The sequence below is a fragment of the Nonomuraea sp. NPDC049655 genome (assembly GCF_044465465.1).
GTDB lineage: Bacteria > Actinomycetota > Actinomycetes > Streptosporangiales > Streptosporangiaceae > Nonomuraea.
On the sequence record NZ_JBITLS010000014.1, the window covers coordinates 283451 to 338893 of the forward strand.

A 55443-nucleotide genomic window follows, 5' to 3' on the forward strand; every position below is an offset into this window, starting at 1 on the left:
GTGGTGTCACCGTCGAAGCCGGTCGGAGTCTCCACAGGCTTGCTCATTGGGCACTCCTCACCACAGCGTCCTTGTAGGCCATCCACGACAGCAGCGCGCACTTGACGCGCGCCGGGAACTTGGCCACGCCCGCGAACGCCACCGCGTCCCCGAGCACCTCCTCGTCGGCCTCGACCTGCCCCCGGCCCTGCATGAGCCGGGTGAACTCGTCGACCACCGACAGCGACTCCTCGACCGTCGAGCCGGTGGCCAGCTCGTGCAGCACGGAGGCGGCCGCCTGGCTGATCGAGCAGCCCTGGCCGTCGTAGGAGACGTCTTCGATCTTACCGGCGTCGCCCACCCTGACCCGCAGCGTGATCTCGTCGCCGCACGTCGGGTTCACGTGGTGAACCTCGGCGTCGTACGGCTCGCGCAGCCCCCGCCCCTGCGGGTGCTTGTAGTGTTCCAGGATCAGCTCCTGGTACATCGACTCGCCGATCATGGCTATGCGAACACCTTCTGAACGTGATGGAGGCCGCGCACCAGGGCGTCGATCTCGCCCGTGGTGTTGTACAGGTAGAACGACGCCCGCGTGGTCGCCGGTATTCCGAACCGCAGGTGCAGCGGGCGCGCGCAGTGGTGCCCGACGCGGACGGCGACCCCGAACTGGTCGTCCAGGATCTGCCCCACATCGTGGGGGTGTATGCCTTCCAGCGTGAACGACAGCGTGCTGCCGCGCTGGTCGAGGGAGTCGGGCCCGATCAGCAGCAGCGACGGCACCTCGCGCAGGGCGTCGAGGGCGTAGGCCGTCAGCGAGCGCTCGTGCGCCTCGATGGCGTCCATGCCGACCGCGGTGAGGTAGTCGACCGCCGCGCCGAGGCCGATGGCCTCGACGATGGGCGGCGTGCCGGCCTCGAACTTGTGCGGGATCGGCGCGTACGTCGAGCGGTCCATCCAGACCGCCTCGATCATCTCGCCGCCGCCCAGGAACGGCGGCATGGCCTCCAGCAGCTCGGTACGGCCCCACAACACGCCGATGCCCGAAGGGCCGACCATCTTGTGACCGGTGAAGGCCACGAAGTCGGCGCCCAGCGCGGCCATGTCCACCGGGTGGTGCGGCACGGACTGCGAGGCGTCGAGCATGATCAGCGCACCGACCTCGTGCGCCCGCGCGGCCACCGCGGTGACCGGGTTGACCGTGCCGAGCACGTTCGACTGGTGGGCGATCGAGACGATCTTCGTGCGCTCGGTGACGACGGCCGGGTCGAAGTCGAGCCGCCCGTCGTCGGTGACGCCGAACCACTTCAGCGTGGCGCCGGTGCGCTGCGCGAGCATCTGCCACGGCACGATGTTGGAGTGGTGCTCCATCTCGGAGATGACGATCTCGTCGCCGGAGCCGAGGGCGAAGCGGGGGTCGGTGCCCGCGGGGTTGCCGAAGGAGTAGGCCACGAGGTTGAGGGCCTCGGAGGCGTTCTTGGTGAAGATCACCTCATCGCGCGAGCCCGCCCCGACGAACGCCGCCACCTTGTCGCGCGCGCTCTCGTACGCCTCGGTCGACTCCGCGCCGAGCACGTGCATGGCCCGTCCGACGTTGCTGTAGTGCAGCGCCAGGTGGTCGCGCATGGTGTCGATGACCTGGTTGGGCTTCTGCGAGGAGTTGCCCGAGTCGAGGTAGACGAGCGGGCGCCCGTCGGGCAGCTCGCGGGAGAAGACCGGGAAGTCCTTCCTGATCTTCTCCACGTCCAAGCTGGTGGAAGTCATGCAGATGCCTTCGTGTACTGCTCGTAGCCCTCGGCCTCGAGCTTGTCGGCCAGCTCCGGCCCGCCCTCCTCGACGATCCGGCCGCCGGCGAAGACGTGCACGAAGTCGGGCTTCACGTAGCGCAGGATGCGGGTGTAGTGGGTGATCAGCAGCACGCCGGTCTCACCCGTGGAGCGGAAGCGGTTGATGCCCTCGGAGACCACCCGCAGCGCGTCGACGTCGAGGCCGGAGTCGGTCTCGTCGAGCACGGCGATCTTCGGCTTGAGCAGCTCCAGCTGGAGGATCTCGTGGCGCTTCTTCTCACCGCCGGAGAAGCCCTCGTTGAGGTTGCGCTGGGCGAAGGCGGCGTCGATGGACAGCGCGTCCATGCCGGCCTTGAGGTCCTTGGCGAACTCGCGCAGCTTGGGCGCCTCGCCGCGGACCGAGGTGACGGCCGAGCGCAGGAAGTTCGACACCGACACGCCGGGGACCTCGACCGGGTACTGCATGGCGAGGAACAGGCCGGCGCGGGCCCGCTCGTCGACCGACAGCTCCAGCAGGTCGACGCCGTCGAGCAGCACCTGGCCGCCGGTGATCGTGTACTTGGGGTGACCGGCGATCGCGTAGGCGAGGGTGGACTTGCCCGAGCCGTTGGGGCCCATGATGGCGTGCGTCTCGCCGGACTTCACCGTCAGGTTGACGCCGCGCAGGATTTCCTTGTCCTCGACGGCGACCTTGAGGTCACGGATCTCTAGGGTGGACACGTTTATGACTCCTTCGAGAGCGAGACGAGGACGTCGTCGCCGTCGATCTTGACTGTGTAGACGTTCACGGGCTTGGTGGCGGGCGGGCCGGTGGGCTTGCCGGAGCGCACGTCGAAGCACGAGCCGTGCAGCCAGCACTCCAGCGTGCCGTCGTAGACCTCGCCCTCGCTGAGCTTCACCTCGGCGTGCGAGCAGACGTCGTGCAGGGCGAAGACGTCGGCGCCCTTGCGCACCAGCGCCACCGGGGTCTCCCCGACCTCGACGCCGATGACGCCGCCGTCGGGGATGTCGGCGACCTGGCAGACCTTCTCGAAACTCATCGCGCGAGCTCCGCCTCCACCGCGGCCAGCACGCGGTCGCGGATCTCCTCGATCTGGATCTTCTCGATGAGCTGGCCGAGGAAGCCCCTGATGACCAGGCGGCGGGCCTCGTCGTAGGGGATGCCGCGGGCCTGGAGGTAGAAGATGTGCTCGTCGTCGAGGCGGCCCGAGGCCGAGGCGTGCCCGGCTCCGGCGACCTCGCCGGTGAGGATCTCCAGGTTGGGTACCGAGTCGGCGCGGGCGCCGTCGGTGAGGATGAGGTTGCGGTTGAGCTCGTAGGTGTCGGTGCCCTCGGCCTCGACCCTGATGATCACGTCGCCGATCCAGACGGCGTGCGCGTCCTGCCCCTGCAGCGCGCCGCGGTAGTCGACGTTGCTCTTGCAGTTGGGCTGGGAGTGGTCGACCAGGAGGCGGTGCTCCAGGTGCTGGCCGGCGTCGACGAAGTAGACGCCGGACATGTCGGCGTCGCCGCCGGGCGCGGTGTAGGCCACGCTGGGCGAGAGCCGGACCAGGTCGCCGCCGAGGGTCACCACGAAGCTGCGGAAGGTCGCGTCCTTGGCGAGCTGGGCGTGGTGGTGGGAGACGTGCACGGCGTCGTCGTCCCAGTCCTGGAGGCTGACGACCTTGAGGTTGGCGCCGTCGCCGACGACGAACTCGATGTTGTCGGCGTAGACGGCGCTGCCCTTGTGGTCGAGCACGACCACGGCCTCGGCCATCGGCTCCACCTTGACCACGATGTGGCCGTAGGCGGCGCCGTCGCCCTCACCGGTCAGGGTGAGCACGGTCGGCTTCGACGTGACGGCCTCGCGCGGCACCGTGATCACGGTCGCCTTCTCGAAGCCGTTCCACGCCTGCGCGCTGACCCGGTCGGTGGGCGTGAACGCCTTGCCGACGCGGGCGTCGTCGCGCCCGACCGTCTCGACGACGACCTCGGGCGCGGCCTCGACGTCGAGGCGCACATGGCCCACGGGGTCGGCCTTGCCGTTGTGCAGGCCCTTCAGGCGGGACAGCGGCGTGAAGCGCCACGACTCCTCGCGCCCGGTCGGGACCTCGAAGTCGCCCAGGTCGTAGGACGCCTTCTCGTGCAGGGTCGACAGGGGCTTCTCGTTCAGGCCCATCAGCCGACGGCTCCTTCCATCTGCAGCTCGATCAGCCGGTTGAGCTCGAGCGCGTATTCCATGGGCAGCTCGCGGGCGATCGGCTCGACGAAGCCGCGCACGATCATCGCCATCGCCTCGTCCTCGCCGAGCCCGCGGCTCATGAGGTAGAAGAGCTGGTCCTCGCTGACCTTGGAGACCGTGGCCTCGTGGCCCATCGAGACGTCGTCCTCGCGCACGTCGACGTACGGGTAGGTGTCGGAGCGGCTGATCTGGTCGACCAGGAGCGCGTCGCACTTGACGGTGCTGGCGCTGCCGTGGGCGCCCTCCTCGATCTGCACGAGACCGCGGTAGGAGGTGCGGCCGCCGCCGCGCGCCACCGACTTGGAGATGACGCTGGAGCTGGTGTTGGGCGCCAGGTGCACCATCTTGGAGCCGGCGTCCTGGTGCTGGCCCTCGCCGGCGAAGGCGACGCTCAGCGTCTCGCCCTTGGCGTGCTCGCCCATCAGGTAGACGGCCGGGTACTTCATCGTGACCTTGGAGCCGATGTTGCCGTCGATCCACTCCATGGTCGCGCCCTCGTAGGCGACGGCGCGCTTGGTGACCAGGTTGTAGACGTTGTTCGACCAGTTCTGGATGGTCGTGTAACGGCAGCGGGCGTTCTTCTTCACGATGATCTCGACGACCGCGCTGTGCAGCGAGTCGGAGGAGTAGATCGGCGCGGTGCAGCCCTCGACGTAGTGGACGTAGGAGTTCTCGTCCACGACGATCAGGGTCCGCTCGAACTGGCCCATGTTCTCGGTGTTGATCCGGAAGTAGGCCTGCAGCGGGATCTCGACCTCGACGTTCGGCGGCACGTAGATGAACGAGCCACCGGACCACACGGCGGTGTTGAGCGCGGCGAACTTGTTGTCGCCGACCGGGATCACCGAGCCGAAGTACTCCTTGAAGAGCTCCTCGTGCTCCTTCAGGCCCGTGTCGGTGTCGACGAAGATGACGCCCTTCTCCTCAAGGTCCTCACGGATCTTGTGGTAGACGACCTCCGACTCGTACTGGGCCGCGACGCCGGCGATGAGGCGCTGCTTCTCCGCCTCGGGGATGCCGAGCTTGTCGTAGGTGTTCTTGATGTCGGCGGGCAGCTCGTCCCAGGAAGCGGCCTGCTTCTCGGTCGAGCGCACGAAGTACTTGATGTTGTCGAAGTCGATGCCGGTGAGGTCGGAGCCCCAGGTGGGCAGCGGCTTCTTGGCGAACAGGCGGAGGCCCTTCAGGCGAAGGTCGAGCATCCACTCCGGCTCGTTCTTGAGCGCGGAGATGTTGCGGACGACCTCCTCGGACAGGCCACGCTTGGCCGCCGCGCCCGCGGCATCCGGGTCGGCCCAGCCGAACTTGTAATTCCCGAGGCCTTCCAGCTCCGGGCGGTCGGTGACAGTCACCTTCCGGTCTCCTTGCTCTTGTCTCTGTGTGCGGATTCAGCCAGCGACTTGGGGCTCACGTGGGTCGTGCAGACCCCGTCGCCGTGCGCGATCGTGGCCAGGCGCTGCACCGGGGTGCCGAGCAGTTGCGCGAACGCCTCCGTCTCGGCCTCGCAGAGCTGCGGGAACTCCGCGGCCGCGTGAGCCACCGGGCAGTGGTGCTGGCAGAGCTGGTCGCCGCCCGACTTGGCCTTGCTGGCCGAGGCGGCGTACCCCTCTGCCGACAGCGCCTGCGCCAGCACCTGTACGCGCTGGTCCGCCGGCACCGTCCGCATGACCGGCTCCAGCCGCGTCAGCAGGCTCGACACCTGCGAGCGGGCGAAGTCGGTCACGGCTTCTCGTCCCATGCGCTCGGCCAGGAAGCGGAGTGCGCTCCCGGCGAGGTCGTCATAGGCGTGCTCGAAAGCACTGCGCCCCGCGTCGGTGATGGCGAACAGCTTGGCGGGCCGTCCGCGCCCGCGCTGACCGCGCGGCCTGACCGTGCGAGGCTCTATCATTCCCTCGGCCAGCAACGCGTCGAGGTGCCTGCGCACCGCGGCGGGCGTCAGCCCCAGCCGCTCGCCGAGCGAGGCGGCCGTCACGGGACCATGCTCAAGAATCAGCCTGGCGACACGCGCGCGGGTGCCGCGCTCGCTACCGGGCTCGATCGTGGGCATGTTTTTCACAACATCAGTGTGCCGTAATTCCTTCCCGCTGCACAAACGAATCGGAGCAGGCCACCAATGGAATTGCTCACGCAGGTAAGGCTTACCTAACCTTTCGGCGTCCCAGGATCGCGAACGCGAGCGTGGAGCAGATGATGAGGCCGAGCATCACGCAGGCCATCGGCACGGCCGTGCCCTCGCCCGCCAGGCCGACCAGCGGGGCCGCCAGCGCGCCCAGCGCGAACTGCAGCACGCCGAGCAGCGCCGAGGCGCTGCCGGCGATCTGGGCGGGCTGCCCGGCCAGCGCGAGCGCGCCGGTGCCGGGCAGGACGAGCCCCTGACCCAGCATGATGACGAACAGGCCCGCCACGATGCCGGCCAGGCCGAGCCCGGTGAGCGCGGCGGCCAGCAGCAACCCGGCGCCCACCAGGCCGGTGACCAGCCCGATGACGACCAGGCGGGCGGGCTCCACGCGGCCCGACAGGCGGCCGCCGAGCTGGGCCATCGCGGTCAGGCCGAGCGCGTTGAGCCCGAAGATGAGCGAGTACTGCTGCGGGGTGGCGCCGTAGACCTGCTGCAGCACGAACGGCGAGCCGGAGATGTAGCCGAACATCGCCGCGAAGGCCAGCCCGGCGGTGAGCGCGCAGCCCATGAACGCGCGGTCGCGCAGGAGCTGCCAGAAGGTGCGCACGGTGTGCCCCAGCCCGCCGCTCTCGCGCCGGTCGGCGGGCAGCGTCTCGCGCACCCCCGGCAGCACGGCCAGCAGCAGCACGAGCCCGGCGACGCTGAGCGCCACGAACACGCCGCGCCAGGAGGTGAAGGCGAGCAGCTGGGCCCCGGCGATGGGGGCGAGGATCGGCGCCAGGCCGCTGACCAGCATGAGCGTGGCGAAGATGCGGGCGATGGCGGCGCCGTCGTACAGGTCGCGGACGACCGCGCGCACGATGACCAGCGCCGCCCCGCCCAGAATGCCCTGCAGCAGCCGCAGGACGATCAGCACGGGCACCGACGGCGCGAACGCGCACAGCAGCGAGGCCACCATGAACCCCGACACGCCCACGATCAGCGGGACGCGCCGCCCGCGCACGTCGCTGACGGGACCGGCGACGACCTGGCCGACGGAGACGCCGATCAGACAGGCGGTGAGGGTGAGCTGGACCTGCGCGGGAGCGCTGAGCATCTCCTCGGTGATGGCGGGCAGGGCGGGCAGGTACATGTCGATGGACAGCGGGCCGATCGCCGACAGCGCGCCCAGGATGACCAGCAGCAGCCCCCGCCTCCCGCCCTTGGTCTCGCCCTTGCTCCCAATGGCGGCGGACGCGGCTTCTGCCACGGACATGCGTGAACCCCTTCCCCTCGCAGGCCGATGACCCACGAGGGCCGAGGGATCCAACCGGGATTCGGTCCTCCTAATTCCCGGTTATCAGATATTTCATGACGTTTCGTTGAGCTGGATGACTCCGAACGCCGCGCCCTGCGGGTCGATGGGCTGCGCGAACCGGCCGGGCGGCGCCTCGGTCACGCCGGTGAGCACGTCGGCGCCCGCGTCGGCGGCGGCGTGCAGGGCCGCGTCGAGGTCGGCGACCGCGAAGTAGGTCAGCCAGAACGACGGCAGCTCCGCCGGGGCCTCGTCGGGCATCGGGATCATCCCCGCGACGGCCGCCTCCCCCGCCACCCACTCGGTGTAGGCCATGCCGCCCAGGTCGGACGTGCGGGACGTCCAGCCGAAGACCGCCGAGTAGAAGCGCTCGGCGGCCGGCGCGTCCCGGGTGCACAGCTCGTTCCAGCAGAACGCGCCGGGCTCGTTGACCAGCTCCGCCCCCGCGTGGGCGGCCGCCTGCCAGGCGCCGGCGTAGGAGCCGTCGGGGGCCCGCAGGGCGACCATGGTGCCCTCGTCGAAGACCGCCATGGGCTCCGCCACGACCGTGCCGCCGGCGTCCCTGATCCGGCCGGCCAGCGCGGCGGCGTCGTCGGTGGCGACGTAGGTGTTCCAGAGCGAGGCGGAGCCGCCGTCGCGGACGGGGCCGATCCCGGCGACCTTGCTGCCCTCGTGGACGAACATCCCGTAGCCGCCGGCCGCCGGGTCGTCGACCATGTCGGCCCGCCAGCCGAACAGATCCCCGTAGAACCGGACCGAGCCTGGGACGTCGGTGCTGGCCAGGTCCACCCAGCACGGAACTCCTGGGTCGTATGCACTGCGTCGCGACATGTGGAGCTCATCGCCGTCCTTCCCCCGGTTCTCACGTCTTTCCGGGGAACGGTCCGGTCAAGAGCCGTCCATTTCCGGGCAGGGCCGCCCGGCGGGCGTTCGCCGGGCGCGTACCTGGGGGCCGGACCGCCCGGCGCAGTCCCTAAACTCGTGGCCATGGATTCCCCAGCCGTCGAGATCGTCGACCTGGTCAAACGCTACGGCGGCCGGACCGCCCTCGACGGCCTCACCCTGCGGGCCGGCCGCGGCGCGGTCACCGCCGTCCTCGGGCCCAACGGCGCGGGCAAGACGTCCACGGTCGAGATCTGCGAGGGGTTCCGCAAGGCCGACTCCGGCACGGTTCGGGTGCTCGGCCTGTCGCCCACGCTGCCCGAGCTGCGGCCGCGCGTCGGGGTGATGCTCCAGGCGGGCGGCGTGCCGCCGGCGATGCGCTGCGCCGAGTGGCTGCGCGTGGTCGCGCGCTTCTACGCCCGTCCGCACGATCCCGGCGCGCTGCTGACCCGGCTCGGGCTGGCCGAGCACGCGCGCACCCCCTACCGGCGGCTGTCGGGCGGGCAGCAGCAGCGGCTGTCGCTGGCCGCGGCCGTGATCGGCAGGCCGGAGCTGGTGTTCCTCGACGAGCCGACCGCCGGGCTCGACCCGCAGGCCCGGCACGCCTGCTGGGACCTGGTCGGCGAGCTGCGCGGCGCCGGGGTGTCGGTGGTGCTGACCACCCACCACATGGAGGAGGCCGAGCGGCTGGCCGACCACGTCGTGATCATCGACAGGGGGCGCGTGGTGGCCGAGGGCAGCCCGGCCTCGCTGACCGGGGCCGAGCGGCAGCTCAGGTTCAGGGCCAGGCCGGGGCTCACGCTGGAGGAGCTGCTCAACGCGCTCCCGGTGGGCAGCGCGGCCAAGGAGTCGCCGGCCGGCCACTACATCATCGAGGGCCAGGTGGGGCCCGAGCTGCTGGCCACCGTCACGGCCTGGTGCGCGACGGAGGGCGTCACGGCCGACGATCTGCGCATCGAGCGCCGTACCCTCGAAGACGTCTTCCTCGAACTGACCGGCAGGGAGCTGCGATGACCCCCGTGCTCGACCTCTCGCCCGCCCCGGGCGCCGCGCCGTTCCCGCGCATGGTGCTCGCGCAGGCCGGCTCGGAGGTCCGCACGATGCTGCGCAACGGCGAGCAGCTCCTGCTCACCCTGATCATCCCGGTGCTGCTGCTGGTCGGCTTCTCGCTGGCGCCGCTGGTCGACGTCGGGGGCGGCCGGCGGGTCGACTTCCTCGTGCCGGGCGTGCTGGCCCTGGCCGTCATGTCCACGGCCTTCACCGGGCAGGCCATCGGCACCGGCTTCGAGCGCCGCTACGGCGTGCTCAAGCGGCTGGGCGCGACCCCGCTGTCCAGGGCCGGGCTCATGCTGGCCAAGACGGCCGCGGTGGTGGCCGTGGAGGTCATCCAGGCGGCCGTGATCGTGGCCGTGGGGCTGGCGCTGGGCTGGCGGCCCCACGGGTCGTTCCTGGCCGCCGCGGTGCTGGTCGTGCTGGGCACGGCGGCCTTCAGCGGCCTCGGCCTGCTCATGGCGGGCACGCTGCGGGCCGAGGCGACGCTGGCCGCGGCCAACCTGGTCTACCTGGTGCTGCTGGGGGCGGGCGGGGTGATCTTCCCGCTGTCGAAGTTCCCCGAGGGCGCGCGGCCGGTCCTGGAGCTGCTGCCGATCTCGGCGCTGACCGGCGGCCTGCGCGCGGTGCTCGCCCAGGGAGCGGCACTGCCGCTGGGGCCGGCGCTCGTCCTGGCCGGCTGGGCCGTGCTGACCCTGGCGCTGGTCTCGCGGCTGTTCCGCTGGGAGTGAGGCGGCTGTTCCGCTGGGGATGAGGCTGTTCCGCTTGGGGTGAGGCTGTTCCGCTGGGGGTGAGGGGGCGCGCCACCCCGCGTGCGGAGATGTCGTCCGAGGTCAGTACGCTCTGGACGACCGCCCCACCTTCCGCGCGAGGAGTTCCGTGACCGACTTCGCCCTCGACGATCCCTTCGATCGCCGCCCGGCGCTGCCCCGGCCTGGCCGCCTGCTGCGCCAGGCCGCGGACTCGATCCCGCCCTCGTCGCTGGTCCTGCTGTCCATCGTCTCGGTGCAGCTCGGCGCCGCGTTCGCCAAGAACCTGTTCGCCGTCCTGCCGCCGAGCGCCGTGGTGTTCCTGCGCATCGCGGCGGGCGGCCTGATCATGGCCGCGGTGGCCAGGCCGAAGCTGCGGGGGCTGGGGTGGCGCGACTGGGCGGTCGGGGCCGGGTTCGGCCTTACGCTCGCGCTGATGAACCTGTCGTACTACGAGGCCCTGTCGCGGCTGCCGATGGGCGTCGCGGTGGCGATCGAGTTCCTCGGCCCGCTGGGCGTGGCCGTGGCCGCCTCCCGGCGCAGGCTCGACCTGGCCTGGATCGGCCTGGCCGGCCTCGGCGTGGCGCTGCTGGCGCCCTGGGGGCAGCAGGCGTCGGCGGCCTGGTGGCTCGGCATCGGGTTCGCCCTGGTGGCGGGCGCGTGCTGGGCGGCCTACATCCTGCTGTCCGCGGCGGCCGGACGGCGTTTCCCCGGCACCACCGGGCTGTCGTTCGCGATGATCGTCTCGACCCTGGTGATCGCGCCGGTGGGCGTCACGACCGGCGGCGCCGACCTGCTGCAGCCGTCGCTGCTGCTGATCGGGCTGGGCGTGGGGCTGCTGTCGTCGGTGATCCCGTACTCGCTGGAGCTCCACGCGCTGCGGCGCATGCCCAAGCACGTGTTCGGCATTCTGATGAGCCTGGAGCCGGCCGTGGCGGCGCTGGCGGGCGTGCTGGTGCTGGGCGAGGTCCTGCACGTGCAGCAGTGGGCGGCGATCGTGTGCGTCGTGGCCGCCAGCCTCGGCTCGACCAGGATGACCGGGCGCTGATGACCGGGCGCTGATGACCGGGCGGCAGGGAGTACCGAGGAGGTGCCGCCGCGCGCCCGCGGGGATGGGGATCTCTCGGGCGCGCGGCGGAGGGCTCGGCTTGAGGTGGGCGGGTCGCCGAGCCCGGTGAAGGTCAGCGGACGCGGGCGTCCGCGTGACCGGGCTTGTGAGGCTCTCAGGAAGATCAGTTCGTGAAAGCTTTCACCAACACATTACCTCAAAACGGACAAACCCTCTTAATTCGGACGGTAAAGAAACGCGGCAGGCGTCAGTGCTCGGCCCAGATCCCCCGGACGTGGCCGATGTGCTCGCCCATCAGGTGGCCGACCGCCTTGCCGTCACCGCTCTTGAGCGCGTCGAGCATGGCCAGGTGCTCCCTGGCGGAGTCGGTCAGCGAGCCGCGCTCGGCCAGCTGCGACAGACCGTAGAGCCGGGCCCGGTTGCGCAGGTCGCGCACCACCTCCACCAGGTGGACGTTGCCCGCCAGAGCCAGCAGCTCCAGGTGGAAGCGCAGGTCGGCGTCGATGTAGGCGAGCAGGTCGGCCCGGTCGGCGGCCGAGACGATCTCCTCGGCGATCGGGCGCAGCCGTTCGAACTCCTCGGCGCGGGCGCTGTCGGCCAGCCGCGAGACGGTGGGCACCTCGATCAGCTCACGGATCTGGGTCAGCTCGTCGAGGTCGCGGTCGGACAGCTCGGTCACCCGGAAGCCCTTGTTGCGCACGGCCTCGACCAGGCCCTCCTTGGCCAGGTCGAGCATGGCCTCGCGGACCGGCGTGGCCGAGACGCCGAACTGCGCGGCGAGCACGGGCGCGGAGTAGACCACCCCTGGCCGCATCTCCCCGGTGATCAGCGCGGCCCGCAGCGCGTGCGCGACCTGCTCGCGCAGACTCTGCCGCTCCCCCACCATCGGCAGGTCGAGCCGGTCCTCGGCAGCCATCCGCCTTCCCTCCTACTTCCACGCCTCGTACGCGGCCGCGGCGACCACCAGGTCCTGCCACGCCATGCCCGTGCTCTTGAACACCCGCGGGCCGGGACCGGCCACCACCCTCCCGGCGATCAGCTCGGCGAGGTTCCCGGCGAGATGACCAGAGGTGATCGTACCGTGGCGGATCGGGATGATCACGTCGCCGGCTTCCTCCAGGGCGGCCGATCTGGCCTCGACGACCACGGTGGCGCGGGCGACGAGGTCGCCGTCGAGCTCGCGGACGCCGGGCTCGTGCGACCCGACCGCGACCACGGTGACGCCGTCCCGGGCGAGCTTACCGGGGAACAGCGGCTGCGCGGCCGTGGTGCAGCAGGCGACGAGGTCGGCGGCCCGGATCGCGTCGGCCACCGCGCAGGGCACCGCCGCGGCTTCGGCGGTGGGGGCTTCGGCGGTGGGGGCTTCGGCGGTGGGGGCTTCGGCGGTGGGGGCTTCGGCGGTGGGGGCTTCGGCGGCCAGGGATTCGGCTGTCAGCGATTCGGCTGTCAGGGATTCGGCGGTCAGGCCCAGGGCGCGGCAGCGGGCGGCCAGGGCGGCGGCGCGGGCGGGGTCGCGGCCCACGACCGTGACGTGCTCGACGGGCCGCACCTCGCGCAGGGCCAGGACGTGCCCGTACGCCTGCGGCCCGCTGCCGAACACCACCAGGCGGCGCGCGTCCGGCTCGGCCAGGTGGGCGACGGCCAGGGCGGAGACGGCGGGCGTGCGCAGGGACGTGAGGGCGATGCCGTCCAGGGCGGCGAGCGGGGCCAGGGTCGGGCCGTCCAGCAGCAGGTACGTCCCCTGGATGCGGGGCAGCCCGCGCCCGGGGTTGTCGGGCGTGACGGTGACGGCCTTGACCCCGGCGTAGCGGCCGGCGGCGGCGGGCATGAGCAGGAGCTGCCCGGCCGGCAGGTCCACGGTGGGCCGCCGGGGCGTCAGCTCGGGGTCGAGCCCGTCGCGCAGGGCCTGTTCGAGGACGGCCACCGCGCGGCCGACCGGCACCAGCCGCTCCAGCACGGGCCCGTCGATGTAGGGAAGAGCGCTCATCGCAGCGTGAACCCCGTTCCGATCGGGTCGTCGGGATCGAGCTCGAAGACGTGCCGGCCGGTGCGGTAGGCCATGCCCTCGATCTCCGGCACGATCCCCTCGGCCGTCACCGCGGCCACCCGCGCCCGGAAGACGGACCCGACGACGCTCTCGTGCACCAGGGTGCCGCGCAGGCCGGCGTCGTGCAGCAGCGCCATCCTGGCGGCGGTGCCCGACCCGCACGGCGACCGGTCCACCTCGCCGTCGGCGAAGACGGTGACGTTGCGCTGCCGGACACTCCCATCAGCCCTCGGCGACCCGCCGCCGGGCGACCCGCCATCCGGCAGCTCGCCACCCGCCGGACCACCTGCCGACCCGCCGTCCGACACGGCGTCGCCCGGCAGGTCGTCGTAGAAGATGACGCCGTAGACGCCGGACAGGCGGTCGTCGCGCGGGTGGCGGGTGGCGGGGTGGCCGGCCAGGGCGGTCTTGATGCGGCGGGCGTGCCCGACGAGGGCGGTCAGGTGGCGGGGCTCGACGGACAGCCCCAACTCCCCCGCCGAAATAGACGCATAAATCGCCCCGCCGTACGAAATATCAACCTTCGTTCCAGCGACGGCCACGTCCCGCGCGATCACGTACGACGGGACGCTCACGAACGTCACCCCCGCCACCCGCCCGCCCGAGCACCGCACCCGCGCCCTGACCCGCCCCGACGGCACGTCCACCACCACGTCGGTCTCCCCGTCGGGGTCGGCCTCGACCAGCCCCTCCTGCACCGCGTAGGCCCCCAGGGCGATCGTGCCGTGCCCGCAGGCGGTGGAGAAGCCGTCCTTGTGCCAGAAGAGCGCGCCGAGATGCGCCCCGGCGTCGTCGGGCGGCACGAGGAAGCAGCCGTACATGTCGGCGTGCCCGCGCGGCTCGTGGCACAGCAGCCGCCTGACGTGGTCGGCGTGGGCGGGCGCGTTCTCCCGCCGGGTGAGCACGTCCGCCCCGGGGATGCCGGGGACGCCTCCGGTGACGATCCGGAACGGCTCACCGCCCGTGTGGTAGTCGACAGTTGTGATCACAGTTCGAAGCCCCTCCGGACCGGGTCGGGAAAGCCGCCAAGGAGTAACATGTCACATTGTCACGTTCCGGAGAAGCCTCTGACGGGACCGTCCCACTGGGCCCGTACCATCGTTGACGTGAAGGAATCCACCAGCCGCCCCAACGTTCTGGTCCGCGCCCTGCGCTCGTTCTGGGCGCCGACCGCGCGCTCGATGCGCGGCTGGGCACTGGCCTCCGTGGTGGCCAACGCGGGCATCGCGGTGACCGGCGCGGGCGTGCGGGTGACCGGTTCCGGGCTCGGCTGCCCGACCTGGCCGAGGTGCACGCCCGACAGCTTCGTGCCCGTCGCCCACCCCGAGATGTCGATGCTCACGATGCTCATCGAGTTCGGCAACCGGCTGCTGACGTTCCTGGTGCTGGCGGTGGGCGCGGCGTGCGTCGTCGCGGCGCTGCGCCTGGTCCCGCGCAGGCGGCCGCTGGTGCGTCTGGCGCTGCTGCAGCCGGCGGGCGTGCTGGCCCAGGCCCTGTGGGGCGGGCTGGTGGTCAGGACCGCGCTCAGCCCGTTCACGGTCGGCATGCACTTCCTGATCTCCATGGCGCTGATCGCCGCCTGCTGGATGCTCTACGCCCGTGCCGGCGAGGGCGACGGCCCGGCCGCCGGGATCGCCCACCGCGACGTCCGGCGGCTCGGCCACGCGCTGCTCGCCGCCACGGCGGTGCTGCTGGTGGCGGGCGTGGTGGTCAGCGGCACGGGCCCGCACTCGGGCGACGTCATCGCCTCCCGCTTCGGCTTCGACATCGAGACCGTGGCCCGGCTGCACGCCGACATCGTCTACGTCGTCGTCGGCCTGACGTTCGCGCTGCTGTTCGCGCTGCGCGTGACCGGCGCGCCCCGGGCCGCCAGGCGGGCCGCGCTCGGGCTGTTCGTCGTGGAGCTGGGCCAGGGCGTGATCGGCTACACCCAGTACTTCCTGGCCGTGCCGGCCGCGCTGGTGCTGCTGCACGTGCTCGGCGCCTCACTGGTGTGGATCGCCGCGCTGCGGGTGGTCACCTCGCTGCGCGCCAGAGGCCCGCTGGAGGCCCCGGCCGCCGCCGCTCACACGGAAGCGCCCGCTCCCGTCTGACCGTTGTGCGATGGTATGGGGTGTGCTGCGACTCCCTAGGCTCTCGCGCAGGCTGCTGCGCCGTACGTACCAGGGGCTGGTGCTGGTCAGCGTGCTCGCGCTGGCGCCCATGACCTGGGCCTGGCTCGACAGCTCGCCGCACCGCGTGGTGGCCGACAGCGGCGGCTGGCTGGGCCGGGTGCCGCCCGCGCAGGCCGCGCTGGTGCTCGGCGCCGGGCTGTGGCGCACCCAGCCCACGCCGATGCTGGCCCGCCGGCTCGACGTGGCCGCCGAGCTCTACCGGGCGGGCAAGGTGCGGGCGCTGCTGCTGTCGGGCGACAACAGCCGCAAGGAGTACGACGAGCCCACCGCCATGCGCGACTACCTGCTGCGCAGGGGCGTGCCGGCGGACGTGATCGTGCTCGACTACGCCGGGTTCGACACCTGGGACTCGTGCGTACGGGCTCGCCGGGTGTTCGGCGCCGAGCGGATCACCGTCGTCACCCAGGTCTTCCACCTGCCGAGGGCCGTCGCGCTGTGCCGGACGGCCGGGCTGGAGACGTTCGGCGTGGGCGACGACTCCACCCGCCAGTGGGCGGCCACCACGTACGTCTACGCCTCCCGGGAGCTGCTGGCCACCGGCAAGGCGGTCGTGGACGCGCTGCTGCTGCACTCCGACCCGGTCTTCCCCGGGCCGCGCGAGGTCTCCCTGACCCGGATCCTGGCTCAGCGGGGCGCGCCGGGCGCGTAGCCGGGCGGCGGGGTGCCCCTGGCCATCCGGCGGGCGTGCACCGGGGGCACCGGGAAGTCGGCGCGGGCGGTGCTCATGCACTCCAGCAGGGCCCGCTGCTCCTCGTGGAAGGCCTGCTCGTCGACGATGTGGCGGGCCGCCCGCTCGTGCAGCAGGCCCAGCTCGGTGGCGGCGAGCTGGTAGTCGCGCATGGCGCGCACCCCCCGCTTGCCGCCGTAGGCCCTGGCCCACTGCCTGGCCTGGCGGCGCCTGGCGAACGTGGACAACATGTAGATGTCGGCCGGCCCGACCAGCCTGGTCGGCTCGTACGGCGGCAGGTAGGTCTGGATGAGCGCGACGATGCGCCGCCGGTCCCTGAACACCACGCCGATCAGCACGACGAGCACCACCAGCAGCGCCAGGTAGGCCACCACGAGCCCGGGGAAGCCGCCGTAGGAGGCCAGGCCGTTCCACAGGCCGTGCAGGATCATCGCCCCCGACCAGCCGGCCAGCACCAGGAACACCCGCTCGGGCCCCTGGCGCTGGGCCGCGTAGGCGACGGCCACCCCGATCATCGAGCTGAACAGCGGATGGGCGAACGGCGACAGGATGCCGCGCAGCACCACGGTGACCGCCAGGCTGCTGACGCCGTTGCCGTTGAGCGCCGACAGGTAGTAGCTGACGTTCTCGCTCATGGCGAAGCCGAGGCCGACCATGCTGGCGTAGATGATGCCGTCGGTGGGGCCGTCGAGCTCGGCCCGGCGGAACTTCAGCAGGCCGAGCAGCACCAGGCCCTTCATCGTCTCCTCGACCACCGGCGCGCCGAAGGTGGCCGCCAGGTTGCGGGCGCTGGTCGGCGAGAGCTTGGCGGTGTCGATGAAGTAGTGGAGGTTGAGCGAGTTGATCGCGCCGGCGACCAGCACGGCGATGCCCGCGCCCCAGGCGAAGGCGAAGATCAGGTTGCTGCGCGGCTCCGGCTCCATGCGGTCGAGCGCCAGCACGGCGGCCAGCAGCAGCGGCACCGGAGCCAGGGCGAGCCCGAGCGCGATGAAGAACTGCACCGGCTCACCGTTGATCACGTCGAAGGAGAACGAGACCAGGGCGCAGATGCCGGTGAGGACCAGCCCGGTGATCAACGCGAACGACGGGCGGTCCTTCAACACCCAGCGTGGATCACGGGTCGCCATACCGTGACTTTAACGGATCGAAGGGCCGGGGTCCGTGCCGACCGCCCGCGCGGGACAGCCACTCCTCACCGTCCGGACACGCGCGTCGCGGGCCTCGCGCACGGCGGTCAGGACGGTCACGGCGCTCAGGCCAGCAGCGGGTCGATCGCGACGGCGAGGAAGAGCAGCGCGAGGTAGGCGTTGGACCAGTGGAAGAAGCGCATCGGGCGCAGGTCGACGCCGCTCTTGCCGGCGTTGAGCCGGGCCAGCAGGCGGTGGACCTCCCACAGGCAGACCACGCCGAGCACGACCGCGACGACCGGGTAGAACAGCGTGGTGCCGGCCACCGGCCACAGGGCCAGCGAGCACAGCACGGTCGCCCAGGTGTAGGCCACGGACTCCAGGATCACCCGCCGCTCGGTGGCCACCACCGGCAGCATCGGCACCTTGGCCGCCGCGTAGTCCTCCTTGTAGCGCATGGCGAGGGTCCAGGTGTGGGGCGGCGTCCAGAAGAACACGACGCCGAACAGCACCAGGGGCGCCCAGTCGAGCCGCTCGGTGATGCCCGCCCAGCCGATCATGACCGGCATGCAGCCCGCGATGCCGCCCCAGACGATGTTCTGGGCTGTGCGGCGCTTGAGCACCATCGAGTAGACGATGACGTAGAACAGGATCGCGCCGGTGGACAGGACCGCGGCCAGCCAGTTGGTGGTGAGCCACAGGCCAACAGTGGACAAAATCCCCAGGACGATCCCGAAGATCAGCGCGCCGCGCGGCGACACCTGGTGCCTGGCCAGCGGCCGGCGGCGGGTGCGCCGCATCTTCTGGTCGATGTCGCGGTCGACGTAGCAGTTGAGCGCGTTGGCGCTGCCCGCCGACAGGGTGCCGAAGACCATGACGGCGATCGACTTCCACAGCGGCGGCAGGCCGCCGGCCGCCAGGAACATCACCGGCAGGGTCGTGATCAGCAGCAGCTCGATGATCCGCGGCTTGGTGAGCGCGACGTAGGCCTTCACGACCATGCCGAACGTGCGCGGCGCCCCGGGCTCGGTCGAGGGGGTCGTGGCCTGCCTGTTGGTCAGCACCGTCAAGGCGCTTCCAGCCTGTGCGGAGTCAACGCGTAACCTCTGATTAGAGCGGATCGATGAGTGGCGCCGTGGCGCCTCTGCGAACAAACAAACTGTAGTCGCAGGGGCGGACGGTCCGGCCAATGGGGGGCTTGCGCCATTCATGGACACGCGAGGGTGGAATGGGAATCGATCGCCAGCTCCACTCGGTTAGGGTCCCGTGTGGGCGGGATAGCCAACAGGTACTGCCAAATGACAACTAGATTCCGGAGATCGAGCACTTGAGCACCGAACTCGTGCCAGCCCTTGAATGGACCGACCTCGACAAGAAGGCCGTCGACGTCGTCCGGGCCCTGGCGATGGACGCAGTGGAGAAGGCGGGCTCGGGTCACCCCGGCACCGCCATGAGCCTGGCCCCCGCCGCATACCTGCTGTTCCAGCGCGTGATGCGCCACGATCCCAGCGACCCCAACTGGGCGGGCCGCGACCGGTTCGTGCTGTCGTGCGGCCACACCAGCCTGACGCTCTACATCCAGCTCTACCTGTCGGGCTACGGCCTGACGCTCGACGACCTGCGGCGGCTGCGCCAGTGGGACAGCCTGACCCCGGGCCACCCCGAGCACGGCCACACCGCCGGCGTGGAGACCACCACCGGCCCGCTCGGCCAGGGCCTGGGCAACGCGGTCGGCATGGCGATGGCGGCCCGCCGCGAGCGCGGCCTGTTCGACCCCGACGCCGAGCGCGGCTCCTCGCCGTTCGACCACCACATCTGGTGCTTCGTCAGCGACGGCGACATCGAGGAGGGCATCAGCCACGAGGCCAGCGCCCTGGCCGGCCACCAGAAGCTCGGCAACCTCGTCGTCCTGTACGACGACAACCACATCTCCATCGAGGACGACACCCTCATCGCCAAGTCCGAGGACGTCGTCAAGCGTTACGAGGCGTACGGCTGGCACACCGAGAGCGTCGACTGGACCGCCGGCGGCGAGTACGAGGAGGACGTCCAGGCGCTGTACGAGGCGCTGGAGGCGGCCAAGGCCGAGACCGACCGGCCCTCCTTCATCCGGCTGCGCACGATCATCGGCTGGCCGGCGCCGAACAAGAAGAACACCGGCAAGATCCATGGCGCGGCCCTGGGCGAGGCGGAGATCGCCGCGACCAAGGAGATCCTGGGCATGGACCCGGCCAAGAGCTTCGACGTGCCGGCCGAGGTGCTGCAGCACGCCCGCGAGGTGGTCGCCCGCGGCCGTACCGAGCGTGCCGAGTGGGACAAGGGCTATGCCGAATGGCGCCTGGCCAACCCCGAGCGGGCCAAGGAGTTCGACCGCATCTCCCACCGCGAGCTGCCCGCCGGCTGGGCCACGGCCCTGCCCGAGTTCGAGACCGGCTCCTCGATGGCCACCCGCAAGGCCAGCGGCGAGGTGCTGGGCGCGCTGGCGCCGGTGCTGCCCGAGCTGTGGGGCGGCTCGGCCGACCTGGCCGAGTCGAACCTGACCACGATGAAGGGCGAGCCGTCCTTCATCCCCGAGGAGTACCAGACCAAGGACTTCCCCGGTAACCGCTACGGCCGCACGCTGCACTTCGGCATCCGCGAGCACGCCATGGGCGCGATACTCAACGGCATCGCCCTGCACGGCGGCACCCGCCCCTACGGCGGCACGTTCCTGGTCTTCTCCGACTACATGCGCCCCTCGGTGCGCCTGGCGGCGCTGATGAAGCTGCCGGTCACCTACGTCTGGACGCACGACTCCATCGGCCTGGGCGAGGACGGCCCCACCCACCAGCCGATCGAGCACCTGTGGGCGCTGCGCGCCATCCCCGGCCTCGACGTCGTCCGCCCGGCCGACGCCAACGAGACCGCGCACGCGTGGAAGACGATCCTGGAGCACACCGACCGTCCCGCCGCCCTGGCGCTGACCAGGCAGAACGTGCCGGTCTACGAGGGCACGAGCGCCGACGGCGTGGCCCGCGGCGGCTACGTGCTGCGCGAGGCGTCCGACGGCCAGCCGCACGTGATCATCATCGCTACCGGCAGCGAGGTCGAGGTGGCCGTGCAGGGCCGCGAGCTGCTGGAGGCGCAGGGCATCCCGGCACGAGTGGTGTCGATGCCGTGTGTCGAGTGGTTCAACGGGCAGGACTCCGCGTACCGGCAGACCGTCCTGCCGAGCTCGATCAGGGCTCGGGTCGCGGTCGAGGCCGGCGTCGCGCTCGGCTGGCACCAGTTCGTCGGCGAGTGCGGCGAAGTGGTCAGCCTGGAGCACTTCGGCGCCTCGGCGCCGTACAAGACGCTGTACGAGCAGTTCGGGCTCACGGCCGAGCGCGTGGCGGCCGCGGCCAAGGCGAGCCTCGCCAAGCTGGGTCAGGACAAGGGCGAGACGACGGGAAACTGAGAAGAAGATGAGCGAGAACCTCAACAAGCTGTCCGGCCAGGGCGTTTCCATCTGGCTCGACGACATCAGCCGCGAACGGCTGCGCACGGGCAACCTCGACCAGCTGATCCGCGAGAAGAACGTCGTCGGGGTCACCTCCAACCCGACGATCTTCGCCGGCGCGCTCAGCAAGGGCGACGCCTACAACGCCCAGCTCCACGACCTGGCCGTCCGCGGCGTCACCGTGGAGGAGGCCGTCCGCGCCATCACCACGTACGACATCCGCTGGGCCGCCGACGTGCTGCGCCCGGTCTACGACGCCACCGGCGGCGTGGACGGCCGCGTCTCGCTGGAGGTCGACCCGCGGCTGGCCCGCGAGAGCGAGAAGACCGTGGCCGAGGCCAGGGCGCTGTGGTGGATGGTCGACCGGCCCAACCTGTTCATCAAGATCCCGGCCACCCTTGAGGGCCTGCCCGCGATCACGCAGGCGCTGTCGGAGGGCATCAGCGTCAACGTCACGCTGATCTTCTCCCTGGAGCGCTACCGCGCGGTCATGGACGCCTGGCTGGCCGGCCTGGAGGCCGCGCAGGCCAAGGGCCTGGACCTGGCCACGATCGAGTCGGTGGCCTCGTTCTTCGTCAGCCGCGTCGACACCGAGATCGACAAGCGGCTCGACAAGCTCGGCAAGCCGGAGCTGAAGGGCAAGGCCGGCATCGCCAACGCGCGCCTGGCCTACGCCGCCTACGAGGAGGTCGTCAGCTCCGAGCGCTGGCAGCGCCTGCGCGCCGCGGGCGCCCGTCCGCAGCGCCCGCTGTGGGCCTCGACCGGGGTGAAGAACCCCGACTACTCCGACACCATGTACGTCGACCAGCTCGTCGCCCCCGGCACTGTCAACACGATGCCGGAGAAGACCCTCGACGCCACCGCCGACCACGCCCAGGTCACCGGCGACACCGTGCGGCCCTTCTACGAGCAGGCCTGGAACACCATGGCCGCGCTCAAGGACGCCGGCATCGACTACGACGACGTCGTGCGGGTGCTGGAGGAGGAGGGCGTCGAGAAGTTCGAGGCGTCCTGGAACGAGCTGCTGGAGAGCGTCACCAAGAATCTGGTGCCATGATCGAGGTGTCCTACCGCGAGGAGGGGGTGGCCGCGGCCGCCTCCTCCGTCGCGGGGCGCCTCGTCGCCGACGGCGTGCCCGCGCGGCTGGCCGGCGGCGACCCCACGCTGTGGGGTGAGGACGCCGAGGCGGTGGCGGCGGTCCGGCTCGGCTGGCTGACGCTGCCGCGCACCTCCCGCGAGCTCCTTCCCGAGCTGGGCAAGCTCGTGGAGCGGGCGCGCGCCGAGGGCCTGACGAACGTGGTGCTGGCCGGGATGGGCGGCTCGTCGCTGGCTCCCGAGGTGATCTGCCAGACCGCCGACGTGCCGCTGACCGTGCTCGACACGACCGATCCCGCGCAGGTCCGGCGGGCGCTGACCGACCTGCTGGAGTCCACGGTCGTGGTGGTGGCCAGCAAGAGCGGCTCGACCGTCGAGACCGACTGCCACCTGCGCATCTACGAACAGATCTTTACCGAGGCGGGCATCTCGCCCGCCGACCGGATCGTGGTCGTCACCGACCACGGTTCGCCGCTGGAGCAGCGGGCCGTCGACGGCGGCTACCACCTGGTGCTGGCCGTCCCCGACGTGGGCGGCCGCTATTCGGCGCTGTCGGCGTTCGGGCTGGTGCCCAGCGCGCTGGCCGGGGCCGACGTCGAGCGGCTGCTGGACGACGCCGAGGAGGTGCTGCCGCTGCTGTCCCTGGACACCGGCAACCCCGGCCTCGACCTGGGCGCGGCCCTCGGCGGCGCGGCGCTGGCCGGGCGCGACAAGCTCGTGCTGGAGGACCAGCTCTCGGGCATCAACGGGCTGCCCGACTGGATCGAGCAGCTCGTCGCCGAGTCCACCGGCAAGCAGGGCCGGGGCATCCTGCCGATCGTCAACGCCGACCCCAACCACACCAGCGACGAGCTGGTCGTCGCGATCGAGTCCGACAACGGCGCCGTACGCGTCGACGGGCCGCTCGGCGGCCAGTTCCTGGTCTGGGAGTACGCGACCGCCGTGGCCGGGCTGCTGCTGGAGATCGACCCGTTCGACCAGCCGAACGTGGCCGAGTCCAAGGAGAACACCGCGGCCCTGCTGGCCCTGCCCGACCTGCCGCTGGGCGCGCCCGCGCTGGTCGACGGGCCCGTCGAGGTCTACGGCGCGGTCCGCTCCCACGACCTGCCCGGCGTGCTGGCCGAGCTGCTGAAGGCCATCCCGCACGACGGCTACCTGGCCGTGATGGCCTACCTCGACCGGCTGGCCGCCTTCGACGCGCCGGTGCCCGAGGGGGCCGACTTCGAGCAGATGACCGACGCGTGGATGATGGCCGACGCGGCCACGCTGCGCGCCCTGCTCGCCATCCGCACCAACCGGCCGGTGACGTTCGGGTGGGGGCCGCGTTTCCTGCACTCGACCGGCCAATACCACAAGGGCGGGCCGCAGAACGGCGTGTTCCTGCAGATCACGGGTGCGGTGGCCGACGACGTCGCCGTCCCCGGGCAGCCGTACACGCTGGGGCGGCTCCAGCTCGCGCAGGCGCTGGGCGACCTGGCCGCGCTGGAGACCCGCGGACGGCCCGCCGTACGCCTGCACTTGACGGACCGCGCGACGGGTGTCGCGCATTTGCTCGCAGCCGCACAGGAGGTTTGAGATGACTGACGAAGCATCTCCTGAGGAGGAGGTCGTCGCGGTGGCGGCGGCCGTGGCGAACACCGCCACGACATTGGAGGTCGCCGAGGCCAACCCCTTGCGCGACCCGCGTGACAAGCGGCTGCCGCGGGTGGCGGGGCCGTGCGTGCTGGTGCTGTTCGGCGTGACGGGCGACCTGGCCAAGCGCAAGCTGCTGCCGGCCATTTACGACCTGGGCAACCGCGGCCTGCTGCCGCCCGGTTTCTCGCTGGTCGGTTTCGCCAGGCGCGACTGGAAGGACCAGGACTTCGCGCAGTTGACGCACGACGCGGTCAAGGCGCACGCGCGTACGCCGTTCCGCGAGGAGGTCTGGAAGCAGATCCTCGAAGGCATCCATTTCGTGCCGGGCGAGTTCTCCGACGACGGAGCCTTCGACGCGCTGGCGATGGCGTTGGCGGAGATCGACCAGACCCGCGGCACGGGCGGCAACTACGCTTTCTACCTGTCCGTCCCGCCCAAGTTCTTCCCCGTGGTGGTCGAGCAGCTCAAGCGCACCGGGCTGTCCGACGCGCCCGAGGGGTCGTGGCGGCGGGTGGTCATCGAGAAGCCGTTCGGCCACGACCTGAAGTCGGCCCACGAGCTGAACGAGATCACCACGTCGGCGTTCCCGGAGAGCTCGATCTTCCGGATCGACCACTACCTGGGCAAAGAGACGGTCCAGAACATCCTGGCGCTGCGCTTCGCCAACAACCTGTACGAGCCCATCTGGAACCGCAGCTTCGTCGACCACGTGCAGATCACCATGGCCGAGGACATCGGCATCGGCGGGCGCGCCGGCTACTACGACGGCATCGGCGCGGCCCGCGACGTGATCCAGAACCACCTGCTCCAGCTGCTCGCGCTGGTCGCCATGGAGGACCCGACCTCCTTCGACGCCTCGGCGCTGCGCCGGGAGAAGGAGAAGGTGCTCAAGGCGGTGCGGCTGCCGTCCAACCTGGGGCTCAACACCGCGCGCGGCCAGTACGCGGCCGGGTGGCAGGGCGGCGAGAAGGTCGTCGGCTACCTCCAGGAGGAGGGCATCTCCGCCGAGTCGACCACCGAGACGTACGCGGCCATCAAACTGGAGATCGCCAACCGGCGGTGGGCCGGGGTGCCGTTCTACCTGCGTACCGGCAAGCGGCTGGGCCGCCGGGTCACCGAGGTGGCCGTGGTGTTCCAGCGGGCGCCGCACCTGCCCTTCAGCAAGACCGACACCGAGATCCTGGGCCAGAACGCCCTGGTCATCCGCGTCCAGCCGGACGAGGGCATCACCGTGCGGTTCGGGTCGAAGGTCCCGGGCACCGCCATGGAGGTGCGCGACGTGTCCATGGACTTCGCCTACGGCGAGTCGTTCCTGGAGTCCTCGCCCGAGGCGTACGAGCGGCTGCTGCTCGACGTCATGATCGGCGACCCGCCGCTCTTCCCGCACCAGCGCGAGGTCGAGCTGTCCTGGACGATCCTCGACCCGATCGAGGACTTCTGGGCCACGCAGGGACAGCCCGAGGGGTACGAGTCGGGCTCGTGGGGCCCGGAGTCGGCCGACGCGATGATGGCGCGCGACGGCCGCGTGTGGAGGAGACTCTAGTGACGACGTTCATGCTGTCGGACACGACGGCCGGCAAGATCTCGGCGCAGCTCATGCTGCTGCGCCACCAGATGGGCGCGCCCGCCATCGGCATGGTGCTGACCCTCGTGGTGGTCTCCGAGGAGCGCCACCAGTACGACGCGCTGCGCGCCGCCACCGAGGCGGCCCGCGAGCACCCCTCGCGCATCATCGTCGTGATCAAGCGGGAGGAGGCCGAGCCCAACCGGCTCGACGCCGAGCTGCGCATCGGCGAGAACACGCCGGGCGAGGTCGTGGTGCTGCGCCTGTACGGCGAGCTGACCCAGCACGCCGACTCCGTCGTCAGCCCCCTGCTGCTGCCCGACACCCCCGTGGTGGCCTGGTGGCCGGGCGCGGCCCCCGACGTGCCGTCCAAGGACGCGATCGGCGCCCTGGCCCAGCGGCGCATCACCGACGCCAAGGGCTTCGAGAACGGCGGCGCCGCGTCGCTGGTCACCCGCGCCAAGGGGTACGCCCCCGGCGACACCGACCTGGCCTGGGCCCGGCTGACGCCGTGGCGCAGCCTGCTGGCCGCCGCGTTCGACCAGCCGGTGGGCAAGGTGCGCAAGGGCGTGGTGGAGGCCAGCGCCGGGCACCCGAGCGCGCCGCTGCTGGCGGCCTGGCTGTCGGAGCGGCTGGGGGCGCCGGTCAAGGTGGGCGAGTCGGCCGGTCCGGGCCTGACCGCCGTACGGCTGCAGACCGGCGACGGCGAGCTGTCGGTCATGCGTTCCGACGCGCGGCTGGCCACGCTGTCGCGTCCCGGCCAGCCCGACCGGAACGTGGCCCTGGCCAGGCGGCACACCTCCGAGCTGATGGCCGAGGAGCTGCGCCGGCTGGACAGCGACGAGGTCTACGAGGCCGCCGTCAAGCGCTTCGCCCGTACGTACAAGGGCTGACCCCCTCCACTTGAGAAAGAAGTGTCGTGAGCGTTCCCAACGTTGTCGTGCACCGCGACGCCGACGTCCTGGCCAAGGCCGTGGCGGCGCGCATCATCACGCGCCTGGTCGACGTGCAGTCGGCCAAGGGGTCGGCCTCGATCGTGCTGACCGGCGGCACGGTCGGCATCGCCACGCTGGCCGCCATCGCCGCCACGCCCGCCCGTGACGCCGTCGACTGGCGGCGCCTGGACGTCTGGTGGGGCGACGAACGTTTCGTGCCCACCGGCGACAAGGAACGCAACGAGACCGGCGCCCGCCAGGCGCTGCTCGACCACGTGGACCTGGACCCCGGCCGGATCCACGTCATGCGCGGCCCCGACTCCGGCATGACGGCCGAGGAGTCGGCCGAGGCGTACGCCGCCGAGCTGCGCGCCGCGGCCCGCCCCGAGGACCACGGCCCGGTGCCGGCCTTCGACGTCATGCTGCTCGGCATGGGCCCCGACGCGCACGTGGCCTCGCTGTTCCCCGGCATGCCCGCCCTGTACGACACGCGCCCGGTCGTCTCCGTGCACGGCTCCCCCAAGCCGCCCCCCACCCGCATCTCCCTGACGCTGCCCGCCATCCAGGCGGCGCGCGAGGTGTGGGTGGTGGCGGCCGGCGAGGAGAAGTCGGGCGCGGTACGCCTGGCCCTGTCGGACTCGGGGCACGTCCAGGTGCCGGCGGCCGGCGCCCGCGGCCGGGCCGGCACCCTGTTCCTGCTCGACCGCGCCGCCGCCGCCAAGATCCCCCCAGAACTGGGCCGCCTGGCCTCCCCCTGAAGCTCAACGCGGATCGGCGGCGGGGGTACAGGCGAACATCTCGCCGTACCGGCGCTGCGCGATCCGCACGAGCTGAACGAGATCGTCGTCCTGGTCCCGTGCGGGGTTCCTCATGATCGTGATACCGATGAACGGGCTCACGTCCCCGCACCGGAACCAGACGCCCGCGCTGCGGAACGGGTACAGCCGGGCCTCGAAGTCCTGTATCTGCCCCTTGCCCAGCTCGGGCGGCAGCTTCACGGGAGAGCCGTCCTTCCCGTGGGCGGCGAAGGCCTCAAGGGTCTCCGGGCGAGCTGACACCTCGTAGCTCGTGATGACGATGCTGCGCTCGTCGTTGGACACCACACACGTGTTCCCCACCAGGTGCCTGCTGTTCGGACCTGCCTTGTACGAGCCGGTGTAACCGGTCAGCTCGGCGAGCGCGGCACGCGGGACGAAGTTGCACAGGTAGGGCGGCGCGTCGGTGACGGGCCGCCGCACCGGCGAAGGCGTCTGCGTCGGGGGGGTCGTCCGGCCCGGCGTGCAGGCGGCGGCCGAGACTGCGAGGAGCAGGCAGAGCAGCGCGGGCAGCGGCCTAGCCATGGTGTTCCCCGGTCTCGTCGGGCTTCCTCATGTGACTGGTGAACTCGCCGGTGCCGGTCCTCGTCATCCCTTGCGCGTCGCCGAAGTCGCTGGGGATGGTGGTGTGCCGTTCCATCCACTGCAGGAACGCATCGTATTCGTCGTGGTTCATCGAGGCCGGCGGCTTGACGCGCGGCGGGTCGCCGACCACGAAGGGCTGTCCTTCCAACTGCTTGTGGTCGTAGTGCTCGTGCGTGATCGCGGAGGATTCGAGCATCTGTCTCACCAGCTGGTCGACGACCTCCTCGTTCTCGGCCCCTTCCGCGACGTTCTTGACAGTGTGCTCGCCGCCGTGCCCGGCCTGGTCGAGCATCCACTTCCCCGCGCTGGTGTAGCCGTCCTTCACAAAGTTCTCGTACGCAGCCTTGGCCGCCTCGATGCCCGCCTTCCCCACGAGCCCGGCGCCGGGTACGGGGATCTCGCCGATCCCCATCTCGACCAGCTTCATGAGCTCGGCGTCCGCCGCGTCCGCCTCCTGCCCTCGGGCGATCAGGGCTTGCCCGCGCGCCTCCATGAGGTGCCCGAGGCTGCGGGCGTCGTTGGTCACCACGTTCTTCAGCATCGTCTCGTTGCCGGTCATGATCGCTTCGTCGACATCGCGCCGCATGTGGCCGATCTCCCCCATGAGCAGGTTGTCGTAGGCCCTGTCGTCGGCGGCCAGGTCGAGCGTGACCAGGTCGAGGTCCGCGGCACCGAACCGGCCGATGGAGTGTCCCGCGTTGTCGCTGGTGAGCTCGCCGTCCGCGGCCCGGGGGGCGTTCTTGTAGAAGGCCGCGGACAGGTCGTCGGCGTGGTCGCCCAGGATGCGGCCCATGTTGTCGCGGATTCCCGACAGGTCGTCGAGCTCGGACGGATCCGCGAAGACAACCTTGCCCGCCTCGTCGAGCGTCACATGGGGCCTTACGTCGTCGGCGTAGATCTGGGTGGCCAGGACGGCCAGGGCCTTGGACAGGTCGTCCTGGCCTTTCATCGCGGCCTCCATGGCGCGGCCCAGCGACTCGCCGTGATCGCCCATGGCCCACTGCGGGCGGCGGTCGTGCATCAGGTACGTCAACAGCTCACGGTCGGCGAGCAACGCCTGGGCAGGCTCCCTGCCGCGGGCAGCGACGGCCAGCAGCGCGCCGATCGGGTCGGCCGCCCCGATCTGGTCGGTGTCCTGGAACGGCTGGGAGGCGGCGGGGGCGGGCAGGTTGTAAACGTCGGTATCGCGGGGCAGGAAGCGCACCCCGTGCGCCTTGAGGTGATCGCGGTCCCAGCGGATCATGTCGCGGCCGATCGTACGCATGAACCACGAGCTGTACGGCTCCCGCTCTCCCGCCGCCAGGATCTGGCCGAGCGCCCAGTAGCCGGGGGCGGTGAGCCCGCCCATGCCGGGCGCCTGCGTCTCCACGCGGCCGCGTCTGCGTAGTTCATCCAGGAAGCGGGTGCCGAGGCGTGCAGTGCCTTCCTTGGCGACGGTGGCGTGGGCGAGGGCCGTCGCCAGCACGGACAGCAGCTCCTGGTGCTGCGCACGCAGCTCGCGCGCCTGCTCCGGACCCTGGTCGAGCGCCCTTCGCACGCGGGCCGACAACTGCACGGGCAGGGTGGTGAGCACCTGCGGGCCGAGCTTGTCCAGCAGGGCCGTGGCGAAGCGGGGATCGCTCATCCGGCCCTTGAAGGCCGCGAGCTTCGTGAGCGCTTCCTGGTCACCGCCTCCGGCCGCCACGACCAGTCCGGCGGCCTGTTCTGCCTCGGCCCGCACTTGGGACGGGATCAGCCGTCCTTCATCGACCCGCACCGCGCCGGGCGGCACCACGGAGCCAGGGACAGGGTGGCCGAAGACGTCGGTGTCGACCTTCTCGCTCTCGTAGGCCAGGTCGCGCCGCCGATACAGGTCGGGCGCCTGCTCGGCCAGCCAGCGGGCCGCCCGGTCGATGGCGGCGACCCCCGGGGGGCTCATCGTGATCCCCGCAAGGATCGCGCGCAGCTCGCCCACGCAGCCGGCCAGGGCCTGACCCGCCTCCTGCACGCCCTGTCCGAGCCGGTGCATCTCGCGCGGGTCGAGGGAAGAGAAGGTCACAGGTTCCTCCGCTCGTCGAGGGAGTAGCGGGCGGCTTCCACGCGGAGCTCCTCGACGATCTCCCGCAGGCCGCGCCACACCTCCAGCCTACGGCGCGCGAGCTCCTGGGCGAAGGCGTCGGCGGCCGGGCCCGTCCAGGTGCGTCCGTCCGCCATCTGGCGCACGACCTCGTCGAGGCAGTGCCAGTGCCGGTCGGACAGCGCCTGCACGCGGCGCTGAGCCTCCAGCAGGTCCGCCGGAGTAGTCATGAGAACCTCCCACCGACCGTGGTACGCACGCCGCGCCCCCTCAGGCTCAATCCATGCTCCACGATGCCAGGAGAGTCCGGTCGCGTCACGCCGTTCGGTGAGGACGGCATGACGCGACGTGCCTGGCCGTCAGAGGTCGGCGGTCAGGGTGTCGATCTCCTTGAGGAGGGTCTGCTTGCGGTCGGCGGCCAGGTAGGAGGCGTTGACGGCGTTGCGGGCCAGTTGGGCCAGCTCGGTGGCGCCCAGGCCGAGCACGTGGGCGGCGGCGCGGTACTCCCCCGCCAGCGTGGTGGCGAACATGGGCGGGTCGTCGCTGTTGAGCGTGACGTACAGGCCCTCCTCCAGCATCCGGGGCAGCGGGTGGGCGGCGAGCTCGGGCACCTGACCGGTGCAGACGTTGGAGGTGGGGCAGACGTCCAGGGGGAGCTGGGTCTCGCGCAGGTGGGCGACCAGGCGGGGGTCGGACAGGCAGTTGATGCCGTGGCCGATGCGCTCGGCGCCGTAGCCCTCGATGACCTCCCACATCGTCTCGGGACCGCTCATCTCGCCGCCGTGCGGGACGCTGTGCAGGCCGGCGGCGCGTGCGGCTGTGAAGGCGTCGCGGTAGGCGTCGCGGTATTTGGGACGGTCCTGTTCGATGCCTCCGATGCCGAAACCTACCAATGCGGCGGGAGGTTCGCGCAGAGCGTGGTCGACGGTGATCCGGGCGGCCTCCTCGCCGTACTCGCCGGGGATGTCGAAGATGTAGGCCATCTCCACGCCGTGGTCGGTCAGGGCGCGGCGGGCGGCCAGGTCGAGGGCCTCGGTCACCTCGCGCATGGGCATGCCGACCACGTGATGGGCGTACGGGGTGACCTGCAGCTCGGCGTACCGGCCGCCCTGTCCGGCGAGGTCCCTGGCCAGGCCGAGGACGAGGGTGGCGACGTCCTCGGGCTCGCGGACCAGGCTGTTGACGGCCTGGTACACGCGGGCGAAGTGGGGGAAGTCGAGGAAGGTGTAGAAGCGGCGCAGTTCCTCCTCGGAGGTCGGGACCTCACTGCCGGGATGCCGCCGGGACAGCTCCAGCACGGTGTCGACCGAGGCCGATCCGACCAGATGTACGTGCAGCTCCACCTTGGGCAGCGCGTCGATGAAGGCGTCGATGGTCATGGCGAAGACCATAAGCCTGAGATTTCCTTCTGAAACAGGGAAAAGGGCGAAATTTCACCTCAAGATGTCAGGATTCGGGCTGCGGGGTAGGCTCCGGGGTTGTGAGGGATCCTGAGGCCTATGACCGCGGCTTCGCGCGGCTCAGCTCGCACACCGTCCAACCCCTGCTCGCCGCCGTGACCCGAGGTGCCGACGTGGCCCCATACTCGGGAGGCCGGGCGGAGCGGCGCCCTGAGGTCGGTGTTCCAGAGGGGTGTCGGGAGCGGATTCTTGACGTCGGATGTGGCACCGGCGTGGTCACGGCGGCCGCGCTCGCGGCCGGCGCCGAGGTCACCGCCGTGGACGCCGACCCCGCCATGCTGGAGCTGGTCGCCCGCCGCCACCCCGCCGCCACCGTCCGCCGGGCCACCCTGCCCGTCCTGCCGTTCGAGGACGCCTCCTTCGACGCCGTGGCGGGCAACTTCGTCGTCAACCACGTCGCCGACGTCCCGGCGACGCTCGCGGAGCTGCGCCGGGTGCTGCGTCCCGGCGGCGCCGCCGCGCTGACCTGGTGGAAGTCCGACGAGATGACGGCCACGAACGTCTTCGCCGAGGCCCTGGCGGCGGCGGGGGTGCCGTACGAACCCCCGGTCCGCCCCTTCGCCGCCGTGGACCGGCCGGAACGCTTCGCCGGGCTGCTGGAGGAGGCGGGCTTCACGGCCGTGGACGTGCGGACGCTGCGCTGGCGGCACCGGGTGGACGTCGCCGCCTGGTGGAGCGGCGTGGTCGAGGCGGGCGGCCCGCGTTTCGAGACGATCGCCCGGCAGCCGCCGGAGACCTACGCCCGCGTCCGGGCCTGCTACGACCGCCTGGCCGCCCCGTACTCCGGCACGGGCTTCCCCGTCTGCGCCTATCTGGCCCGCGGCCTGCGCTGACCGGGCGCAGCGCCGGCGGCAGCCGCACGCCGCCGGCCGACTCCTCGCCGAAGGGCGGCCCGGTGAAGATCGTGGCTACCACACCAGACTCGGACAGCCACGCGGGAGCGACGTCCGCGTCGAGCTCGCCCGCGCCCTCCGGCCCGCTCGACCAGGGCACGCACACCGACCGCCGTGTGGAAGCGTCGAGGACAGCCCCCATGAGCGGCGAGTGCTTGCGCTTTCGACGGCAACGCCCTTCAGCGGTGGGCGATCTCCTCGAACCGTACGCCCGTGAGCTGGGCGGACACCTCCCACAGCCGCCGCGCGACCTCCTCGGACCTGGCCGTCTCCGAGGGCGTGAGCAGCTTCAGCCGGGGGCCGACGAACTCGCCGCCGGTGATGTCCGGCGAGGTGGCGGCGTACAGCGAGGGGGCGGCGCCGGCGTCGGCCGACTGGAGGAACAGGCGCAGGAGGGGCTGCAGGGGCCCCAGCTTGACGAAGCGGGTCGCGGTGGCACCTGGGTGGGTGGCCACGCTGATCAGGCCCGTACCGGCGCTGCTGGCCCGCCGCTGGAGCTCCAGGGTGAAGAGCAGGTTGGCGAGCTTGGACCGTCCGTACGCGCTCATCCGGCCGTAGCCGCGTTCCAGGGCGAGGTCGTCGAAGTCGAGCCTGCCCATGGAGTGCGCGTCGCTGGAGACGGTGACCACGCGGGCGTGCGGAGCGGCCAGGAGCCGTGGCAGGAGCAGCCCGGTGAGCGCGAAGTGGCCGAGGTGGTTGGTGCCGAACTGCAGCTCCCAGCCCTCCTTGGTCAGCTGCCGGGGGATCAGGCCGATCCCGGCGTTGTTGATCAGCAGGTCCACCTTGTCCACCGTGTCGGCGAAGCGCCGGATCGAGGACTGGTCGGCCAGGTCGAGTGCGCCGTACGCGACGTCGGCCCCCGGCACGGCCCGCCGGATCTCCGCCACGGCGGCCTCGCCCCTGTCCGCCGAGCGGGCGGCCACGATGACGCGGGCTCCGTGCCGGGCCAGCTCGCGGGCGGTGGGCAGGCCGATGCCGCTGTTGGCGCCGGTCACGACGGCCGTGGTGCCGGTGAGGTCCGGGATGTCGGCGGGCGTCCAGGGGGCCATCGCCCCTCCTTGCAGGTGTACGAACGCGTTTCGTGCACCTTAGTCCAGTCGGCGGCGGGCGTGGCGCTCCTCGCGGCGCGTGACCTCCAGACGTTGCCGGACCTCCTCCAGCCGCTTGCGGGCCTTGGCGAGCTTGCGTTCCAGCCGGGCGACCTTCTCGGCGCGCTCGTCGTGGTCGCGGGTGACCGACTCCAGCGCCTCGGCCCACTCCCGGTGGGCCGCCTCGGCCTCCGCGCGCTCCTTCGCCTTTCTGGCCTCCTTGGCCTCTCGGGCCTGCCTCGCCTCGGCCTCCGCCCGCGCCCGCGCCTCGGCCGCCGCGTCCTTCCCGGCCCGCCCACGCCCACGCGCCCCGGGCCGGGGCTCGCTGGAGGCGGCGGTGGCGGACGCCGCGGTGGAAGCGGCGGTGAAAGCAGCGGGGGCGGGCGCGGGCGCGGGGGCGAAGCCGCTGTAGCTGAGCGGTTTGGCCAGGCGACCGGCCCGCACCTGGTCGGCGGCGCCGGCGTCCACGACGGCCGCGTCCAGCGTCTGGTCCACCTCCGAGGCGGCCGCCGCCGACAGGCCGCCGGCCTGCCTGGCCAGCCTCGCCACCTTGGCGGTCGCCTCGCCACGCGACCGGGTCAGCTCGGCCAGCGCCCCGGCGTCCTGCGCCTGCCAGGCCGCGCGCAGCCGCTCCCCCACGCCGAGCAGTTCGGCCAGCTCGGCGGGGTGCTCCCGGGCCAGCCGGTTGACCGCCCAGGCCGAGACGGTGGGCTTGCGCAGCTTCGCGATGTCCCGCGAGAGCCGTACGTCGCCCGCCTCCTTGGCCGCGCGGACCTCGGCCGCGCGGGCGGCGGTGAACTCCGCCGGCGGGACTGCGTAGAGGCGGCCGGCCACCTCGTCAAGATCCACACAGGACAAATACCCCACACGGCGGGGTTTGTAGCGCATAGTGGAGGCAGCCCCAGTCGAACGGAGGCCCCCGGTGTTCGAACGCTTCACCGACCGTGCGCGCAGGGTCGTCGTGCTCGCCCAGGAGGAGGCGCGGCAGCTGAGCCACGACTACATCGGCACGGAACACATCCTGCTGGGCCTCATCCGCGAGGGCGAGGGGCTGGCCGCGCTGGTGCTCGACGGCTGCGGCGTGGAGCTGGAGCACGTACGGGCCTTCGTGGAGCGCGAGGTGGGCCGCGGGGCCAGCTCGCCGAGCGGGCACATCCCCTTCACCCCGCGTGCCAAGAAGGTGCTGGAGCTGTCCCTGCGCGAGGCCCTGCAACTGCGCCACAACTACATCGGCACCGAGCACATCCTGCTCGGGCTGATCAGGGAGGGCGAGGGGCTGGCCGCCCAGGCTCTGGCGGACACCGGCGCCGACCTGACCGACGTCCGGCAGCGCCTGCTCGACCGGGTGGGCCGCGGCACCAGGGAACGTCCGACGGAGGTGTACTTCGGCGGCGGCTCTGTGCTCGCCGAACGGCTCACCCGCATCGAGGAGAGCCTGGAACGCATCGAGCGCCACCTGGGCATCGGCCCTGCCGCCGCCGACCCCGAGTCCGGCGAGCCCGAGGAGGGCCTAGGCTGAGGCCCGCGCGCCGACCGGCAGCCGCGCCTCCACGACGCCCGGGTCCTCGGTCCGGCCGAGCGAGGCGCCCAGCGTGGTCAGCAGGCCGCGCATCCGCGCGTTGTCGGCCAGCAGGGTGGCCCTGACCTCTGCGTACCCGAGGTCGCGCGCCTGCCGCACCAGCATCCGGGCCAGCACGGCGCCCAGGCCACGCCCCTGCCAGCGGTCCTCGACCAGGAAGGCCATCTCGGCGATGCCGGGGTCGGGGGTGAACATGAGGTTCGCCATCGCCACGACCTGGCCGTCGTGCCCGGCGACCAGCGAGAAGCCCCTGCCGCGGTCGCAGAGCCGGTCGAACGCGCGCGGCGGGAGAGCGGGCATCGAGGTGAAGTAGCGGAACCTGCGGGCCTCGGGCGAGCACCTGTCGTGCAGGTCGCGCACGGCCTCGCGGTAGATCGTGGTGAGCGGCCGCACGGTGATCTCGGCGCCGTCGGCCAGTTTCAGTGCGCGTTCGGACGGGGTCTGCTCGGGCGCGGGCTGGGCGAGCCGGGCGAAGGAGGCCGCGCGGGCGGCCTCGGTCAGCGTGAACGGCAGCCCGGTGCGGCGCAGCCGGACCGCGCGCCGCCGCGCCACGGGCACGACGAGCAGGGTCGGGTCGGGGAGATCGCTCACCGGTTCACCATAGATCCACCGGGCGTCGTCCGCGCGCAGCAGCTCGGCCAGCAGCTCCGGCAGCCGCCAGGGCGTGGAACGCAGCCGGGAGGCCAGCAGCAGCGCCCTGGTCGGCTCGTCGGTCAGCTCGTGGGCGGTGGCGGGCACCACCTGGACGCGCCGGCCGCCGGCGGCCTCCAGCGCCTCGCGCACGGCCTCAGGGCTCGCCGGGATGTCGGCCACGAACTCGTCGACCGTGCCGTCGGCGTCGGACTGGACGCTCAGGCCGAGGATGTTGCCGCCCCTGGCGGCCAGGGCCGAGGCCAGCGAGGCCAGCCGTCCGGGTCGCTCGTCCACCGTGGTCCGGATGCGCAAGAATCCCATGGGAGGAGCATGCCTGGGACGTGTTACATGCCCGCTAACGACGGGTTTCATCACGAATTTCGTCGTGAGATGCGCCACCTAATCCCGATATAGCAGGATATGGGGCCATGAATGCGCGAGTTCCCTTGTCGTCCGGATTCGTCAACGGTGACGTGTCCTTCTGGTACCGCTCGTCCGGGGTGCCGGAGCCCGGTCCGCGGCTCGACGGCGACCTGCAGGCCGACGTGGCGATCGTCGGGGCCGGCTACACGGGGCTGTGGACCGCGTACTACCTCAAGAAGGCCCGCCCTTCGCTCCGGGTGGTGCTGCTGGAGCAGGAGTTCGCCGGGTTCGGCGCCTCGGGGCGCAACGGCGGCTGGCTGACCGGCGACCTGGCCGGCTCCCACGAACGGTACGGCTCGGACGCCCGCCGGCTGCAGCGCGAGATGTACGCCTCCATCGACGAGGTCATCGCGGTCTGCGAGAACGAGTCGATCGACTGCGACATCGTCAAGGGCGGCGTGGTGAACGTGGCCCGCACCCCCGCCCAGGCCGACCGGCTGCGCGCCTCGGTGGACGCCGCCCGCGCCTGGGGCATCGAGGAGGCGGACCTGCGGCTGGCCGACCCCTCGGAGCACGTCCGCGTGGCGGGCGCCCTGGCGGCCTCCTGGAGCCCCCACTGCGCCCGTATCCAGCCCGCCAAGCTGGCCCAGGGGCTGGCCAGGGCCGTCCGCGACCTCGGCGTCCCGGTCTACGAGCGCACCCCGGTCACCGAGATCGCCCCCGGCCGGGCGGTGACTTCGTACGGGACGGTCACGGCGGCGTACGTCATCCGCGCCACCGAGGGCTTCACCGCCCGCCTGAACGGCCTGCGCCGCCAGTGGCTGCCCATGAACAGCTCCATGATCGTCACCGAGCCGCTCCCCGCCTCCTTCTGGGACGAGGTCGGCTGGCGGGGCGCCGAACTGCTCGGCGACCTCGCGCACTACTACATGTACGCCCAGCGCACCGCCGACGACCGCATCGCCTTCGGCGGCCGGGGCCGTCCCTACCTGTACGGCTCCCGCATCGACGCCCGCGGCCGCACCCACGAGTGGACGGTCGAGGCCCTGTGGCGGCTCCTGGTCGACTTCTTCCCCGCGGCCCGCTCCTCCTCGGTCGCGCACGCCTGGTCGGGCGTGCTGGGCGTGCCGCGCGACTGGTGCTCGACCGTGCACGTGGACCGCGCGACCGGCCTGGGCTGGGCCGGCGGCTACACCGGACACGGCGTGACCACGACGAACCTCGCCGGGCGCACCCTGCGTGATCTCATACTCGGGGAGGAGACGGAGCTGACGTCCCTGCCGTGGGTGGGGCGCAAGGTGCGCTCCTGGGAGCCCGAGCCGCTGCGCTGGATGGGGGTGCACGCGATGTACCGCCTGTACCGGGTGGCCGATCATCGGGAGCGTTCCATGCCCCGCACGTCGGCCCTGGCCCGCTTCGCCGACCTGATCACCGGCCACTGACCCCGCACTGAGAACCGCACTGAGAAAGGGAGAACCTCCTTGAACATCCTCTTCCGTGGTGGCAGCGCCTTCATCGGCGGCGCCGTGCGGCGCGACGCCGTGCTGGTGCGGGACGGGGTGATCGCCGCCGTCGGCCCGGAGGGCGAGCTGTCCCGCAGCGCCCCCGGCCACGACACCGTCGACCTGGACGGCGGCCTGCTCACCCCCGGCTTCATCGACGCGCACATGCACCCGATACAAGCCGGACTCGAACGAGCGAAGTGCGACTTGTCAGAGATCTTCGGCCTAGACACCTACATAGCCAAGATCTCCGACTACGCCACGAAAAATCCAGAAAAAGAGTGGATCGACGGCGGAGGCTGGGACATGTCAGCCTTCCCCAACGGCCTCCCCCACCGCTCCCAGCTCGACTTCCTCGACCGGCCCGCCTACCTGATCCAGCGTGACCACCACGCCGCCTGGGTCAACTCCCGCGCCCTCGACCTGGCCGGCATCACCAGGGACACCCCCGACCCCGCCGACGGCAGGATCGAGCGCGACGCCGACGGCACCCCGTCGGGCGTCCTGCACGAGGGCGCGATGGACCTCGTCGGCCTGCTGGCCCCCCGGCCCACCGCCGAGGACCAGGCCCGGGCCCTGGCCGAGGCCGAGCAGCACCTGTTCTCGCTGGGCGTCACCGGCTGGCAGGACGCCATCGTCGGCTCGTACGCCGGCTCGGACGACCAGCTTCCCACCTACCTCGACGCCGCCCGCGCGGGCCGGCTGCGCGCCCGCGTGGTGGGCGCACTGTGGTGGGACAGGACGCGCGGCGAGGACCAGATCGAGGACCTGGTCCGCAGGCGGGCCGCTGCCGAGGGGCTGGACCGGTTCGCCGCCACCTCGGTCAAGATCATGCAGGACGGCATCACGGAGAACTTCACCGCCGCGACGCTGGAGCCGTACTGCCGGTGCGGCGGCACGGGCCTGTCCTATGTCGACCCCGGCAAGCTCAAGCGGTACGTCGCCGAGCTGGACCGGCTGGGCTTCCAGGTGCACTTCCACGCCATCGGCGAACGCGCCGTGCGCGAGGCGCTGGACAGCTTCGAGGGCACCGACCCGGCCAACCGCCACCACATCGCCCACCTGCAGATCATCGAGCCGTCCGACGTGCCGCGCTTCGCCGCGCTGGGCGTCACGGCCAACCTGCAGCCCCTGTGGGCCACCCACCACGCCCAGATGGACGAGCTGACGCTGCCGTTCCTGGGTGAGCCGCGCTCGTCGTGGCAGTACCCCTTCAAGGATCTCCAGGCGCACGGCACCCGGTTCTGCGCGGGCAGCGACTGGCCGGTCTCCGACGCCGACCCGATCCAGGGCATGCACGTGGCGGTGAACCGCACCGAACCGGGCGGATCGGTGCACGCGGGCTACCCGACGGCGCAGACGCCGTTCCTGCCCGGCCAGCGCCTCGACCTGGCCACGGCGTTGAGCGCGTACACCGAGGGGTCGGCGTGGATCAACCGTTCGCCGGCGGGCGTGATCGCGCCCGGCCGCCCGGCCGACCTGGTGGTGCTCGACCGCGACCCCTTCGAGCTGCCCCCGGCCGACATCTGGACGACGCGGGTGCGCATGACGTTCGTCGACGGCGTGGCGGTGCACGGCCGATGACGCGCGAAGGGCCCCGGTGACCAGCACCAGGGCCCTTCCGCCGGCTCGCCTACCAGGGGGACTTGTTGTTGCGCAGGCGCTCCAGTGCCTCCTCGAGGATCGCCTTGCCGTCCTTGTCGCTCCGGCGCTCCTTCACGTAGGCCAGGTGCGTCTTGTACGGCTCGTTCTTGGGCGGGGCAGGCGGGGCCTCCTCGTCCTGTCCGGCGGGGAGGCCGCAACGTGGGCAATCCCACGTCTCGGGGACCGCCGCGTCGCTGGCGAAACTGGGGCGCGTCTCGTGCATGTTGGCGCACCAGAACGAGACCCGCACTCTCGGAGCTGCCTCGCCGCGCTCGGCCTCCCCCATAGGGCCGGCGCCGACTCGGCTGCCACGGATCGCGTTGCCACTACCCACGGATGAACTCCTCGCTCGATCGCCCCGCGTCGTGACACGGGGGGAGAATCACTGTCACGCGTTAATCAGTTGTCTCAAGGCCGCATGAGCAGGCCGAGAGCGATGATGCAGACGAACCAGACGGTGCCCGTGATGACGGTCAGCCGGTCGAGGTTGCGCTCCACCACCGAGGAACCACCGAAGTTCGACGAGAAACCGCCGCCGAACATGTCAGACAGGCCGCCACCCTTGCCCTTGTGGAGCAGGACGAGCAGGATCATGAGACCGCTCGCCAGGATGAGGGCGATGGAGATTCCGATTTCCACGGTATGCCTGTTCCTTCAGTGCTCTGTTACGCGTGACGATTCAAACTTGCCTCTTGAGGGTACGGCCTGGTGTCAAGTCGCACCCTCAGAACGACTCAGTTAGCCAGGCAATTCGGAGAATCGGCAGATCTTGGCGAACTCCCCGGCATCGATGCTGGCACCGCCCACGAGCGCGCCGTCGACATCGGGTTGAGCCATGATCCCCACGATATTGCCGGACTTGACCGAGCCACCGTAAAGGATACGGACCGCGGAGGCCACTTCGGGGTCGTAGAGCTCCGCGAGTCTCACCCGCAACGCTCCGCAGACCTCCTGGGCGTCCTCCGGGGTGGCCACCTCGCCCGTGCCGATCGCCCACACGGGCTCGTAGGCCACCACTATCGATTTTGCCTGCTCGGCGCTGATTTTGCGCAGGGCGCCGTCGAGTTGACCGAGACTGTGCGCGATGTGGCCGCCCTCTTGGCGCACCGCCAGCCCCTCGCCGACGCACAGGATGGGCGTGAGCGAGTGCCGGTAGGCCGCCTGCACCTTGGCGTTGACGAGGTCGTCGTCCTCGCCGTGGTACTGGCGGCGCTCGGAGTGGCCGATGACCACGTACGTGCAGCCGAGCTTGGCCAGCATGACGCCCGACACCTCGCCGGTGTAGGCGCCGCCGTCGTACTGGGACAGGTCCTGGGCCCCGTAGACGATGCGCAGCTTGTCGCCGTCGACCAGCGTCTGGACGCTGCGCAGGTCGGTGAAGGGCGGCAGGACGGCCACCTCGGCCTTGTCGAAGTCCTTGTCGCTGAGCGCGAACGCCAGCTTCTGGACCAGGGCGATGGCCTCAAGGTGATTGAGGTTCATCTTCCAGTTGCCGGCGATGAGCGGCTTGCGCTGCTGGGCCACCTCAGTCCTCCAGAGCCGCGAGTCCGGGAAGGGTCTTGCCCTCAAGGTATTCCAGGCTGGCCCCGCCGCCGGTGGAGATGTGCGAGAAACCGTCCTCGGGCAGGTCGAGCCTGCGCACGGCCGCCGCGGAGTCGCCGCCGCCGACCACGGTGAAGGCGTCGGAGCCGATGAGCGCCTCGGCCACCGCCCTGGTGCCGCCGGAGAACGCGTCGAACTCGAACACGCCCATGGGGCCGTTCCAGAAGACGGTCCTGGCGTCGGCCAGCTTGCTCGCGAACAGCTCGCGCGTCTTGGGGCCGATGTCGAGCCCCTCGCGGTCGGCCGGGATCGCGGTGGCCTCGACCACCTCGTGCTCGGCGTCGGCCGCGAAGGTGACGGCCGCCACCACGTCGACGGGCAGCACGAGGTCGACGCCCCGCTTGCCGGCCTCGGCGAGGAAGCCGCGCACCTGGTCGAGCTGGTCCTCCTGGAGCAGCGACCGGCCCACCTCGTGGCCCTGGGCCTTGAGGAAGGTGTAGGCCATGCCGCCGCCGATCAGCAGCCGGTCGACCTTGGTGAGCAGGTTGGCGATGACGCCCAGCTTGTCGGAGACCTTGGCCCCGCCCAGGACGACCACGTAGGGACGCTCGGTGTCCTCGGTCAGCCGGCGCAGCACCTCGACCTCGGCCACGACCAGCCCGCCGGCCGCGTGCGGCAGCAGCTTGGGCACGTCGTAGACGCTGGCGTGCTTGCGGTGCACCGCGCCGAAGCCGTCGCCGACGTAGAGCTCGGCCAGGGCGGCCAGCTTCTCGGCGAACGCGCCGCGGACGGCGTCGTCCTTGGACTCCTCGCCCGGCTCGTAGCGCAGGTTCTCCAGCAGGGCGACCTGGCCCTCCTGGAGGGCCTCGACCGTCTGCCGGGCGCTGTCGCCGACCACGTCGGCGGCGAAGGCGACGTCCTGGCCGAGCAGCTCGCCCAGGCGGGCGGCCACCGGCCCGAGCGAGTACTCGGGATTGACCTTGCCCTTGGGCCTGCCCAGATGGGCGCAGACGACGACCTTGGCGCCGCGCCCGGCCAGCGCCTGGATCGTCGGCACCGACGCGCGGATGCGGCCGTCGTCGGTGATCTTCTCCCCGTCGAGCGGGACGTTGAGGTCGGCGCGCACGAGCACGCGCCGCCCCTTGACGTCGAGATCGTCGAGCGTGCGCATGCTCATGCTCCTGTTCCCGCAGCGGCCTCGGTCACGCTCACAGGTCGCGGCCGACCAGCTCGATCAGGTCGGCGAGGCGGTTGGAGTAGCCCCACTCGTTGTCGTACCAGCCGACGACCTTGACCTGGTTGCCGATGACCTTGGTGAGGCCGGCGTCGAAGATGCAGGAGTGGGGGTCGGTGACGATGTCGGAGGAGACGATCTCGTCCTCGGTGTAGCTGAGGATGCCCTTGAGCGGGCCCTCGGCGGCGGCCTTGACCGCGGCGTTGACCTCCTCGGCGGTGACCTCGCGGCTGACGTCGACGGTGAGGTCGGTGGCCGAGCCGGTGGGGATCGGCACGCGCATGGCGAAGCCGTCGAGCTTGCCCTTGAGCTCGGGCAGCACCAGGCCGATGGCCTTGGCGGCGCCGGTGGAGGTGGGCACCACGTTGAGGGCGGCGGCGCGGGCGCGGCGCAGGTCCTTGTGCGGGCCGTCCTGCAGGTTCTGGTCCTGCGTGTAGGCGTGGATGGTGGTCATCAGACCCTTCTCGATGGTGAAGGTGTCGTGGAGGACCTTGGCCATCGGGGCCAGGCAGTTGGTGGTGCAGGACGCGTTGGAGATGATCGTGTGGCTGGCCGGGTCGTAGACGCCCTCGTTGACGCCCATCACGATGGTGACGTCCTCGTTCTTGGCCGGCGCGGAGATGATGACCTTCTTGGCGCCGTTGTCGGCGTGCACCTTGGCCTTGGAGGCGTCGGTGAACAGGCCGGTGGACTCCACCACGACATCGACGCCGAGGTCGCCCCAGGGCAGCTTGGCCGGGTCGCGCTCCGCGAACGCCTTGATCGCCTTGCCGTCGACGGTGATCTCGTCGCTGGAGGCCTTCACCTCGTACGGCAGACGGCCCAGGATGCTGTCGTACTTCAGCAGGTGGGCGAGCGTCGCGTTGTCGGTCAGGTCGTTGACCGCGACGATCTCGATGTCCTTGCCGCTGGCGGCGACCGCGCGCCAGAAGTTGCGACCGATGCGGCCGAAGCCGTTGACGCCTACGCGGATGCTCACGGAAACCGATCTCCTCGAACAGATGGCGGTTGAATCTCAACCACGAACACTATCGGACCCAAATTGGTTTAGACCACTGCAGGTACCGCCCTGCGTATCCCCGTTCAGGGGGCGCAATTTGCGAGCTTCGAGTAAAGTGCCCGACTCGTCGGAGTAAATTCGTGCATTCTCTGGGGGCTGAGATGTCACATAAGCGGTCCGGCCTGCTTCCTGGACTGATCGCGGGGCTGGTCGCCGCGCTGGTCTGCGCGGCGGCCCTGGGGCTCGCGGTGCTGTTCCAGGACCGGCTGCCGAAGGCCGTGGCCACGCTGGGCAACGGCCACGCCCTGTCGGTGACGCTGTCGCTCCTGATCGCGCTGCTGGTCGCCCTGGCCGTGGGCGCGGCCCGCCCGCGCAACCGGGCGCTGCCGGTGGTGGCCGCCCTGTACGCGGCGGCGGCCGTCGCCGGCGGCCAGATCTCGGGCGTGTCCATCATCCTCGGCGCCGCGCGGCACACCTCCGCGACCGGCACGCCCTTCTCCCCGCAGATCGGCGACATCACGGCGGCCAACGCCGGCGAGGGGCTTCCCCGCGCCCTGGCGGTCTACCGCGAGCCGCTCGCGCAGACGTGGCAGATGTGGCTGTACATCGCCGTCGCCGCCGTGGCCGCGCTCCTGCTGGTCACGCTGCGCGTCTTCCGCGTACGCCGCGCCGACCGGGCCGCCTTGGCCGCCCAGGAGGCGGCGGAGGAGGCCGGGCAGGAGTACCGGGCGCCCTTCGAGCCCGCGCAACCGCCCGCCCAGTCGTCCGCACAGGTGCTCGCGCAGTCGCCCGGGCAGCAGGCCGCGCCCGCGGACCTGTTCACGCCGCGCAAGCCCGCCAGGGACTGACGGACGCCCACTCAGCAGCCGCCGGGCGGCCCACAGCGCGCTTCGTCACGGCGAGCGGCCCGTGAGCCCTCACGACCGGCCATGACGGGCCTGCAGGGACGTCGGCGCGTGCGGGCCACCGCGCGAAGCCGTACGGGATGGGGGTGTCCCGGACGGCGCCGCGGGCGCCCGCACGGCGGCGAGCCCGCTACGGCGCCAGCATGTCGACGGTGAGGTTGGCCTCGGTGTTCGGGATGCCCAGGTCGGAGGCGCGCTTGTCGGCCATCGCCAGCAGCCGCCTGATGCGCCCGGCGATGGCGTCCTTGGTCAGCGGCGGGTCGGCGATCTGGCCCAGTTCCTCCAGCGACGCCTGCTTGTGCTCCACCCGCAGCCGCCCGGCCACCACCAGGTGGTCCGGCGCCTCCTCGCCGAGGATCTCCAGCGCGCGCTGCACCCGCGCGCCCGCCGCGACGGCCGCCCGCGCCGAACGCCGCAGGTTGGCGTCGTCGAAGTTGGCCAGCCGGTTGGCGGTGGCCCGCACCTCGCGGCGCATCCGGCGCTCCTCCCAGGCCAGCACGCTGTCGTGCGCGCCGAGGCGGGTGAGCAGCGCGCTGATCGCGTCGCCGTCGCGGACCACGACGCGGTCGACGCCGCGCACCTCCCGGGCCTTGGCGTGGATCTTCAGCCGCCGGGCCGAGCCGACCAGCGCGAGCGCGGCCTCCGGCCCCGGGCAGGTGACCTCCAGGGACATCGAACGCCCCGGCTCGGTCAGCGAGCCGTGCGCCAGGAAGGCGCCCCGCCAGGCCGCCTCGGCGTCGCAGGCCGCACCGGCCACGACCTGCCGGGGCAGGCCGCGCACCGGGCGCCCGTGGTTGTCGATCAGGCCCGTCTGGCGGGCCAGCGCCTCACCGTCGCGGTAGACGCGCACCACGTAGCGCGAGCCCTTGCGCAGCCCGGCCGGCGCGAGCACGAGCACCTCGGCCTTGTGGCCGAACACCTCGCCGATGTCCTTGATCAGCCGCCGCGCGGTGGCGTTGGTGTCGAGCTCGGCCTCGATCACGATGCGGCCGCCCACCAGGTGCAGGCCGCTGGCGAACCGCAGCAGCGTGGACACCTCCGCCTTGCGGCAGCACGGTTTCAGCACCGGCAGGCGGCTCAGTTCGTCCTTCACCACACCTGTCATCGCCATAAGCGTTAGTCCTTCCCCCATTCAGACCGGCTCCCGCCAGTCTCTCGCACCTTCGCGCCACGCCGACCAGGATCAACGCTTCTGGAGGAAAATCTCGTCCAGGACGGAGGCAAGACGTCGTGGGTCATGCCGGGGCGAGCCGTCGGCGGCGGCCACGTCGGCCAGGACGAGCCGGGCGCCGAGCGCCGCCGCGGCCTTGTCCAGGGCGTCGAGGTCGTCGACCACGCCGGTGTCGGCCAGCACGACGTCGAAGGCCAGGTCGGGGGCGTGCTGGCGGAGCACCTCCAGGTGCTGCTGGGGGGAGAAGTCGTCGGTCTCGCCCGGCTGGGGGGCCAGGTTGAGGGTGACGAGCCGCTTGGCCTTGCTGTCGTGCAGCGCGCGGGCCAGCTCGGGCACCTTCAGGTGCGGCAGCACGCTGGTGAACCACGAGCCCGGCCCGAACACCAGCCAGTCGGCCTCGTGCACCGCGGCGACCGCCTCAGGACGCGCCGGCGGGTCTTCCGGCACCAGGGAGATGGCCTGCACCCGACCCGGCGTGAGCGCGCAGGCGACCTGGCCGCGCACGGTCGAGGTGACGCCGTCGAGCTCGACCTCGGCCACGATGTCGAGCGGCACCGAGGCCATCGGCAGCACCCTGCCGTGCGCGCCGAGCAGCCGGCCCACCCAGTCGAGGCCGGCCACCGAGTCGCCGAGCAGCTCCCACAGCGCCACGATCAGCAGGTTGCCGACGGCGTGCCCGTGGAGCTCGCCCTCGCTGCGGAAGCGGTGCTGGACGACCTCGCTCCAGGTGATGCCCCACTCGTCGTCGCCGCACAGCGCGGCCAGCGCCATGCGCAGGTCGCCGGGCGGCAGCACGCCGAGCTCGCGGCGCAGCCGGCCGCTGGAGCCGCCGTCGTCGGCCACGGTCACCACCGCGGTCAGCCGGTCGGTCACGACCCGTAAGGCCGACAGCGAGGCGTAGAGCCCGTGGCCGCCGCCGAGGGCCACCACGCGGGGGCCGTTCAGCGGATGGGGCAGCCCCGCCTCCATACGTTCATGGGTCACTCCCGCCCCACATCCCGGTGACTGACCTGGACCTCCATGCCGCGGTCACGCAGGCGGGCGGCGACCTGCTCGGCCATGGCCACGCTGCGGTGCTTGCCGCCCGTGCAGCCCACGGCCAGGGTCGCGTAGCTCTTGCCCTCGCGGGCGTAGCCGGTGGCGACGACCTGCAGGACCTCCTCGTAGGCGTCGAGGAACTCCTTGGCGCCCGGCTGGCCGAGCACGTAGTCGCTGACCGGCGCGTCGAGGCCGTTCATCGGCCGCAGCTCGGGCACCCAGTGGGGGTTGGGCAGGAAACGGCAGTCGACGACGAGGTCGGCGTCGACCGGCAGGCCGTACTTGAACCCGAACGAGACGACGTTGAGCCGCAGCCCCGGACGGTCATCGCCGCCGAAGTAGGCGACGATCTTGTTGCGCAGGTCGTGCACGTTGTGGGACGAGGTGTCGATCACCAGGTCGGCGTTGGCCCGCACCTCGCGCAGGATGCCGCGCTCGCGGGTGATGCCGTCGACCAGGCGGCCCTCGCCCTGCAGCGGGTGGGGCCGGCGGACGTTCTCGAACCTGCGCACCAGCTCCTCGTCGCTGGCCTCGAGGAAGACGACCCGCACGCGCACGCCGCGGCCCTCCAGCTCCTCGATGGCCGCGTTGAGGTCGGTGGTGAAGGCCAGGCTGCGCACGTCGACGACCGCGGCCACCTTGTCGGCGGCCAGCTTGACCTTGCCCGCCTCCTCCGCCATCGCGAACAGCAGCCCCGGCGGCAGGTTGTCGATGACGAACCAGCCCAGGTCTTCCAGCGCCTTGGCGGCCGTGCTGCGCCCCGCCCCGGACATGCCGGTGACGATGACGAACGCCGGCTCGGTGCTCATGGCCTCACTCCGTTCGCCGACACCCTGCGCTCCCTCGCGGGTGTTCACGATGTATCTCCCTTCAGCGTCGACACGATGACCTCGGCGAGGGCCGGCCCGATGCCGGGAACCTCGCAGATCTCGGTCGCGCTGGCCTCGCGTAGCTTCTTGACGGAGCCGAAGTGCTTGAGCAACGCCTGCCTGCGCGCCGGCCCGAGGCCGGGCACGCCGTCGAGCGCGCTCTCCTTCACTGACTTGGACCTCTTGGAACGATGGTAGGTGATGGCGAACCTGTGTGCTTCGTCGCGGACGCGTTGCAGCAGGTAGAGACCCTCACTTGAACGAGGCATGATCACTGGCTGGTCGTCGCCGGGCAACCACACCTCCTCCAGCCGCTTGGCCAGGCCGCACACCGCGACGTCGTCGATGCCGAGCTCGTCGAGCGCCCGCTGCGCGGCGGCCGCCTGGGGGCCCGCGCCGTCGACGACGACCAGGTTGGGCGGGTAGGCGAACTTGCGCGGTTTGCCGGTCTCGGGGTCGATGGGCCCGTGGCCGTCGTCGTCCTCGGCGGCCAGCTCGCCGGTGGCCGAACGTTCCTCCAGGTAACGCCGGAACCGCCGCATGATCACCTCGTGGATCGAGGCGACGTCGCCCTCCTTGGTCTTGATCGCGAAGCGCCGGTACTCGCTCTTGCGCGCCAGACCGTCCTCGAAGACCACCATGGACGCCACGACGTTCTCGCCCTGCAGATGGGAGACGTCGTAGCACTCGACGCGCAGCGGCGCCTGGTCGAGGTCTAGCGCGTCGGCGATCTCCTGCAACGCCTTGCTGCGCGTGGTCAGGTCGCCGGCGCGGCGGATCTTGTGCTGGGCCAGCGACTCCTTGGCGTTGCGCTCGACGGTCTCCATCAGCGCCTTCTTGTCGCCGCGCTGCGGGACGCGCACCTCGACCCGGGCCCTGCGCTGCTCGGTCAGCAGCTCGGCGACCGCCTCGGCGTCGGGCGGCAGCGCGGGCACGAGCACCTCGCGCGGCATCGACTCGGGGCCGGCCTCACCGTACATCTGCAGCAGGAACTGCTCCACCAGCTCGCCGGGCGAGGTCTCCTCGACCTTGTCGACCACCCAGCCCCGCTGACCGCGGATGCGGCCCCCGCGCACGTAGAACACCTGGACGGCGGCCTCCAGCGGATCCTCGGCCAGCGCGATCACGTCGGCGTCGGTGGCCTCGCCGAGCACCACGGCCTGCTTCTCCAGCGCGCGCTGCAGCGCCTGGATGTCGTCGCGCAGCCGGGCCGCCCGCTCGTACTCCTGCTCGGCGGCGGCCTCGCGCATGTCCTTCTCAAGGCGTTTGATGAAGCGGGTGGTGTTGCCCGCCATGAAGTCGCAGAAGTCTTCGGCCAGCTCGCGGTGCTCCTGCGGGGTCACCCGGCCCACGCACGGCGCCGAGCACTTGTCGATGTAGCCCAGCAGGCACGGACGGCCGATCTGCCCGGCCCGCTTGAACACCCCGGCGCTGCACGTGCGCACCGGGAAGACGCGCAGCAGCAGGTCGACGGTCTCGCGGATGGCCCAGGCGTGCGAGTAGGGGCCGAAGTAGCGGGTGCCCTTGCGCTTGGCGCCCCGCAGGACCTGGACGCGCGGGAAATCCTCCCCCATCGTCACCGCGAGGTAGGGGTAGGACTTGTCGTCGCGGTACTTGACGTTGAAGCGCGGGTCGAACTCCTTGATCCAGGAGTATTCGAGCTGCAGCGCCTCGACCTCGGTGCCGACGACGGTCCAGTCGACGTCGGCGGCCGTCGTGAGCATCGACTGGGTGCGCGGGTGCAGCGCGGAGAAGTCGGCGAAGTAGGAGTTGAGCCGCTGCCGCAGGCTCTTGGCCTTGCCGACGTAGATCACCCGGCCGTGCGCGTCCCTGAACCGGTAGACCCCCGGCGACTCGGGGATCGAACCTGGTCTGGGCCGGAAACTCAAGGGGCTGCCCGCTGCTCTCGCCACGGTCAAAGACTAGTAGGCGCCACCGACAAGGTGACCCGCCGAGCCTTCGGACGGCACGACGGGGCTCACCGCGTTCTCGGGTCAGGCCATGGATCACGCCGGCGGTCAGGCCAGGGTGATCTGGTCGCCCTCCACCTTGATCTGCTGGGCGGCCAGCGGCTTGTCGGCCGGGCCGTTGGTGACCGAGCCGTCGGCGATGTTGAACTTGCTGCCGTGGCACGGGCACACGATCGCGCCGTCCGCGACGCTGCCCACGGGGCAGCCCTTGTGCGTGCAGATCGCGCTGAAGGCCTTGAATTCACCCGCCGTCGGCTGCGTCACCACGATCTTCTGGTCCTTGAAGATCGTGCCGCCGCCGACGGGGATGTCGGCGGTCTTGGCCAGCGCGCCGCCGGCCTGCGGGGCACTCGACTGCGGGGCGCTGGACTGCGATGCGCCCGGCTGCGCCGCGCTCGACTGGCCGCCCGCGTCGGGGGCGGTGGCCGCCGGGGTCTCGGTGCTTCCGCCGCAGGCGCTGATCGCCAGGGCCAGCCCGCCCGCGCCCACGCCCGCTATCACTGCCCGACGGCTTCGAAGGTCATCTCCCATGCGTTCCACCCAACCGGAGGCAGGTGAGAAATTCATGAGACGGGGATTAGGCGAGTCTGATCTTGTCGCCGTCCACGGTGATCTTCTTCTCGGCGAGCGGCGCGCCGGCGGGGCCGTCGGCCACCGAACCGTCCTCGATCTTGAACTTGCTGCCGTGGCAGGGGCAGTTGATGGTGCCGTTCGAGACGCTGGCGACCGTGCATCCCGCATGGGTGCAGATCGCCGTGAACGCCTTGAACTCTCCCTCGATCGGCTGCGTCACCACGACCTTCTGGTCCTTGAAGACCGCACCGCCGCCGACCTGGATGTCGCCGGTGTCGGCCAGCGCCTTGGCCTTCTTCTTCACCTTCTTCTTGGGCTCCGACGACGGCTCTCCGGCGGCCGTTTCCTCGGTGGCCGGCGCCTCGTTCGCCGCCGTCGTCGGCGAACCGTAGCTCGCGCACGCCGTCAGAACCGCCGCGAGCCCGGCGCCTCCGGCGCCGAGCATGACCGTCCGGCGCGTCGTTTCTGTCATGGTGCGTCCTCCCAGGTCTCGGTCTCACATGCAGGTACGGCCGGCGCCCCCGCACCGGTTCAGCCTGCACGCCCCCAATCCCGGAAACCACGCACAATTACCCAGAACAAGCCTTCCCCGGCCCGCCCCCGAGCGCCACCCTCAGCCCGCCCCCTCAGACCGTCCCTGAGCCCACGCTCTCCGAGCGCGCCCTCAGCCCCATCCCGAGACAGGCCCTCAGACCATGTCCTGAGCCACGACCTCAGACCCCGGCCTCAGACCCCGGCCTCAGACCCCGGCCTCAGACCCCGGCCTCAGACCCCGGCCTCAGACCACGACGATGCCGTCGCCCTCCACCTTGACCTGGTAGACCGTCAGTGGCGCGGTCGCGGGCCCCTTGGTGGCCTGGCCGCTGTCGGCGGCGAACTCGCTGCCGTGGCACGCACACGTGATGACGTTGTCCTTGGGCGTGCCCACCGTGCATCCCTTGTGCGTGCAGACCGCGCTGAACGCCTTGTAGACGCCCTTCGTGGGCTGCGTGATCACGATCCGCCACTCCTGCACGATCGTGCCGCCGCCGACGGGTACGTCCGCCGTCTTGGCGAGCACCTTGCCCTTGATCCCCGACGCGGGTTGCGCCTTGGCGTCCCCCGCCCCGCACCCGGCCAGCGCCAGCCCGCACGCGGCCACCCCGGCCACGCCGAGCATCTCGCGCCGCCCGATGCCGCCACCGTTTTCGGGCATGGCTTCGCCCTGATTCGTCACCGTCATGAATTAGCCGACCCTTCGCGTCTCCGCCGACCCCCAGCAGGTCAAGCCGTTACCCGTGCTTCAACTTTATTGGCCCCACCCCTCGGTCCGCCCATCGGGTGACCGATACGGTCACCGTCGCGGCAACGATCGGTCGGCGCACGGTCGGCGCACGGTCAGCGGACGGTGCGCCCGCGGTCAGCGCCGGGCGCGAGCGTGTCGCTCATGACACTCACCGAGACTCCCAAGCCCACGACGTCCGGGCCGCGCTGGTGGCGGCGTCCGTGGGTGGCTCCGCTCGTGGTGGTGGCGATCGCGTTCGTCGCCTTCTCGCTGCCGCCCTACCTGTCGCTGGACCCGAGCCGGTCGCGGGTGCCGGCGCCCGACTTCTTCCCGCCGCACTTCGCGGTGCTCTCCCTGCACGTGATCTTCGGCTCGATCGCGATGATCTCGTGCTGCCTGCAGGTCTGGCCGTGGTTCCGCGCCCGCCACCCGCGGGCCCACCGCGTGATCGGCCGGGTGTACGTCTTCGGCGGCTGCCTGCCCGGCGGCCTGCTGGGCCTGGTGGTCAGCCTGGCCACGCCCTTCGGCCCGGTGACCAGGGCCAGCGGGGTGGTGCTGGCGCTGCTCTGGCTGGGCTGCACCCTGGCCGGCTGGCGGATGGCCAGGCAGCGCAGGTTCGTCGATCACCGCAGGTGGATGATCCGCAGCTTCGCCCTGACGATGTCGATCATCACCAACCGGCTGTGGGGCGCGGTGTTCGTCATCACGCTGTCACCGCAGCTCGACACCACCTTCCACGGCGACCAGGCGCTGCTGGCCGCCACGGTCGGCGCGCTGAGCGCCTGGCTGGGCTGGGTGCTGCCGCTGCTGTTCGCCGAGTGGTGGCTGGAGCGCGGCGACGCCGCCAAGCGCCGCCGCCGCGCCCGCGCCACCGTCCTGACTCCCGGCGAAACCCCAGCCACCACCTGACCCAGGTGAGCCCCAGCCGCACCGAGCCACCACCAGCCTCACAGCGAGACACAGCCGCACCCGAGCCGGCCCCTGCCTCAGAGCGAGAGGATCTTCCGCAGGAAGCGGCCGGTGTGGCTCTCGTTGACCAGCGCCACCTCTTCGGGCGTGCCCGCGGCCACGAGCGTGCCGCCGCGGGACCCGCCTTCGGGGCCCATGTCGATGATCCAGTCGGCGGTCTTGATGACGTCGAGGTTGTGCTCGATGACGATCACCGTGTTCCCGCCGTCGACCAGCCGCCCGAGCACGCCGAGCAGCCGGCGGATGTCCTCGAAGTGCAGGCCGGTGGTGGGTTCGTCGAGCACGTAGATCGTCCGGCCGATCTGGCGCCGCTGCAGCTCGGAGGCGAGCTTGACGCGCTGCGCCTCGCCGCCGGACAACGTGGTCGCCGGCTGCCCGAGCCGCACGTAGCCCAGGCCGACGTCGTTGAGCGTCTGCAGGTGCCGCTTGATCGCCGGGATCGCGTCGAAGAAGGCCAGCGCCTCCTCGATCGGCATGTCGAGCACCTCGGCGATCGTCTTGCCCTTGTAGTGGACCTCCAGCGTCTCCCGGTTGTACCGGGCGCCGTGGCAGACCTCACAGGGGACGTAGACGTCCGGCAGGAAGTTCATCTCGATCTTGATCGTGCCGTCGCCCGCGCACGCCTCGCAGCGCCCGCCCTTGACGTTGAAGCTGAACCGCCCGGGCTGGTAGCCGCGCACCTTGGCCTCGGCCGTCTGGGCGAACAGCTTGCGCACGTGGTCGAAGACCCCGGTGTACGTGGCCGGGTTGGAGCGCGGCGTACGGCCGATCGGCGACTGGTCGACGTGCACGACCTTGTCCACCTGGTCCATGCCGTTGATGCGGGAGTGCCGCCCCGGCACCGTGCGGGCGCCGTTGAGCTCCTTGGCCAGCGCGTTGTAGAGGATGTCGTTGACCAGCGTCGACTTGCCCGACCCGGACACGCCGGTCACCGCCGTGAACACGCCCAGGGGGAACTCGATGTCGACGCCCTTGAGGTTGTGCTCGCGCGCGCCCTTGACCGTGATCTGCCGCTTCTTGTCGCGCTTGCGGCGCTTGGCCGGGATCGGGATGCTCCGGCGCCCCGACAGGTACTGGCCGGTCATGGACTCCTCGCTGGCGAGGAGCTCCTGGACGGTGCCGGACACCACGACCTGGCCGCCGTGCTCGCCGGCGCCGGGACCGATGTCGACCACCCAGTCGGCGGCGGCGATGGTGTCCTCGTCGTGCTCGACGACGATCAGCGTGTTGCCCATGTCGCGCAGCCTGATCAGCGTGTCGAGCAGGCGCATGTTGTCACGCTGGTGCAGGCCGATGGACGGCTCGTCCAGCACGTAGAGGACGCCGACCAGCCCGGAGCCGATCTGCGTGGCCAGCCGGATGCGCTGGGCCTCGCCACCGGCGAGGGTGGCGGCGGCGCGGTCCATGGTCAGGTAGTCGAGGCCGACGTCGAGCAGGAAGCCCATACGGGCGTTGATCTCCTTGACCACCCGCTCGGCGATGTGCATGTCACGGTCGGACAGCTTGAGTTCGGCCAGGAACTTGGCGCACTCGCCGATCGACATGGCCGCGACCTCGGCGATCGACCGGTCGTCGACCGTGACGGCGAGGGTGACCGGCTTGAGCCGGGCGCCCTTGCAGGCCGGGCACGGGATCTCGCGCATGTAGCCCTCGAAGCGCTCGCGCGTGGCGTCGCTCTCGGCCTCGGCGTGCCGGCGCTGCACCCAGGGGATGACGCCGTCGAAGGTGGTGTAGTAGGAGCGCTGGCGGCCGTAGCGGTTGCTGTAGCGGACGTGCACCTGCTCGTCGTGGCCGTACAGCAGCGACTTCTGGGCCTTCTTGGGCAGCCGCTCCCACGGCGTGTCGAGGGTGAACCCGACCGTGTGGCCGAGCGCCTCGATCAGCCGGACGAAGTATTCGCTGGTGTGGCCGCCCGACCACGGGTGCAGCGCGCCGTCGCCGAGCGTGCGCTCGGGGTCGGGCACCACCAGGTCGGGGTCGACCTCCATCTTGGTGCCGAGGCCGGTGCACTCGGGGCAGGCGCCGAAGGGCGAGTTGAAGGAGAACGAGCGCGGCTCCAGCTCCTCGAACGACAGGTCGTCGTAGGGGCAGTAGAGGTGCTCGGAGTAGAAGCGCTCACGGCCCGGGTCGTCTTCCGGCAGGTCGACGAACTCCAGCGTGATCGTGCCGCCGGACAGCTGCAGCGCGGTCTCGACGGAGTCGGTGAGCCGGCGGCGCGAGGACTCCTTGACCGACAGGCGGTCGACGATGACCTCGATGTCGTGCTTCTCGTACTTCTTCAGCGTCGGCGGCTCCTCCAGCCGCACGACCGTGCCGTCGACCCTGGCCCGCGCGAAGCCCTTGGTCTGCAGCTCGCGGAACAGCTCGGCGTATTCGCCCTTGCGGCCACGGATGACGGGGGCGAGCACCTGGAAACGGGTGCCCTCCTCCAGGTCCATCACGCGGTCGACGATCTGCTGCGGCATCTGCCGGGCGATCGGACGGCCGCAGGCAGGGCAGTGGGGCTTGCCGATGCGCGCCCACAGCAGGCGCAGGTAGTCGTAGACCTCGGTGATGGTGCCGACGGTGGAGCGGGGGTTCTTGCTGGTGGCCTTCTGGTCGATGGACACCGCGGGCGACAGGCCCTCGATGAAGTCGACGTCGGGTTTGTCCATCTGGCCGAGGAACTGGCGGGCGTAGGCCGACAAGGACTCGACGTAGCGCCGCTGGCCCTCAGCGAAGATCGTGTCGAAGGCCAGGCTCGACTTGCCGGAGCCGGAGAGGCCGGTGAAGACGATCAGCGAGTCTCGCGGCAGGTCAAGCGAGACGTCCTTGAGGTTGTGTTCTCGTGCACCACGCACGATCAGGCGGTCTGCCACGGCGATCCCGGAGGTCGAAAGGCGGATAGGTCCACGGGGGATGGTAGACGGGGGCACCGACATTTTCGGCGAGCCGATCCCCGGCCCCCGAAAATCCGTCCTTCACAGGTTACGGCCATCTCCCGCGTCGGCAGGAGCCCTTTGAGAGTCAACCACTTGACCTGCCGCTTTATGCCCGCACCCGACCTTGGACACCTAAGTGATGAAATATCCGGACATGACTGTTCTACCCGCGGTACAGGCCGAACTCGCCTCCGCGACCGACCGGCTGCTGGCCACGGCCGCGTCCCTGTCCGACGCCGACGTCGCGGCCCCGTCCCTGCTGCCCGGCTGGACCAGAGGGCACGTGCTCGCCCACCTGGCCGGCAACGCCCGCTCCCACCTCCGCCTGCTCACCTGGGCCAGGACGGGCGTCGAGACCCCGCAGTACACCTCCCTGGAGGCCAGGACCGCCGAGATCGAGGCCGCCGCCGCCCGTCCGGCCGCGCGCCACCTGGCCGACCTTGCCGACAGCGCCGCGCGTCTGGCCGCCGCGATCCGCGATCTGCCCGCCGTGGCGTGGCAGGCGTCCGTACGGGGCATGCGGCCGCCGCCGCATCCAGCCTGGTACGTCCTGGTACGCCGGCTGCGCGAGGTGGGCATGCACCACGTGGACCTCGGCACCGGGTACGGCCCCCACGACTGGCCGGAGACGTTCGTCCGCCGCGAACTGCACGACCTCCGCCGATCCTGGCCGTACGGCCGCAGCACGGTGAGCGAGGTCGTCCTGACCGGCGAGCCGGGGCAAAGGTGGCAGAACCTCGGCCACGGGCCGGCGGTCCAGGGCCGACCGGCCGACATGCTGGCCTGGTTGACGGGAAGGTCGGACGGCGAGGGCGTTACCCTGGTGCCCGCGGGACAGCCGTCGCCGCCTGGTGACGGTGGCGCGCTCCTTCCCGAGCCGCCGCCGTGGCTGACGATGCCGGCCCCCGCTGATCTGCCCGCGACGCCCCCGAAGGACTACCCATGACCTACACCGGCGACGTCCGGGTCGGCGGCCCCGCCGACGTGCGCGAGCTGCCCGCCCTGACCATCTCCAAGCTGGCGGTCGGCCCCCACGACAACAACGCCTACCTGCTGCGTTCCACCGAGACCGGCGACGAGCTGCTGATCGACGCCGCGGCCGACGCCGACCGGCTGCTGGCGCTCGTCGGCGACCAGCCGCTCGGCGCGATCGTCACCACCCACCAGCACGGCGACCACTGGCAGGCCCTCGAACAGGTGGCCAGGGTCACCGGCGCCGAGGTGATCGCCCATCCGCTCGACGCGCCCGCCCTGCCCGTCCCGGTCGGCCGCACGGTCGACCACGGCGACACGATCGCCCTCGGCCCGGTCAGCCTGGAGGTCATCCACCTGCGCGGCCACACCCCGGGCTCGATCGCGCTGCTCTACGACGGCGGCCCCGACGGCCGTCACCTGTTCACCGGCGACTCCCTGTTCCCCGGCGGGGTGGGCAACACCGGCAGGGACCCGGAGCGTTTCGAGCGGCTCTACACCGACGTGACC

At 71.4% G+C, this 55443-nt stretch carries 53 protein-coding genes and 1 pseudogene (2 of these 54 only partly in view); 19 read left to right on the forward strand and 35 right to left on the reverse strand.

The annotated features are described in order from the left end of the window. The 10 genes from ACIBQ6_RS38655 to ACIBQ6_RS38700 form a co-directional block, all read right to left on the reverse strand. Positions 1-47 carry the 5' portion of a metal-sulfur cluster assembly factor gene (locus ACIBQ6_RS38655; protein WP_352325530.1) on the reverse strand. 313 nt of this gene lie to the left of the window's left edge, so 47 of the gene's 360 nt are visible here — the first part of the coding sequence; it begins with the start codon at positions 45-47; its stop codon lies off the left edge, out of view. Then, positions 44-481: a Fe-S cluster assembly sulfur transfer protein SufU gene (gene sufU, locus ACIBQ6_RS38660; protein ID WP_352325531.1), complete on the reverse strand. Its 438-nt coding sequence runs from the start codon at positions 479-481 to the stop codon at positions 44-46. The genes ACIBQ6_RS38655 and sufU overlap by 4 nt, the downstream gene beginning before the upstream one ends. A 2-nt stretch (positions 482-483) precedes the next feature. Then, a complete protein-coding gene (locus ACIBQ6_RS38665; protein ID WP_397218159.1) occupies positions 484-1740 on the reverse strand; it encodes a cysteine desulfurase in 1257 nt (418 codons plus the stop codon). Then, a complete protein-coding gene (sufC, locus tag ACIBQ6_RS38670) occupies positions 1737-2483 on the reverse strand; it encodes a Fe-S cluster assembly ATPase SufC (protein WP_352325533.1) in 747 nt (248 codons plus the stop codon). Before sufC ends, ACIBQ6_RS38665 begins: the two co-directional genes overlap by 4 nt. A 2-nt stretch (positions 2484-2485) precedes the next feature. Continuing rightward, on the reverse strand, positions 2486-2803 hold the full coding sequence (locus ACIBQ6_RS38675) for a non-heme iron oxygenase ferredoxin subunit (protein ID WP_352325535.1): 318 nt from the start codon (positions 2801-2803) through the stop codon (positions 2486-2488). Then, positions 2800-3921, reverse strand: coding sequence for a Fe-S cluster assembly protein SufD (gene sufD, locus ACIBQ6_RS38680; protein ID WP_397218161.1), 1122 nt, complete (start codon positions 3919-3921; stop codon positions 2800-2802). Before sufD ends, ACIBQ6_RS38675 begins: the two co-directional genes overlap by 4 nt. Then, complete coding sequence (gene sufB, locus ACIBQ6_RS38685; protein ID WP_352364380.1) at positions 3921-5333, reverse strand: Fe-S cluster assembly protein SufB; 1413 nt, start codon at positions 5331-5333, stop codon at positions 3921-3923. Before sufB ends, sufD begins: the two co-directional genes overlap by 1 nt. Then, positions 5330-6028, reverse strand: a complete 699-nt coding sequence (locus ACIBQ6_RS38690; RefSeq protein ID WP_358300130.1) for a metalloregulator ArsR/SmtB family transcription factor — start codon at positions 6026-6028, stop codon at positions 5330-5332. The genes sufB and ACIBQ6_RS38690 overlap by 4 nt, the downstream gene beginning before the upstream one ends. 91 nt (positions 6029-6119) lie before the next feature. Next, positions 6120-7355, reverse strand: a complete 1236-nt coding sequence (locus ACIBQ6_RS38695) for a multidrug effflux MFS transporter (RefSeq protein WP_358300132.1) — start codon at positions 7353-7355, stop codon at positions 6120-6122. A gap of 93 nt (positions 7356-7448) precedes the next feature. After that, on the reverse strand, positions 7449-8225 hold the full coding sequence (locus tag ACIBQ6_RS38700; RefSeq protein WP_397218163.1) for a VOC family protein: 777 nt from the start codon (positions 8223-8225) through the stop codon (positions 7449-7451). A gap of 156 nt (positions 8226-8381) precedes the next feature. On the opposite strand from ACIBQ6_RS38700, the gene ACIBQ6_RS38705 reads away from it, so the two are divergent. The 3 genes from ACIBQ6_RS38705 to ACIBQ6_RS38715 all read left to right on the forward strand — a co-directional run bounded on the left by ACIBQ6_RS38705 (position 8382) and on the right by ACIBQ6_RS38715 (position 11123). Further along, positions 8382-9290, forward strand: coding sequence for an ABC transporter ATP-binding protein (locus tag ACIBQ6_RS38705; protein WP_397218165.1), 909 nt, complete (start codon positions 8382-8384; stop codon positions 9288-9290). After that, positions 9287-10057, forward strand: coding sequence for an ABC transporter permease (locus tag ACIBQ6_RS38710; RefSeq protein WP_397218167.1), 771 nt, complete (start codon positions 9287-9289; stop codon positions 10055-10057). Before ACIBQ6_RS38705 ends, ACIBQ6_RS38710 begins: the two co-directional genes overlap by 4 nt. A 148-nt stretch (positions 10058-10205) precedes the next feature. Continuing rightward, positions 10206-11123 carry an EamA family transporter gene (locus tag ACIBQ6_RS38715; RefSeq protein WP_352328758.1) on the forward strand — a complete coding sequence of 306 codons (918 nt, stop codon included), beginning with the start codon at positions 10206-10208 and terminating at the stop codon, positions 11121-11123. 268 nt (positions 11124-11391) lie between these two features. Here the strand turns inward: ACIBQ6_RS38715 and ACIBQ6_RS38720 are convergent, their stop codons facing one another. From ACIBQ6_RS38720 to ACIBQ6_RS38730, 3 genes are read right to left on the reverse strand one after another with little or no spacing between them, the layout of a single operon-like run. After that, positions 11392-12060, reverse strand: coding sequence for a GntR family transcriptional regulator (locus tag ACIBQ6_RS38720; protein ID WP_352364390.1), 669 nt, complete (start codon positions 12058-12060; stop codon positions 11392-11394). A 12-nt stretch (positions 12061-12072) separates the two neighbouring features. Then, positions 12073-13131 carry an ornithine cyclodeaminase family protein gene (locus ACIBQ6_RS38725; RefSeq protein ID WP_397218169.1) on the reverse strand — a complete coding sequence of 353 codons (1059 nt, stop codon included), beginning with the start codon at positions 13129-13131 and terminating at the stop codon, positions 12073-12075. Next, the gene (locus ACIBQ6_RS38730) at positions 13128-14180 is read right to left on the reverse strand and encodes a proline racemase family protein (protein ID WP_397218171.1); all 1053 of its coding nucleotides are present in this window, start codon (positions 14178-14180) and stop codon (positions 13128-13130) included. Before ACIBQ6_RS38730 ends, ACIBQ6_RS38725 begins: the two co-directional genes overlap by 4 nt. A gap of 117 nt (positions 14181-14297) precedes the next feature. On the opposite strand from ACIBQ6_RS38730, the gene ACIBQ6_RS38735 reads away from it, so the two are divergent. Together ACIBQ6_RS38735 and ACIBQ6_RS38740 are read left to right on the forward strand one after the other, a co-directional pair. After that, on the forward strand, positions 14298-15284 hold the full coding sequence (locus tag ACIBQ6_RS38735) for a heme A synthase (protein WP_397218173.1): 987 nt from the start codon (positions 14298-14300) through the stop codon (positions 15282-15284). Positions 15285-15306: 22 nt separating this feature from the next. Beyond that, entirely contained in the window at positions 15307-16014 is a 708-nt protein-coding gene (locus tag ACIBQ6_RS38740; RefSeq protein WP_397218175.1) for a vancomycin high temperature exclusion protein, read from the forward strand. On the opposite strand, the gene ACIBQ6_RS38745 is transcribed toward ACIBQ6_RS38740, so the two are convergent. Together ACIBQ6_RS38745 and ACIBQ6_RS38750 are read right to left on the reverse strand one after the other, a co-directional pair. Beyond that, positions 15990-17180, reverse strand: coding sequence for a PrsW family intramembrane metalloprotease (locus tag ACIBQ6_RS38745; protein ID WP_352364398.1), 1191 nt, complete (start codon positions 17178-17180; stop codon positions 15990-15992). The two genes, ACIBQ6_RS38740 and ACIBQ6_RS38745, sit on opposite strands and share 25 nt — an antisense overlap. Positions 17181-17305: 125 nt before the next feature. Beyond that, positions 17306-18244, reverse strand: coding sequence for a heme o synthase (locus ACIBQ6_RS38750; protein ID WP_387680354.1), 939 nt, complete (start codon positions 18242-18244; stop codon positions 17306-17308). Positions 18245-18585: 341 nt separating this feature from the next. Between ACIBQ6_RS38750 and tkt the strand changes: the two genes are divergently transcribed. The 6 genes from tkt to pgl are packed head-to-tail and all read left to right on the forward strand — an operon-like array spanning position 18586 to position 26645. After that, entirely contained in the window at positions 18586-20616 is a 2031-nt protein-coding gene (gene tkt / locus ACIBQ6_RS38755) for a transketolase (protein ID WP_387680351.1), read from the forward strand. Between the two features lie 7 nt (positions 20617-20623). Then, the gene (gene tal / locus ACIBQ6_RS38760) at positions 20624-21715 is read left to right on the forward strand and encodes a transaldolase (RefSeq protein ID WP_352364404.1); all 1092 of its coding nucleotides are present in this window, start codon (positions 20624-20626) and stop codon (positions 21713-21715) included. Further along, positions 21712-23328, forward strand: a complete 1617-nt coding sequence (locus tag ACIBQ6_RS38765) for a glucose-6-phosphate isomerase (protein WP_358300166.1) — start codon at positions 21712-21714, stop codon at positions 23326-23328. The genes tal and ACIBQ6_RS38765 overlap by 4 nt, the downstream gene beginning before the upstream one ends. 1 nt (position 23329) lies before the next feature. Further along, positions 23330-24931, forward strand: coding sequence for a glucose-6-phosphate dehydrogenase (gene zwf, locus ACIBQ6_RS38770; RefSeq protein WP_358300168.1), 1602 nt, complete (start codon positions 23330-23332; stop codon positions 24929-24931). Next, positions 24931-25845 (forward strand): glucose-6-phosphate dehydrogenase assembly protein OpcA, encoded by a 915-nt coding sequence (gene opcA / locus ACIBQ6_RS38775; protein WP_352323011.1) that lies wholly within the window; start codon positions 24931-24933, stop codon positions 25843-25845. Before zwf ends, opcA begins: the two co-directional genes overlap by 1 nt. A gap of 26 nt (positions 25846-25871) precedes the next feature. After that, positions 25872-26645 carry a 6-phosphogluconolactonase gene (gene pgl / locus ACIBQ6_RS38780; RefSeq protein ID WP_357983369.1) on the forward strand — a complete coding sequence of 258 codons (774 nt, stop codon included), beginning with the start codon at positions 25872-25874 and terminating at the stop codon, positions 26643-26645. Positions 26646-26648: 3 nt separating this feature from the next. Here the strand turns inward: pgl and ACIBQ6_RS38785 are convergent, their stop codons facing one another. From ACIBQ6_RS38785 to add, 4 genes are all read right to left on the reverse strand, one after another. Then, entirely contained in the window at positions 26649-27227 is a 579-nt protein-coding gene (locus tag ACIBQ6_RS38785) for a hypothetical protein (RefSeq protein WP_397218177.1), read from the reverse strand. Then, complete coding sequence (locus ACIBQ6_RS38790) at positions 27220-29325, reverse strand: hypothetical protein (protein WP_397218179.1); 2106 nt, start codon at positions 29323-29325, stop codon at positions 27220-27222. Before ACIBQ6_RS38790 ends, ACIBQ6_RS38785 begins: the two co-directional genes overlap by 8 nt. Further along, a complete protein-coding gene (locus tag ACIBQ6_RS38795) occupies positions 29322-29573 on the reverse strand; it encodes a hypothetical protein (RefSeq protein ID WP_397218181.1) in 252 nt (83 codons plus the stop codon). The genes ACIBQ6_RS38790 and ACIBQ6_RS38795 overlap by 4 nt, the downstream gene beginning before the upstream one ends. Before the next feature lie 129 nt (positions 29574-29702). After that, positions 29703-30722 carry an adenosine deaminase gene (gene add, locus ACIBQ6_RS38800; protein ID WP_358300174.1) on the reverse strand — a complete coding sequence of 340 codons (1020 nt, stop codon included), beginning with the start codon at positions 30720-30722 and terminating at the stop codon, positions 29703-29705. Positions 30723-30916: 194 nt separating this feature from the next. Between add and ACIBQ6_RS38805 the strand changes: the two genes are divergently transcribed. Continuing rightward, positions 30917-31636: a class I SAM-dependent methyltransferase gene (locus ACIBQ6_RS38805; RefSeq protein WP_397218236.1), complete on the forward strand. Its 720-nt coding sequence runs from the start codon at positions 30917-30919 to the stop codon at positions 31634-31636. A gap of 239 nt (positions 31637-31875) precedes the next feature. Here ACIBQ6_RS38805 and ACIBQ6_RS38810 read toward each other — a convergent pair whose 3' ends face one another. Next, entirely contained in the window at positions 31876-32745 is an 870-nt protein-coding gene (locus ACIBQ6_RS38810; protein ID WP_397218183.1) for an oxidoreductase, read from the reverse strand. 39 nt (positions 32746-32784) lie between these two features. Next, a complete protein-coding gene (locus ACIBQ6_RS38815) occupies positions 32785-33633 on the reverse strand; it encodes a hypothetical protein (RefSeq protein WP_397218185.1) in 849 nt (282 codons plus the stop codon). 73 nt (positions 33634-33706) lie between these two features. Between ACIBQ6_RS38815 and ACIBQ6_RS38820 the strand changes: the two are divergent. Beyond that, a pseudogene (locus ACIBQ6_RS38820) lies at positions 33707-34123 on the forward strand (Clp protease N-terminal domain-containing protein); the annotation flags it as partial. Positions 34124-34294: 171 nt separating this feature from the next. Here ACIBQ6_RS38820 and ACIBQ6_RS38825 read toward each other — a convergent pair. After that, positions 34295-35317, reverse strand: coding sequence for a GNAT family N-acetyltransferase (locus tag ACIBQ6_RS38825; RefSeq protein WP_358300185.1), 1023 nt, complete (start codon positions 35315-35317; stop codon positions 34295-34297). Between the two features lie 107 nt (positions 35318-35424). On the opposite strand from ACIBQ6_RS38825, the gene ACIBQ6_RS38830 reads away from it, so the two are divergent. Next, positions 35425-36801, forward strand: a complete 1377-nt coding sequence (locus tag ACIBQ6_RS38830; protein WP_397218188.1) for an NAD(P)/FAD-dependent oxidoreductase — start codon at positions 35425-35427, stop codon at positions 36799-36801. 39 nt (positions 36802-36840) lie between these two features. After that, positions 36841-38445, forward strand: coding sequence for an amidohydrolase (locus tag ACIBQ6_RS38835; RefSeq protein WP_397218190.1), 1605 nt, complete (start codon positions 36841-36843; stop codon positions 38443-38445). A gap of 49 nt (positions 38446-38494) precedes the next feature. On the opposite strand, the gene ACIBQ6_RS38840 is transcribed toward ACIBQ6_RS38835, so the two are convergent. The 5 genes from ACIBQ6_RS38840 to gap form a co-directional block, all read right to left on the reverse strand. Next, entirely contained in the window at positions 38495-38839 is a 345-nt protein-coding gene (locus tag ACIBQ6_RS38840) for an RNA polymerase-binding protein RbpA (RefSeq protein ID WP_103961760.1), read from the reverse strand. A 74-nt stretch (positions 38840-38913) separates the two neighbouring features. After that, positions 38914-39144 carry a preprotein translocase subunit SecG gene (secG, locus tag ACIBQ6_RS38845; protein WP_090942947.1) on the reverse strand — a complete coding sequence of 77 codons (231 nt, stop codon included), beginning with the start codon at positions 39142-39144 and terminating at the stop codon, positions 38914-38916. Positions 39145-39243: 99 nt separating this feature from the next. Then, complete coding sequence (tpiA, locus tag ACIBQ6_RS38850; RefSeq protein ID WP_357705739.1) at positions 39244-40029, reverse strand: triose-phosphate isomerase; 786 nt, start codon at positions 40027-40029, stop codon at positions 39244-39246. A 1-nt stretch (position 40030) separates the two neighbouring features. Further along, complete coding sequence (locus ACIBQ6_RS38855; RefSeq protein ID WP_397218192.1) at positions 40031-41218, reverse strand: phosphoglycerate kinase; 1188 nt, start codon at positions 41216-41218, stop codon at positions 40031-40033. A 37-nt stretch (positions 41219-41255) separates the two neighbouring features. Next, positions 41256-42260 (reverse strand): type I glyceraldehyde-3-phosphate dehydrogenase, encoded by a 1005-nt coding sequence (gap, locus tag ACIBQ6_RS38860; protein WP_352364430.1) that lies wholly within the window; start codon positions 42258-42260, stop codon positions 41256-41258. Positions 42261-42442: 182 nt separating this feature from the next. On the opposite strand from gap, the gene ACIBQ6_RS38865 reads away from it, so the two are divergent. Then, a complete protein-coding gene (locus ACIBQ6_RS38865; RefSeq protein WP_397218194.1) occupies positions 42443-43129 on the forward strand; it encodes a hypothetical protein in 687 nt (228 codons plus the stop codon). Between the two features lie 187 nt (positions 43130-43316). Here ACIBQ6_RS38865 and whiA read toward each other — a convergent pair whose 3' ends face one another. The 7 genes from whiA to ACIBQ6_RS38900 form a co-directional block, all read right to left on the reverse strand. After that, positions 43317-44297, reverse strand: coding sequence for a DNA-binding protein WhiA (whiA, locus tag ACIBQ6_RS38870; protein ID WP_138714326.1), 981 nt, complete (start codon positions 44295-44297; stop codon positions 43317-43319). A 72-nt stretch (positions 44298-44369) separates the two neighbouring features. Continuing rightward, entirely contained in the window at positions 44370-45326 is a 957-nt protein-coding gene (gene yvcK, locus ACIBQ6_RS38875) for a uridine diphosphate-N-acetylglucosamine-binding protein YvcK (RefSeq protein ID WP_352323040.1), read from the reverse strand. Between the two features lie 11 nt (positions 45327-45337). Then, positions 45338-46204 (reverse strand): RNase adapter RapZ, encoded by an 867-nt coding sequence (gene rapZ / locus ACIBQ6_RS38880; protein WP_352323031.1) that lies wholly within the window; start codon positions 46202-46204, stop codon positions 45338-45340. Positions 46205-46248: 44 nt separating this feature from the next. After that, positions 46249-48153 carry an excinuclease ABC subunit UvrC gene (gene uvrC, locus ACIBQ6_RS38885; RefSeq protein ID WP_397218238.1) on the reverse strand — a complete coding sequence of 635 codons (1905 nt, stop codon included), beginning with the start codon at positions 48151-48153 and terminating at the stop codon, positions 46249-46251. Between the two features lie 129 nt (positions 48154-48282). Further along, entirely contained in the window at positions 48283-48735 is a 453-nt protein-coding gene (locus ACIBQ6_RS38890) for a Rieske (2Fe-2S) protein (protein WP_397218195.1), read from the reverse strand. Positions 48736-48811: 76 nt separating this feature from the next. Then, positions 48812-49252, reverse strand: a complete 441-nt coding sequence (locus ACIBQ6_RS38895; protein ID WP_397218197.1) for a Rieske (2Fe-2S) protein — start codon at positions 49250-49252, stop codon at positions 48812-48814. Between the two features lie 333 nt (positions 49253-49585). After that, the gene (locus ACIBQ6_RS38900) at positions 49586-50002 is read right to left on the reverse strand and encodes a Rieske (2Fe-2S) protein (RefSeq protein WP_358300207.1); all 417 of its coding nucleotides are present in this window, start codon (positions 50000-50002) and stop codon (positions 49586-49588) included. Positions 50003-50233: 231 nt separating this feature from the next. On the opposite strand from ACIBQ6_RS38900, the gene ACIBQ6_RS38905 reads away from it, so the two are divergent. After that, a complete protein-coding gene (locus ACIBQ6_RS38905; protein WP_358300209.1) occupies positions 50234-50980 on the forward strand; it encodes a DUF2306 domain-containing protein in 747 nt (248 codons plus the stop codon). A gap of 77 nt (positions 50981-51057) precedes the next feature. On the opposite strand, the gene uvrA is transcribed toward ACIBQ6_RS38905, so the two are convergent. After that, on the reverse strand, positions 51058-53898 hold the full coding sequence (uvrA, locus tag ACIBQ6_RS38910) for an excinuclease ABC subunit UvrA (protein ID WP_397218199.1): 2841 nt from the start codon (positions 53896-53898) through the stop codon (positions 51058-51060). Between the two features lie 217 nt (positions 53899-54115). Here uvrA and ACIBQ6_RS38915 point away from each other — a divergent pair, with 217 nt between their 5' ends. Continuing rightward, positions 54116-54907, forward strand: a complete 792-nt coding sequence (locus ACIBQ6_RS38915) for a maleylpyruvate isomerase family mycothiol-dependent enzyme (protein ID WP_397218200.1) — start codon at positions 54116-54118, stop codon at positions 54905-54907. Then, on the forward strand, positions 54904-55443 hold the 5' portion of the coding sequence (locus ACIBQ6_RS38920; RefSeq protein ID WP_352323038.1) for an MBL fold metallo-hydrolase. The gene runs 117 nt beyond the window's last position; the window shows 540 of its 657 coding nt (coding positions 1-540); the start codon lies at positions 54904-54906; its stop codon lies off the right edge, out of view. The genes ACIBQ6_RS38915 and ACIBQ6_RS38920 overlap by 4 nt, the downstream gene beginning before the upstream one ends.

What these genes read in the sequence shown, in the direction of transcription:
- ACIBQ6_RS38810 (WP_397218183.1), bottom strand. Translation starts at nt 32,745, where the DNA reads ATGGCCCCCTGGACGCCCGCCGACATCCCGGACCTCACCGGCACCACG.
- rapZ (WP_352323031.1), bottom strand. Translation starts at nt 46,204, where the DNA reads ATGAGCACCGAGCCGGCGTTCGTCATCGTCACCGGCATGTCCGGGGCG.
- ACIBQ6_RS38830 (WP_397218188.1), top strand. Translation starts at nt 35,425, where the DNA reads ATGAATGCGCGAGTTCCCTTGTCGTCCGGATTCGTCAACGGTGACGTG.
- ACIBQ6_RS38745 (WP_352364398.1), bottom strand. Translation starts at nt 17,180, where the DNA reads ATGGCGACCCGTGATCCACGCTGGGTGTTGAAGGACCGCCCGTCGTTC.
- ACIBQ6_RS38855 (WP_397218192.1), bottom strand. Translation starts at nt 41,218, where the DNA reads ATGCGCACGCTCGACGATCTCGACGTCAAGGGGCGGCGCGTGCTCGTG.
- ACIBQ6_RS38905 (WP_358300209.1), top strand. Translation starts at nt 50,234, where the DNA reads ATGACACTCACCGAGACTCCCAAGCCCACGACGTCCGGGCCGCGCTGG.
- ACIBQ6_RS38895 (WP_397218197.1), bottom strand. Translation starts at nt 49,252, where the DNA reads ATGCTCGGCGCCGGAGGCGCCGGGCTCGCGGCGGTTCTGACGGCGTGC.
- ACIBQ6_RS38720 (WP_352364390.1), bottom strand. Translation starts at nt 12,060, where the DNA reads ATGGCTGCCGAGGACCGGCTCGACCTGCCGATGGTGGGGGAGCGGCAG.
- ACIBQ6_RS38785 (WP_397218177.1), bottom strand. Translation starts at nt 27,227, where the DNA reads ATGGCTAGGCCGCTGCCCGCGCTGCTCTGCCTGCTCCTCGCAGTCTCG.
- tal (WP_352364404.1), top strand. Translation starts at nt 20,624, where the DNA reads ATGAGCGAGAACCTCAACAAGCTGTCCGGCCAGGGCGTTTCCATCTGG.
- ACIBQ6_RS38725 (WP_397218169.1), bottom strand. Translation starts at nt 13,131, where the DNA reads ATGAGCGCTCTTCCCTACATCGACGGGCCCGTGCTGGAGCGGCTGGTG.
- ACIBQ6_RS38700 (WP_397218163.1), bottom strand. Translation starts at nt 8,225, where the DNA reads ATGTCGCGACGCAGTGCATACGACCCAGGAGTTCCGTGCTGGGTGGAC.
- sufU (WP_352325531.1), bottom strand. Translation starts at nt 481, where the DNA reads ATGATCGGCGAGTCGATGTACCAGGAGCTGATCCTGGAACACTACAAG.
- yvcK (WP_352323040.1), bottom strand. Translation starts at nt 45,326, where the DNA reads ATGGAGGCGGGGCTGCCCCATCCGCTGAACGGCCCCCGCGTGGTGGCC.
- ACIBQ6_RS38765 (WP_358300166.1), top strand. Translation starts at nt 21,712, where the DNA reads ATGATCGAGGTGTCCTACCGCGAGGAGGGGGTGGCCGCGGCCGCCTCC.
- ACIBQ6_RS38865 (WP_397218194.1), top strand. Translation starts at nt 42,443, where the DNA reads ATGTCACATAAGCGGTCCGGCCTGCTTCCTGGACTGATCGCGGGGCTG.
- whiA (WP_138714326.1), bottom strand. Translation starts at nt 44,297, where the DNA reads ATGGCGATGACAGGTGTGGTGAAGGACGAACTGAGCCGCCTGCCGGTG.
- add (WP_358300174.1), bottom strand. Translation starts at nt 30,722, where the DNA reads ATGACCATCGACGCCTTCATCGACGCGCTGCCCAAGGTGGAGCTGCAC.
- zwf (WP_358300168.1), top strand. Translation starts at nt 23,330, where the DNA reads ATGACTGACGAAGCATCTCCTGAGGAGGAGGTCGTCGCGGTGGCGGCG.
- ACIBQ6_RS38915 (WP_397218200.1), top strand. Translation starts at nt 54,116, where the DNA reads ATGACTGTTCTACCCGCGGTACAGGCCGAACTCGCCTCCGCGACCGAC.
- sufD (WP_397218161.1), bottom strand. Translation starts at nt 3,921, where the DNA reads ATGGGCCTGAACGAGAAGCCCCTGTCGACCCTGCACGAGAAGGCGTCC.
- ACIBQ6_RS38665 (WP_397218159.1), bottom strand. Translation starts at nt 1,740, where the DNA reads ATGACTTCCACCAGCTTGGACGTGGAGAAGATCAGGAAGGACTTCCCG.
- ACIBQ6_RS38690 (WP_358300130.1), bottom strand. Translation starts at nt 6,028, where the DNA reads ATGCCCACGATCGAGCCCGGTAGCGAGCGCGGCACCCGCGCGCGTGTC.
- ACIBQ6_RS38695 (WP_358300132.1), bottom strand. Translation starts at nt 7,355, where the DNA reads ATGTCCGTGGCAGAAGCCGCGTCCGCCGCCATTGGGAGCAAGGGCGAG.
- ACIBQ6_RS38710 (WP_397218167.1), top strand. Translation starts at nt 9,287, where the DNA reads ATGACCCCCGTGCTCGACCTCTCGCCCGCCCCGGGCGCCGCGCCGTTC.
- ACIBQ6_RS38900 (WP_358300207.1), bottom strand. Translation starts at nt 50,002, where the DNA reads ATGCCCGAAAACGGTGGCGGCATCGGGCGGCGCGAGATGCTCGGCGTG.
- tkt (WP_387680351.1), top strand. Translation starts at nt 18,586, where the DNA reads ATGGACGCAGTGGAGAAGGCGGGCTCGGGTCACCCCGGCACCGCCATG.
- ACIBQ6_RS38795 (WP_397218181.1), bottom strand. Translation starts at nt 29,573, where the DNA reads ATGACTACTCCGGCGGACCTGCTGGAGGCTCAGCGCCGCGTGCAGGCG.
- ACIBQ6_RS38705 (WP_397218165.1), top strand. Translation starts at nt 8,382, where the DNA reads ATGGATTCCCCAGCCGTCGAGATCGTCGACCTGGTCAAACGCTACGGC.
- ACIBQ6_RS38675 (WP_352325535.1), bottom strand. Translation starts at nt 2,803, where the DNA reads ATGAGTTTCGAGAAGGTCTGCCAGGTCGCCGACATCCCCGACGGCGGC.
- ACIBQ6_RS38825 (WP_358300185.1), bottom strand. Translation starts at nt 35,317, where the DNA reads ATGGGATTCTTGCGCATCCGGACCACGGTGGACGAGCGACCCGGACGG.